Raw genomic sequence first — 49,240 nt, 5'->3', positions numbered from 1 at the left:
GGCGTGCCCACCACGTAGGTCAGGCTGTCGCCGTCGAGGTCGACACCGGTCACCTGGCCGGCCACGGGCGTGTCCTCTGGCGTGGTCAGCGTGTAGTTCGGAACGGTGGGCGCATCGTTGGTCGGGCCGACCGTCACTTCCACGGTGCTCGTGGTCGTGCCGCCGTTGCCGTCGCTGACAACGACAGTGAAGCTGTCGGTGCCATTGAAGTTCGTGCCCGGCGTGTACGTGTAGGTGCCATCGGGGTTGACGGTCACCGTGCCATTGGCCGGCGGCGTGCCCACCACATAGGTCAGGCTGTCGCCGTCCAGGTCGACGCCGGTCACCTGGCCCGCCAGCGGCGTGTCCTCGGGGGTGGTCACTGCATAGTCCGGAACGGTCGGCTGGCTGTTCGGCTGCACCGACACGTCGACCGTGCTGGCGGTCGTCCCGCCTCTTCCGTCGCTGATGACGACAGTGAAGCTGTCCGGGCCCTCGTACCCAGGTTCGGGCGTGTACGTGTACTTGCCCGTTTGGGGGTCGATCACGACCGTGCCATGCGCCGGAGGTTGGCCAAGCGTATAGGTCAGCGTGTCTCCATCGGGATCACGACTGACCACAGTCCCGTTCCCGCTGTGGCCAACGCGAACTACAACCGAATCGGGCTCACCCGTTGGCGCTCTGTTCAAGGGCGGCTGCGCAACCGGAGGCAGGGAGAACCCCCCACCACCTCCTCCACCGCCACCTGCGCCTGCCGCAACGCCGACGCCCAGCAGCGCCAGACCTGCGACGAGCCAGCCAGGCAAGCCATCCGATGCCGCAGCCACGGGAACGCCGTCGAGCCATTCAATCTCGGTGAAGTGGAACTCGGACCAGGGTCCGGTGTACTGCCCCCACCAGAGCACACCTGCCTCGTCCTCCAGGACGAGATCGTTGCGGCCGCCTTGCGGATACTCGTTGAAAAAGCCTTGCAGAACGGTGGAAGTGCCGTCGCGCAGGGACAAGACCAGATCGCCGCCTCTTCGTTCATATCTGACGACGCTCTCCGGAGCGATCTTCAGGTGGATGACAGAGGCCTTATCGAGAGAGAGCGCTTCGACACGGGTATCGACAACTGCGCCACCATCCTTGGGAACAACTTGTATTTGCTTCATCTTCTTAATTGAGGGTGATGAGTCGGCAGCGCTCCGACTCTGGACTGGCGGATTGACCAATTGGTTTGATTCCGCAACGGCGCCGATGCTAGATACAAACCTTGCAACATCTGCAATCCATAACAATGAAAAATTAACAAATGTGAATTAATTGGCGATCTTTGCCCGACCCCAGGGTTATTGCGAGTGAAGGCTTGTTCTTGCAGACCTTGGCACCAGAGACGCGGTGGCATAAGCCCGCCGATTTGCCAAATGAGCACATACCCGCATCGCAATTGCACGCAGTGCTTTTTTAAATGTGAGTTATTCACATAATTACGCCGAAGGCTGAATAGCCCATGAGTTTTCGGCGAATTGCTGCCGATGTTTTTTAGGCGTGATTTTTTTCACATCAAATTCATGTAGAACCTAGGCGGACGCGACTGCGACCGCGCTCGATACGCTCAGTTGCTCAGTAAATGCTCCACAGTGGTGCATGAGCTGGTGCCCAAAAGACCGAACGGTCACACTGGGTGCCGAGGACGGCATCTTTTTGTTACAAAATATCGGTGGTGCGAGGGGCGCCATGAGGCTGCGAAAGCGCTATCTACGAGTGTGGGGGCGATGTGGAGCGCGTTTTCCGACGGGCTCTCCAAGCGTCCGATCGGTATGCGCTCCCCTTTGGCTTACGGCAGGCTGTTCAGGATATTTCCCGCTTGACTCGGCCCCTGCAAATGCGAGGGGCGATCAAGGGTCCGTCCACTGCCTGCAAGAGGACTTTCCACCCGAAGCATGTGCGAGAGCTCGGCACCACGATGATTACCAAACCCGTTGGAGCGACCGCCCTGCGGCCGATCATTTCGATGCTCCTAGGCAGCACGACGCCGCGCCCGGCGAATTGCCCGTGCCAATGCCGATTCCAACCGCAGAAGTCTAAGTGCCAGCACCTGGATTTCGCCTGCGAGCGTGGCTGCATCGAGCTCACCCCTGCTCTCAGCGGCCCTGAGGAAATCTTGCAACCTGAGCGCTTCTGCCGGGTTGTTCAGCTGCACGAGGTGGGCGGCAGTGTCGGTCGCCTTGCTGAGCGCTTCCGTCAAGGTCCGCATCGCCGAACGCAGCTGTGGGTCTCGCTGCAGCATGGCTCGCTCAATCGTGACCTCCGCTGGCACGTTCGGAGGTACCTCTGCAGGACGCACGACTTGCTCGTTGGTATGTTTGTCCATGTTTTTTGCACAGATGACCGGCAGTGCCGCCCTCACGCAGCACACTTAGGCAAACTGGAAATCTGAGGTGTCGAGACTGCCGTGCACTGCCCGCCGTCTGCCATCACGTCCCAACCGTGGAGCAGGATGTCGGCGCCGACGGCGAGGCTTGTGCCAATGGCGCGCCAGACTTGCGCCGAGCGGTTGAGCGAAGCCCTGTCGACTTGCTCGTTGCCAAGGGTGATCTCGCCCATGCTGCCCTTGCTCAGGATGTGCAGCGCGGCAATGCCGTGGGCGCGAGAACGAAGAAACCGGAGCTTGTGCATGAAAGTTTTCAGCTGAACGCCGCTACACAACTGCTCTCGAATGAAACAATTGTTAACGGCGCCGCGATTCTGATTGCAAACCCGCCCTTTGCCCAAGAATTCAAAATGCAGTGTCATCGCCTTATTTATTGGCTAAGTCATTGTCATAAAAGGAAAAACCGGCATACCCCGCTAACAATGGCATCATTGCCCTAGAAGAAAGCGGACGATTCCGTGAAATAGTCCCCAAGTACGAGTTGCACGTCTGTCGCAGTTGAACCGCAGTTGTGAGTGCGACTGGAGCGGCCGCACGGCCGTTTGCGGGGGACCGCCGCGCCTGAGGCTGGAAACGACGCTTAGCTGGGGAGCACAAGCAAGCGCGGTCGAGCGCGCGCGGGAGCGGGGCGTCGCGTCCCGGCTAATTCCCTGCACGGATCACATCGCTGAACGCCATCAATGAAATCGAATAGATCAACATCCACCGAAACTCGGGACGCATACGCATCGGGCAATCCATAACGGTGCAAGCACCGGGCGAATGGATTCGTCTCGGTTGGCGCTCGAGTCCGATGGACCGGCGCCGCACTGGATCGAAGAAAAAACGGACCATCGATGGTCTCCCAACTGATGTAGCGGTCATAGCCACCCACCCCGCCCGGGAATACCCTGCTGCACAAGCGCCCTTTCTTGCCTACATTGCTTGCATACAAGATTTCCCCAATCTTGCATTCAACCCCGATGGAAGGTTCCTCCATGCCCCGCTTCGTCAAATCCCTATTCGGCCAGGTCGTCATTGCGCTGGTGCTCGGCGTGCTGGCCGGCCTCTTCGTGCCGGAGTTCGCCGTCAAGCTCAAGCCGCTTGGCGACGGTTTCATCAAGCTGATCAAGATGATCATCCCGGTGCTGGTGTTCTGCGTGGTGGTGCACGGCATTGCCGGCGCGGGCGACCTGAAGCGCGTGGGCCGGGTCGGCGTGAAGGCGCTGATCTACTTCGAGGTGCTGACCACCATCGCTCTGGCCATGGGCCTGGTGCTGGCCTTCGTGTTCGAGCCGGGCGTAGGCATGAACGTGGACCCGGGCAAGCTCGACGCCGGCGCCATGAGCGCCTATGCCTCGAACGCCGACAAGCTCACGAGCGGCGGCACGGTCGAGTTCCTGATGAAGCTGATTCCGACCACGGTGGTCAACGCCTTTGCCACCGGCGACGTGCTGCAGGTGCTGCTGTTCGCGGTGCTGTTCGGCTGCGCGCTGTCTTTGCTGGGCGAGCGCGGCAAGCCGGTGAGCGCGGTGGTGGACTCGCTTTCGCTGGTGCTGTTCAAGATCATGGGCATCATCATCAAGCTGGCGCCGCTGGGTGTGCTGGGCGCCATTGCGTTCACGGTGGGCAAATACGGCATCGGTTCGCTCAAGCAACTGGGCATGCTGGTCGCGCTCTTCTACGGCGCGGTGCTGGTGTTCGTTTTCGTGGTGCTCGGGCTGGTCATGCGCATGTCGGGGTTCAGCCTCTTCAAGCTGCTGCGCTACCTGCGCGAAGAGCTCGCCATCGTGTTTGCCACCACCTCGTCGGACAGCGTGCTGCCGCAGATCATGGCCAAGCTGCGCCGCATGGGCATTCGCGATTCGACCGTGGGCCTGGTGATTCCCACGGGCTACTCGTTCAACCTGGACGCGTTTTCGATCTACATCACGCTGGCGGCGGTGTTCATTGCGCAGGCCACCAACACGCCGATCTCGATGTCGGACCTGCTGACCATCCTGGCCATTGCGCTGGTCACCTCCAAGGGCGCGCACGGCGTGCCGGGCTCGGCCATCGTGGTGCTGGCCGCCACGTTGCACGCGATTCCAGCCATCCCGGCCATCGGGCTGGTGCTGGTGCTCTCGGTCGACTGGTTCATGGGCATTGCCCGCGCACTGGGCAACCTGATCGGCAACTGCGTGGCCACGGTGGCCGTGGCAGCCTGGGAGGGCGACATCGACCGCGAGCGGGCCCACGCCGTGCTCAACGGCACCTACGCGCCCGACGACGAACCGCTGGCCGAACCCGACCTGCCGGCGGTACCCCTTGGCGCGGGCGCCGGCAGCCACTGAAACCGATGGCTGCCGACAACGTCAATCCCACCTCCATTGCCGAGCGCGTGGTCGAGGCCATCCTCGCGCAGAAGCTCGCGCCGGGCGAGCGGCTCGGCGAGCAGGCGCTGGCCGAGAACTTCGCGGTCAGCCGCACCATGGTGCGCGAAGCGCTCATGCAGCTGCAGGCGCGCGGCTTCGTCGAGGTGCAGTCGCGCCGCGGCTGGTACGTGGTGGAGCCCTCGGCCGAGGAAGCGCGCGACGCTTTCTCGGCCCGGCGCATCGTCGAGGCCGGCATCCTGGCCGAAAGCGAGGGCCGGCCGCTGCAAAAGGCCATACGCAAGCTGCGCGACCACATTGCCGACGAGCAGCGTGCCATCGAGGGCGCCGACGCCGCCACGCGCGCCTTCCTGTTGGCCGACTTTCATGTGTGCCTGGCCGAGCAGATGGGGCACCAGCTGCTGGTCGACGTGCTGCGCGACCTCACGGCCCGCACCACGCTGGCGGCCACGCTCTACCAGTCGAAGCATGAGGCCGGCCAGTCTTGCGCGGAGCACGGCGCCATCGTCGCCGCGCTGGAGGCCGGCGACACCGCCACGGCGCGCAAGCTGATGATCGACCACATCGGCAATGTCGAGCGTTCGCTCGAGGTAGACACCACCGCCGGGCCCGACGCGCCGGCGCGCCTGCGCGCCACCTTGTCCCCGGTGGCGCTGCCGCGCGCGAGGCGCTAGCCGACTAGGCATTTCGACCGACACAAACGTGCGTTCAGGCTCGGCTACAGTCCGAGTCACATATGAATTCACCCCAACTCCAGCGCGGCGTATTCCTCGCCCTGCTCGCCATCGTCACGGTCGCCTTTCTCTGGGTGCTGGTGCCCTTCTTCGGCGCGGTGCTGTGGGGGGTGGCGCTGGCCATCCTGTTCACGCCGCTGTACAAGTGGCTGCTCAAGAAAATGCCGGGCAAGCGCAACGCCGCCGCGCTGTCGACATTGACCATCTGCCTGTTCATCGTGATTCTTCCGCTGGCCATGGTCGGCGTATCGCTGGTGCAGGAGATCGTGCAGGTCACGCAGAGCATCCGCTCGGGGCAGATCAACTTCGCGGCCTACTTCCAGCAGATCCTCAACGCCATGCCGCAATGGCTGCTGAACATCTTCGACCGCTTCAACCTGGGCGACATGGAAGCCTGGCAGGAACGCATCTCCGCCGGGGCGGCGCAGGGCAGCCAGCTCATCGCGGGCCAGGCGCTCACCATCGGCCAGAACACCTTCGACTTCCTCATCAGCTTCTTCGTGATGCTGTACCTGCTGTACTTCCTGGTGCGCGACGGCTCGGCGCTTTCCAAGACCATGCGCGAAGCAGTACCCCTTGCCAAGCCGCACACGCACTACCTGCTCAACAAGTTCACGACCGTGATCCGCGCCACCGTGAAGGGCAACGTGGCGGTGGCCATTGCGCAGGGCGCCATCGGCGGTATCGCCTTCTGGCTGCTGGGCGTGCAGGGCGCGCTGCTGTGGGCGGTGCTGATGGCGTTTCTCTCGCTGCTGCCGGCGGTGGGCGCGGCCCTTATCTGGGGGCCGGTGGCCATCTACTTCCTTGCCACGGGCCACTTCTGGCAGGGCGGCATCCTGATCTTCGTGGGCGTGTTCGTGATCGGGCTGGTCGACAACATCCTGCGGCCGGTGCTGGTGGGCAAGGACACGCAGATGCCCGACTACATCGTGCTGATGTCGACCATCGGGGGCATGGCGATCTTCGGCATCAACGGCTTCGTGGTCGGCCCGGTGATTGCCGCGCTCTTCATGGCGGCGTGGAGCCTGTTCGTGGAATCGGGGCAATGGGAAAACCCGCCCGGCGCGGGTTCGGCCGACGCGGGCGACGACAAGAGCAACTGAACAAAGCTCCACTGGCGCCAGCCTGGAGCGGCTGAAGCGGGCGCGCCTTGCGCCTGCCGTGTGCATCTGGCGCGGGCGCTGCCGCATTTCGTCGCATGGCGCTGGGCAGCGCACGGCGCCTGCGGGATCGTCGGACCTCCAACTTCCAAGACGAGGTCTCCCATGCATTTTCCTGCCCTCCTGCCCCGGCCTGGCGCACACATCATGAGCACCCTGTGCGCCGCCGCACTTCTTGCGCCGCTGGGCGCGCTTGCGGCCGACCTCAGCCTGAGCGTGGCCGACGGGCCGGCTGCCGAAGCCACGCTGTATGTTGCGCTGTACAACGACGCCGCCAGCTACGCCGACAGCAAGGCCGTGGCGTCGCAGACCGCGCCGATGCAGGGCGGCAAGGCCCGGCTCGTGTTCACAGGACTCGCGCCGGGGCGCTACGCTCTGAGGGCGTTCGCCGACGAAAACGGCAATGGCAAGCTCGACACCAACATGATGGGCATGCCGACCGAGCGCTACGGCTTCTCGAACGACGCGAAGGGCAACCGCGCCGCACCCGCCTTCGAAGCCGCAGCGATCAGCGTCGACGCCGACCTGCAGACCGTCATTCACCTGCGCTGAGGAAACCGCCATGGAACGACGCGAACTCCTGCGCCGGCTGGCTTCGGCCAGCGCCCTGCCTCTCCTGCCCCTCTTGGCACCGCTGGCCCGCGCGGCCGGCACGGACGACTGGCAAGCCCAGTTCGAAGCCGCCGGCACGCCCTGGAAGACCGGCTTCGCCACGCCCCCGGACGACCTCCCGCTGACCCGCGCCGCGGTGCGCGGACGCTTCCCGGATGCCGTGGCCGGCACGCTGTTTCGCATCGGCCCGGCCGGCCACGACCTGGGCGGCCAGCGCTACCACCACTGGTTCGACGGCGACGGCATGGTGCATCGCTTCACGATCGACGGGATCGACGTGCGGTACCAGGGCCGCTATGTCGCCACGCCCAAGCGCGTGGCCGAGGTGCGGGCCGGCCGCCGCCTGTTCGAGGCCTTCGGCACCATGCCGCCGGGCGTCGTGCCGCCGACCTCGGCCGACAGCATCAACGTCGCCAACACCAGCGTGCTGCCGATGCGCGGCGAGGTGCTGGCGCTGTGGGAAGGCGGCTCAGCCACGCGTGTCGACGCGCACACGCTGGACACGCTGGGCCTGAAGACCTGGCGGGCCGACCTCGCGGGGATGCCGTTCTCGGCCCATCCCAAGGTCGATCCGGACGGCACGGTGTGGAACTTCGGCGTGAGTTCCGGCCAGGGCCTGCTGGCGCTGTACGAGATTGCGCCCGAAGGCACGCTGCGGCGCGCAGCCGTGGTGCCGCTGGCCGACATGCCGATGGTCCATGACTTCGCCGTGACCGAGCGGCACCTGGTGTTCCTGATGCCGCCACTGGTGTACGACGCCAAGCGCAAGGAGGCCGGTGCGAGCTTTCTCGATGCCCACGTCTGGCGGCCGGAACTTGGCATGCGCGCGCTGGTGATCGACAAGCAGAACTGGGAGCGACGCCAGATGCTCACACTGCCGGCCGGCTTCTTGTTCCATGTGGGCAATGCCTGGGAAGAAGACACCCCGCGCGGCACGCTCATCCACATCGACTACGTGCGTTCAGACAACGCCGATTCGGTGTTCACGACCAACCGCGAAGTGATGCGCGCGCGCCGCGTGAAGAGCACGGACCCGCACCTGACCGTCGCCACGCTGAACCTCGGCACGGGCAAGGCCATGCAGCAGGCGCTGGCGCAGGAAGCCGAATTTCCGCGCATCGACCCGCGGCGCGTCGGCCTGCGCCATCGCCAGGTGGTTCATGCCACGCAGACGCGCCCCGATGTGCCAGGCTTCGGCGCTGTCGCGCGCACGGATGTCGAGACCGGTCGCAGCCAGCGCTTCAGCTACGGGGCGCAGGCCATCGTGGAAGAGCATGTCTTCGTGCCGGACGGCACCAGGCCAGGCTGGGTGCTGGGCACGGTGCTCGATTTCGGTCGGCAGAAGACCGTGCTGTCGTGCTTCGCGGCCGACCACCTGGCGGCCGGCCCGGTGGCGCAGGCCACGCTGCCTTACGCACTGCCGCTGGGCCTGCACGGCGCCTTCGTGCCAGCCTGAAGAAGAAGACGGTGGGCACGGTCAGCCGCCCCACCACCCTTCGGCAAAACGCCCCTGCAGGAAGGCCACGAAGCCCGACACCTTGCCCGGCACCAGCTTTGGCGAGGGAAAGACGGCGTGGATTTCCTGCTCGGGCAGCTTATGGTCGGCCAGCACTTCGAGCACCTTGCCTGAGGCCAGCGATTCGCTCGCCACGTAGCGCGGCATGAGCGCAATGCCCAGGCCGTCGCGCGCCGCGGCCAGCACCGCGGAAAGGTTGTTGGAGCGGAAGCGACCCGAGACGGGCACCGTCACCGGGTCGCCCTTGGGCGTGTGCATGCGCCAGAACTCGTCGCCCACCACGCTGCTGTAGATGAGCGCCACATGCGCGCTCAGGTCTTGCGCGCGCTTGGGGGTGCCGTGCTTCTTCAGGTAGCCCGGCGCCGCCACCATGGCCCAGGGGTTGGTGCCGAGGTAGCGCGCGCCCAGCGACGAATCGGCCAGCTTGCCCATGCGAATGGCCACGTCGATGCCCTGCGCAATCAAGTCCACATAGCGGTCCTCGAAGCTCAGGTCGAGCTGCACCTGCGGATGCCGACGCATGTATTCGAGTGCCAGAGGCACCACCACGCGGCGGCCAAAGGCCACCGACGTGCCCACGCGCAAGAGGCCCTGCGCTTGGTTCTGCCGCAGTTGCACGATGCTTTCGGCCTCCTCGGCCTCGCGCACGATGTTCTTGCACTTCTCGTAGTAGAGCGCACCCGGTTCGGTCAGGCTCACGCCGCGCGTGTTGCGGTTGAGCAGCCGCACCTTCAGCCGTGCCTCGGTGGCCGCGACCTGCTTGGTCACGGTAGGCTGCGTGGTGTGGAACTCGAGCGCCGCCTTCGAGAAGCTGCCGGTCTCCACCACACGCACGAACATTTCCATTGCCAACAATCTGTCCATGGCCGGATCGTAATCACTTATTCCAAGATGGAATAGCTTTTATGGTCCGTAGCCGTCTTCTTCGAATGGCCCGTGCTTCCTACAGTGGCCCCAACTCAAGGAGACAGTCCCATGGCAAAAATGAAAGCGGTCCAGGCCGCCGTGCTGGTGATGGAAAAAGAAGGCGTGACGCAGGCCTTCGGCGTGCCCGGTGCCGCCATCAACCCGATGTATTCGGCGCTGCGCCAGCGCGGCAGCATTTCGCACATCCTCGCGCGCCACGTGGAAGGCGCCTCGCACATGGCCGAGGGCTACACGCGCGCCGTGGCGGGCAACATCGGCGTGTGCATCGGCACCTCGGGCCCGGCGGGCACCGACATGATCACGGGCCTGTATTCGGCCTGGGCCGATTCGATTCCCATCCTCTGCATCACCGGCCAGGCGCCCCGCGCACGGCTCTACAAGGAAGACTTCCAGGCGGTCGATATCGAGTCGATCTCCAAGCCAGTCACCAAGTGGTCGGTCACCGTGCGCGAGCCGGGCCAGGTGCCGCAGGTGTTCCAGCAGGCCTTTCACCTGATGCGCTCGGGACGCCCCGGCCCGGTGCTGGTGGACCTGCCCTTCGACGTGCAGATGGCCGAGATCGAGTTCGACATCGACAGCTACGAGCCGCTCACCCCCTACAAGCCCGCTGCCACGCGCGCCCAGATCGAGAAGGCCATCGGCATGCTCCAGGCGGCCGAGCGCCCGCTCATCGTGGCTGGCGGCGGCGTCATCAACGCCGATGCATCCGACCTGCTCGTGCGCTTTGCCGAAGCCACCGGCGTGCCGGTGATTCCCACGCTGATGGGCTGGGGCGCGATTCCCGACGACCATCCGCTGATGGCCGGCATGTGCGGCCTGCAGACCAGCCACCGCTACGGCAATGCGACCATGCTGGCGAGCGACTTCGTGCTGGGCATCGGCAACCGCTGGGCCAACCGCCACACGGGCTCGGTCGATGTCTACACCAAGGGCCGCACCTTCGTGCACGTGGACATCGAGCCCACGCAGATCGGCCGCGTGTTCACGCCCGACTTCGGCATCGTGTCGGACGCCAAGGCCGCGCTCACGCTCTTCGTCGAAGTGGCCGAGGAGATGAAGGCCGCCGGCAAGCTCACCGACCGCCGCGCGTGGGCCAAGTCGTGCATCGAGCGCAAGAAGACCATGCTGCGCAAGACCAACTTCGACGACGTGCCGATGAAGCCGCAGCGCGTGTACCAGTGCATGAACAACAACTTCAGCAACGACACCTGCTACGTGAGCACCATCGGGCTCTCGCAGATTGCGGCCGCGCAGTTCCTGCATGTGTACAACCCGCGCCACTGGATCAACTGCGGGCAGGCCGGCCCGCTGGGCTGGACCATTCCCGCCGCGCTGGGCGTGCGGGCCGCCGATCCGTCGCGCAAGATCGTCGCACTCTCGGGCGACTACGACTTCCAGTTCATGATCGAAGAGCTGGCCGTGGGTGCGCAGTTCAAGCTGCCTTACATCCACATCGTGGTCAACAACTCGTACCTTGGGTTGATCCGCCAGGCGCAGCGCGGCTTCGAGATGGACTACTGCGTGCAGCTCGCGTTCGACAACATCAACGCCGGGCCCGATGCCGGCATCGAGAGCAGCTACGGCGTCGATCACCTGAAAGTGGTCGAAGGCCTGGGCTGCAAGGCGATTCGCGTGAACAAGCAGGAAGAGATCGCACCGGCCATCCAGCGCGCCGAAGCGCTGATGGCCGAGTTCAGCGTGCCGGTCGTCATCGAAGTGATGCTCGAGCGCGTGACCAACATCGCGATGGGCACGGAGATCGACAACATCACCGAGTTCGAGCCCCTGGCCGAACACCCGGCCGATGCGCCCACCGCCGTTGCGGCCGAGATGCTGGACTGAACGAGGAGACACACGCCATGCCCAAGTTCGCAGCCAACCTCACGATGCTCTTCACCGAGCTGCCGTTCATGCAACGCTTCGAGGCCGCCGCCAAGGCGGGTTTCGAGGCGGTGGAATACCTCTTCCCCTACCCCTTCGAAAAGAAGGAGCTCACCGCCGCGCTGCGCGCCAACGGTTTGCAGCAGGTGCTGCACAACCTGCCCGCCGGCGACTGGGACAAGGGCGAGCGCGGCATTGCTTGCCACCCCGACCGCACCGGCGAATTCCGCGAAGGCATTGCCATGGCCATCGACTACGCCACCGCCCTGGGCTGCCCGCAACTCAATTGCCTGGTCGGCAAGGTGCCGGCCGGCGTGAGCACCGAGGCCGCTCACAAGACCGTGGTCGAGAACCTACGCCTTGCCGCTAGCGAGCTCGAGGCGGCCGGCCTGCGGCTTTTGATCGAGCCCATCAATACCTTCGACATTCCGGGCTTCTTTCTCACTCGCACCGACCAGGCGCTGGCGCTGATCGACGAAGTGGGCTCTTCCAACCTGCGGGTGCAATACGACATCTATCACGCGCAGCGCATGGAAGGCGAGCTCGGCAGCACGCTGTCGAAGAACCTCGCGCGCATCGGCCACATCCAGTTGGCCGACAACCCCGGGCGCGGCGAACCGGGCACGGGCGAAATCAACTACCCGTGGCTTTTCAGGCACATCGATTCGATCGGCTACGACGGCTGGATCGGCTGCGAATACAAGCCGCGCGCCACCACCGCCGAAGGCCTGGGCTGGCGGCAGGCCCTGACGCAGCAGAAGTGAACCCACACAACAACAGCATCTTAGGAAACTGAAGACATGTCGCAATCTCAAAAAATCGGATTCATCGGTCTCGGCATCATGGGCGCGCCCATGGCGGGCCATCTGCTCGACGCGGGCTACCAGCTGTTCGTGAACACCCAGGGCAACACGCCCGAGCCTTTCATCTCGAAAGCGACCATCTGCGCCTCGGCGGCCGAGGTGGCGCGCCAGGCCGACGTGATCTTCATCATGGTGCCCGACACGCCCGACGTGGAAAAAGTGCTGTTCGGCGAGCCGGGCACGCAGGGCGTGGCCGAAGGCCTGAAAGATTCGCGCGGCAAGATCGTGGTCGACTGCAGCTCGATCGATCCGATTGCCACCAAGGCTTTTGCCAAGCGCATCCTCGCGCTGGGCTGCGGCTACATCGACGCGCCGGTTTCGGGCGGCGAAGTGGGCGCCAAGGCCGCGAGCCTCACCATCATGTGCGGCGGCGACGAAGGCACCTTCGGCCAAGTAAGGCCGCTGCTCGAGAAAATGGGCAAGAACGTCACGCTGGTCGGCAACGTGGGGGACGGCCAGGTCTGCAAGGTAGCCAACCAGATCATCGTGGCGCTGAACATCGCAGCGGTGGGCGAGGCGCTGCTGTTTGCCTCCAAGGCAGGCGCCGATCCGGCCAAGGTGCGACAGGCGCTGATGGGCGGCTTTGCAAGCTCGCGCATTCTCGAAGTGCATGGCGAGCGCATGATCAAGCGCACCTTTGCACCGGGCTTCCGCATCTCGCTGCACCAGAAGGACCTGAACCTGGCGCTGCAAAGTGCGCGGGCGCTGGGTGTGGCCCTGCCGCAGACGGCGGGCGCGGCGCAGCTGATGAACGCCTGCGCGGCCCTCGGCCACGGCCAGCAGGACCATTCGGCACTGGTGCGCGCGCTCGAAGCGCTCGCGCAGCACACCGTTACGCCGGACTGAGCCTGCGGCTCAGGTCTTTGCAGCCTCTAGCGATTCCTTGAGGTTGCGCCGGCGCCAGGCCCAGGTCTTCACGGCCTGCGGCAGGATGCCGACGCACGAGGCGTAGTACGTTACCTTGAAGCCCCAGAAACGCGGGCCGATGGGCGTGTCGCGGAACAGGTCGCCCGCCAGTATGGACAACAGCGCCTCCTGCATGCGCCAGATGTTGCGTGGCGCCATGAACAGCCGGCGAATGGCCGGCGACGTGATGCGGTAGATGAACCACGAGAACATCTTCGGTCCGCGCTTCATCACCTTCTCGTAGTGGCGGAAGGCCTTTTCGGCCTCCTTCACCTCGCCCCTGAGCCACAGGTCGGCCGCCTTGGCCGCCTCGAAGCCGCTGTTCATTGCCAGGTACACGCCCGAAGAAAACATCGGGTCGACGAATGCGTAGGCGTCGCCCACCATCATGAAGCGGTCGCCGCGGCAGAACTTGGAGTCGTAGGCGTAGTTGCCCGTGGCGGTGGCGCCTTCCATCAGCGTGGCGTTCTTCAGGCGTGCGGCCAGCTTGGGTGCGAGCGCGATGGTTTCCATCAGGAATTCTTCGAGCGACTTGCCCTGGCGGCGCTTAAAGTACGCGGGCGAGGCCACGGCGCCCACGCTCACTGTGCCGTCCTTCAGCGGGATGTACCAGAACCAGCCATGGTCGAACCAGAAGAGCGAGATGTTGCCCTCGAAGCGGCCCGGGCGGCGCTCCGCATTGGCAAAGTGGCCGTAGAGCGCCGCACTCGCATGCTTGCGGTTGCGCTGCTTGGCGTCGAACTGGCTCGACAGCAGCGTGTCGCGGCCGCTGGCATCGATGACGAAGCGCGGGCGCCACTGGGTCTCGGTGCCGTCGTCGGCCTTGACCTTCACCAGCGCGCGGTTGTCGGCCGTGCCCTTGCCGGCGTCCATGTCGACACCTGTCACGCGCTGGCCTTCGAAGGTGCGTGCACCAAGCTTGCCGGCATGGCGGAACAGCAGTTCGTCGAACTCGGAGCGGCGCACGTGCACGGCGTACGGAAAGCTCTTGTCCATGGCCTCGCCGAAGTCGAAGTGGCTCGAGTGGTCGTGCCAAGGCGAGACAAACTCGGCGCCGTGCTTCTTGATGCCGATGGCTTCGACCTCGGTGCGCACGCCCAGCCGGTCGAAAAGCGGCATGTTCATGGGCAGCAGCGACTCGCCGATGTGAAAGCGCGGGTGCTGCGCCTTCTCGATCAGCACCACATCGTGCCCCTTGTCCGCAAGCAGCGCCGCCACGGTCGAGCCCGAAGGCCCGCCGCCGATGACCACGACGTCGGGGTCGGTGGTGGTGAAAGCTCCGGGTGTCATGCGCTGCCCCTCTTCGTTGTCTTTTGTGTGTCTTGATTGACGATGGCCGGCGGCCTTGGCTGCACGGCTCTGCATTGCCTTGTTTAACCTTGGTTGCCCTTGGCCAACACTTTCGGAGTTTAGCGAACCGGCGCTTCGGTTCCGCGCAGGCTATGGGGTCAGGCGTTTTCGGCATTTCCCCTTTGGGAACAAGCCATGCTTTTGCGGTAGCCTCATTGCCCGTCAGAAACAAGGAGACATTTCATGGCTGCACCCCTCTCCCCCGCAGAAGAAGCTCTTCGCGATGCAGCGCGCGAATACCACCGCTCGCCCGTCAAGGGCAAGATTTCGGTCACGCCCACCAAGCCGCTCCTGAACCAGCGCGACCTGTCCCTGGCCTATTCGCCCGGTGTGGCCTACCCCTGCCTCGACATCGCGGCCGACCCGTCGCTGGCGGCCGACTTCACCGCGCGCGGCAACCTGGTGGGCGTCGTCACCAACGGCACGGCGGTGCTGGGCCTGGGCAACATCGGCCCGCTGGCCGCCAAGCCGGTGATGGAAGGCAAGGGCTGCCTGTTCAAGAAATTCGCCGGCATCGACGTGTTCGACATCGAACTGGCCGAGACCGACCCCGACAAGCTGGTCGACATCATCGCGGCGCTGGAGCCCACGCTGGGCGGCATCAACCTCGAGGACATCAAGGCCCCCGAGTGCTTCTACATCGAGAAGAAGCTGCGCGAGCGCATGAACATTCCGGTGTTCCATGACGACCAGCACGGCACGGCCATCATCTCGGCCGCGGCGCTGATCAACGGGCTCGAACTGGTCGGCAAGAAGATCGAGGACGTGAAGATTGCCGTCTCGGGCGCCGGCGCGGCCGCCATTGCCTGCCTCGACGTGATGGTGGGCCTGGGCGCCAAGCCCGCCAACATCTACGCCTGCGACTCCAAGGGCCTGATCTACATGGGACGCGCGGGCGGCTTCGACGACTCCAAGGCGCGCTACGCGCAAAAGGACACCGGCGCCCGCACCCTGGCCGACGTGGTGAAGGACGCCGATGTGTTCCTCGGCTGCTCGGCCCCGGGCGTGATGAGCGCCGAGATGGTCAAGACCATGGGCACGCAGCCGATCATCCTGGCGCTGGCCAACCCCGAGCCCGAGATCCGGCCCGAACTTGCCAAGGCCGTGCGGCCCGACTGCATCATTGCCACCGGCCGTTCCGACTACCCGAACCAGGTGAACAACGTGCTGTGCTTCCCGTACATCTTCCGCGGCGCGCTCGACTGCGGCGCCAGCAAGATCACGGAAGAAATGAAGCTGGCCTGCGTGCGCGAGATCGCCGAGCTCACCAAGGCCGACATCAGCGAAGAGGTGGCCACGGCCTATGCCGGCCAGGAGCTGTCGTTCGGGCCCGACTACATCATTCCCAAGCCCTTCGATTCGCGGCTCATCCTGCGCATTGCGCCGGCCGTGGCCAAGGCGGCGCACGCATCCGGCGTGGCCGCGCGGCCCATCGAGGACATGGACGCCTACCGCCAGCACCTGACGCGCTTCGTCTACCAGACCGGCATGTTCATGCGCCCGGTGTTCAGCGCCGCCAAGATCGCCGCCGCCAAGCGCGTGGCCTATGCCGAGGGCGAAGACGAGCGCGTGCTGCGCGCCGCGCAACTGGCGGTGGACGAAGGCCTGGCGCAGCCCATTCTGGTCGGTCGCCCCGCGGTGATCGAGGCGCGCATCAAGAAGGCCGGCCTGCACATCCGCGTGGGCACCGACGTTGAAATTGTCGACCCCGAAGACGACCCGCGCTTTCGCATCTACTGGGAGAGCTTTCACAAGCTCATGGGCCGCCGCGGCGTAACGCCCGAGGCCGCCAAGACCATGGTGCGCCGCTCCAACACCATCATTGCGGCGCTGATGCTGCACCTGGGCGATGCCGACGCCATGATCTGCGGGCTGGTGGGGCGCTTCGACGTGCACCTGGAGCACATCCGCAACCTCATCGGCCTGAAGCGCGGCGCACCGGGCTTTGCCACGCTGAACGCACTCACGCTCGAAAAGCGCACGGTGTTCATTACCGACACCAACGTGAACGAGGACCCGAGCGCCGAACTGCTCGCCAGCATCGCGATGATGGCAGCCGAAGAGGTGCGCCGGTTCGGGCTGCCGCCGAAGGTGGCCTTTCTTTCGCACTCGAACTACGGCACCTCGAGCCGCGGCTCGGCACGCAAGATGCGGTTGGCGCGCGACCTGTTCGCGCAGATGGCGCCCGACATCGAATGCGACGGCGAAATGCACGGCGACTCCGCACTGTCCGAAGAAGTGCGCCGCGTCGCGCTGCCCGAGACCACGCTCACCGGCGAGGCCAACCTGCTGGTGTGCCCGAACCTGGACTCCGCCCACATCCTCTACAACGTGCTGAAGATGACGGGCGCGAACGGCATCACGGTCGGCCCCATCCTGCTGGGCGCCTCGGGCTCGGCGCATGTGCTCACACCTTCGTCGACGGTGCGGCGCGTGGTCAACATGACGGCACTGGCGGTGGCGAATGCGACGACCGCATTGAAGTAACGGCCCCCGCCTTCATTTCACCGACGCCTCGCTGCCGCACGCAGCGGGGCGTTTTTCATTGCGGCGCGCTACGGGCATGCACCGTTTCCGCCCGCTCAACACTTTTTCGGCTGGCATGCAATCTGCTAATACCCTGAGCGGATATCTTAAATATCTTATTAATATATTTATTGAAATCACGGCCTTCTGCCCTTCGTCAACCTTCACCTCTTTTCTCTTCTCACATGGAAGAACACGCCTTGGAACGCGGGGGCTTTTCCCGCCGGGTGCTCGATGCGTCCGACTTCGTCCTGCGCTGGGAGCGCCGCCTGCTTTCCGGGCTGATGGGCCTGCTCATGGTGCTGGTGCTGCTGAACGTGGTCACGCGCTACAGCGGCGTGCCCCTTTATTGGGTGGACGAGGCCTCGGTGTACTGCGTGGTGTGGCTCACCTTCATCGGCGCCTCGGCAATGACGCGGCTGCGGCTGGACTTTGCAGTGACGCTGCTCACCGACAAGCTCGGCGAAAAAGCGGTGCGCATTGCCAAGGCCGCCGCTTCGGGCGGCGTGCTGCTGCTCGGCCTTGCGCTGCTGGCCATGTGCTGGCTCTACATGGACCCGGTGGGCATCGTGCGCCATGGCTTCGATGCCAAGGAATACGCGGCCGAGTCCTTCAACTTTCTTTATACCGAGCGCACGCAAACGCTCAACTGGCCGGCCTGGGCCGTCCAGCTGATCCTGCCGGTCTTCTCGGCCACGCTCAGCCTGCATGCGCTGTCCAACCTGCTCGAAGACCTTGGCCTGCAGCCCCGGCGCACGCACGCCGAGTTCCATGTGACCAACGCGGACGCGGTGAACTGACATGCTGACCTCCGCATTCTTCCTGTTGATCATGCTGGTCGGCGTGCCGATCGGCGCCTGCCTGTGCCTTGCGGGCATCGTCTACATCCTCAACTCGGGCGACACGGTGCTCTTCCAGTCGTTTCCGGTGCAGATGTTCGGCGGTGTCGACAGCTACAGCCTCATTGCAATTCCGCTGTTCATCCTGATCGGCGAGGTCATGAACGGCGGCGGCATCACCAAGCGGCTGGTCGACCTGGCGCTGGCCTTCATCGGCTCGGTGAAGGGCGGCCTGGCCTACGTGAACATCCTGGCCAACATGCTGGTGTCGTCGATCATCGGCTCGGCCACGGCGCAGGTGGCCATCATGAGCCAGATCATGGTGCCCGAGATGGAGAAGCAGGGCTACGACAAGACCTTTGCCGCCGGCATCACGGTGTACGGCGGCATGCTGGGGCCGATCATTCCGCCGTCGGTGATGTTCGTGGTGTACAGCGTGCTGGCGCAGGTGGCGGTGGGCGACATGCTCATTGCCGGCATCATTCCCGGGGTGATTCTCACGGTGCTGTTCTTCATCGTGATCGCATGCATGGGCGTGATCTACAACTATCCGCGCACCGCAAAGCGCACCATCAGGCAGCGGCTGCACACCATTCTCACGGCCTGCCCCACGCTGCTGATTCCCATCGTGATCGTCGGCTCCATCCTCGGCGGCGTGGCCAACCCGACGGAATCGGCGGCGGTGGGCGCGGTGGCCGCGGTGCTGATCGGCCGCTATGTCACCAAGGAATTCCGCTTCGCGATGATTCCGCAGATCCTGTTGAAGTCGGCAATCTACTCGGCGGTGGTGCTCTTTTTGGTAGCCGCGGCGGCGGTGTTCTCGTGGCTCCTGATCTACGGCAAGGTGCCGCAGGCCACGGCCGCATGGATCCAGACGGTGGCGAAGGACCCTATCGCCTTCTTGCTGCTGGTGAACCTGATCCTGCTGGTGATCGGCACGGTGATCGACGGCATTCCGGGGTTGATCATGACCGTGCCGATCCTGCTGCCCATTGCCACGGAGATCTACGGCATCGATCCGCGCCACTTCGGCGTGGTGGTGGTGATCAACCTGGTGCTCGGGCTGATGACGCCGCCCGTGGGGCTGAGCTTCTTCGTGGCTTCGGCCGTCACCGGCGCCAAGCCCGGAAAGATGTTCATCGTGACGCTGCCGTTCTTCCTGATCTGCTGCGCGGCGCTGGTGCTGCTGTCGCTCTTTCCGAGCCTGTCGCTGGCCTTGCTCAAGTAAGCCCGACAAGCCCCCCGTTTTTCCTTCACTCAACCGGAGCCTCGCATGTCCCTCTCCCGCCGCAAATTCGTCGTCCAGGCCGCCGCCGGTACCGCCGCCGCGTCGTCCGCCCTGTTCAGCACCGTGTCGCGTGCAGCGGCCGCCAAGGAGTTCCGACTCGGCCTCATCACGCCGGCCGGCCACTCGTGGAACCGCGCCGCGGTGGGCTTTGGCGAAGCACTCAAGAAGGCGACCGATGGCCGCCTGAGCGCCACGGTGTTCCACTCGGGCCAATTGGGCAACGAATCGGCCATGATGCAGCAGCTGCAATCGGGCGCGCTGGACATGGGCTGGATCCAGGCGGCCGAGCTCGGCTCGCGCGTCTCGAGCGTGGCGGCCATCAACGCGCCCTACCTCGTGCGCTCCACCACCAACGTGGCCTCGCTGGTGCGAACGCCGGCCGCGCTCAAGCTGCTCGACGTGCTGCCACGCGAAACCGGCACCATCGGCCTGGGCTGGGGCATCACCGGCATGCGGGTGGTGTTTTCGACCAAGCCCATTTCCACGCCCACCGACCTCAAGGGCATGAAGCTGCGCATCAACCCGACGCCGGTGTACCGCGACTTCTATCAATTGCTCGGCGCCGCCCCCACGCCGATTCCCACGCCCGCCGTTTTCGACGCCATGTCGAACGGCCAGGTCGACGGGCTGGAGGCGGACATCGAGTTTTCATGGAACCAGCGCTTCGACCGGGTCGCGAAAACCATGCTGCCGATGAATGCGCTGTTCATGCCCTTTGCACCGCTGGTCTCGGGCCGTATCTGGCAGACGCTGGACGCCAAGGACAAGTCGCTCATCACCGACCTGGTGAAGCAGTCACTCGACGCGCAGATCAGGGACATCGTGACCACCGAACTCGGCCTGATCGACAAGTTCAAGACGAGCGGCATCACCATCAAGAGCGATGCCGGCTACAACCCCGCGCCGATCATTGCGGAGTTCGACAAGATCTGGCTGCCCAAGGCGCCGCAGATCGCCGAGCTGCGCAAGATCGGCGCCGCCCTCTGAACCTGCGCGCGAGGCCGGCACTTAGGGCGCCGGCCGGCAAGCCAGCGCCCCAAATTGGTTCAAGCTTCAAGCTTCTTTCGGCTGAAATCCGCGAGAACTCACAAAACGGGTGCGCATAGCCACGCCCGCGCCCCAACTTTGCACTGCGGCAGTTCATCGGGAGGGTTCGCACCAATCGCGTGCGGGCACCGTTTTTGCTTGAATGCAGAAGCATTCACCTCCAACGGATTTCGCATGAACAAGCGCCAACTGCTCCAGTCCTTCCTCGCCGCCTCGGCCCTCAGCTTCGGTCTTTCTTCGGCCCTTGCCCAGACCACGACGCCGATCAAGTTCCAGCTCGACTGGCGCTTCGAAGGGCCGGCCGCGCTGTTCCTGCACCCCGCCGCCAAGGGCTACTTCAAGGCCGCCGGCCTGGACGTGACCATCGACGCGGGCAATGGCTCGGGAGGCACCGTCACGCGCGTGGCCTCCGGCGCCTACGAAATGGGCTTTGCCGACCTTGCCGCGCTGATGGAATTCCACGCCAACAACCCCGACAGCCCCAACAAGCCGGTCGCGGTGATGATGGTCTACAACAACACGCCAGCCTCGGTCATGACGCTGAAGAAGAGCGGCATCACCAAGCCGGCCGACCTGGCCGGCAAGAAGCTCGGCGCACCGGTGTTCGACGCGGGCCGCCGCGCATTCCCGATCTTTGCCAAGGCCAACAACATCGGCGCAGTCAACTGGACCGCCATGGACCCGACGCTGCGCGAAACCATGCTGATCCGCGGCGACATCGACGCGATCACGGGCTTCACCTTCACCTCGCTTCTCAACCTGGAAGCACGCGGCGCCAAGGCGGCCGACATCGTCGTGCTGCCCTACCCCGACTACGGCGTGAAGCTCTACGGCAACGTGATCATCGCGTCGCCCAAGCTCATCAAGGAGAACCCCGAGGCAGTGAAGAAATTCCTCTCGGCCTTCGCCAAGGGCGCGAAGGAAGTCATCGCCAATCCGGCGGTGGCCATCGAATCGGTGAAGGCGCGCGACGGCATCATCGACAGCAAGCTCGAAACCCGCCGCCTGCAACTGGCCATCGACACCGTGATCAACAGCGCCGATGCGCGCAGCGACGGCTTCGGCGCCGTGAACGCCGGCCGCATGTCGCTGATGGCCTCGCAAGTGTCTGACGCATTCAACACCAAGACGCGCGTGAGCCCCGACGCGGTGTGGACCGCGGCGCTGCTGCCACCCGCGGCCGAACTCAACGGCGTGCTGCGCAAGTGATGGCGGACGCATCGAGCACGGACGCGGCTCCCTTCGTCGACTTTCAGGACGTCTGGCTCGCCTACAACGAAGAGCTGCTGCGCACCAACCACTTCGCGGTCGAGGCCATCGACCTGAAGGTGAAGCGCGGGGAATTCATCGCCATCGTCGGGCCCTCGGGCTGCGGCAAGTCGACGTTCATGAAGCTCACCACGGGGCTGAAGATGCCGTCGATGGGCAAGATCCGCATCGACGGCCAGCCCGTGACCGGGCCGCTCAAGATCTCGGGCATGGCGTTTCAGGCGCCTTCGCTGCTGCCGTGGCGCACCACGGTCGACAACGTGCTGCTGCCGCTCGAAATCGTCGAGCCCTACCGCTCCAGCTTCAAGGCCAAGCGCAAGGAATATGTCGAGCGCGCGCGCAAGCTGCTGCAGAAGGTGGGCCTTGCGGGCTATGAAGACAAGTTTCCCTGGCAGCTTTCGGGCGGCATGCAGCAGCGCGCAAGCATTTGCCGCGCGCTCATTCACGAGCCCAAGATGCTGCTGCTCGACGAGCCCTTCGGCGCGCTCGACGCCTTCACGCGCGAAGAGCTCTGGTGCATCTTGCGCGACCTGTGGACCGAGCAGCAGTTCAACGTCATCCTGGTGACGCACGACCTGCGCGAAAGCGTATTCCTGGCCGACACGGTGTACGTGATGAGCAAGAGCCCGGGCCGATTCGTGGTCAAGCGCGAGATCGAGCTGCCGCGTCCGCGCGAGCTGGAAGTCACCTACACCAAGGAGTTCACCGACATCGTGCTGGAGCTTCGCGGGCACATCGGCGCCATCCGTAACACCGGCATCAGCGCAGCGCAGACAGCGGCCGCTGCGGTGTCTCACTGAAGGCGCGCCATGAAGAACACCAAGCAAATCGAACGCTGGTCGCCATGGCTGCTGCTCGTGGCAGTGATCCTGCTGTGGCAGGTGATCTGCGCGGGCTTCGGCGTGTCGGACTTCATCTTTCCGAGCCCGCTGCGCATCTGGAACCAGTTCTGGGAATTCAAGGAAATCATCGCGGGCCACGCATGGCGCACCTTCTGGGTCACGATGGCGGGCTTCGGCCTGGCCATTGTGGTGGGCGTGCTGCTGGGCTTCGTGATCGGCAGTTCGCGCATCGCGTATGCGGCGATTTACCCGCTCATGACGGCCTTCAACGCGCTGCCCAAGGCGGCCTTCGTGCCCATCCTGGTGGTGTGGTTCGGCATCGGCGTCGGGCCGGCCATTCTTACGGCCTTCCTGATCAGCTTCTTCCCGATCATGGTGAACATTGCCACCGGCCTTGCCACGCTGGAGCCCGAGCTGGAAGACGTGCTGCGCGTGCTCGGCGCCAAGCGCTGGGATGTGCTTGTGAAGATCGGCCTGCCGCGCTCCATGCCCTACTTCTTCGGCTCGCTCAAGGTCGCGATCACGCTGGCTTTTGTCGGCACCACGGTGAGCGAGATGACGGCGGCCAACGAAGGCATCGGCTACCTGCTGATTTCCGCCGGCTCGGCCATGCAGATGGGCCTGGCTTTTGCAGGCCTGATGGTGGTGGGCGCGATGGCCATGCTGATGTATGAGCTCTTCAGCGTGATCGAGAAGCACACGACCGGGTGGGCGCACCGCGGTTCGCAGAACCAATAAGGCACCACGGATGACGCGCGACCAGATCATCCGCGCGCTGCGGCGCGCCGACGAGGTGGCCCGCCGCGCCATGGCGATGGGCCGGCATCCCTTCGGTGCCGTGCTCGTTGCGCCCGACGGCGAAACCATCCTCGCCGAGCAGGGCAACATCGACACGGTGAACCACGCCGAGGCCACGCTCGCGCGCCATGCCGCGCAAAACTGGCCGGCAGACTACCTGTGGCAATGCACGCTGGTGACAACCTTCGAGCCTTGCGCAATGTGTGCGGGCACCAGCTATTGGGCAAACATTGGCCGCGTTATCTACGGGGCGGAAGAAAGCGCATTGCTCGCGCTCACGGGCGACCACCCCGAGAACCCCACGCTGAGCCTGCCCTGCCGAGAAGTGTTCGCTCGCGGGCAGAAGAAGATCGAAGTGATCGGGCCGGTGCCTGAAGTAGCGGAAGAGATGATCGCCACGCACCGCGGCTTCTGGGAAGCGCGTTAGTAGCGCTAGGCCAGCAGCAGCGACGCCTCGTCGCGCCAATACGCAATGGCTGCCAGCCAGCCTTCCCACACGCAGCCGTTGCAGCCGCGCCCGCAGCAGGTGGTGGGCTCGGGCGGTGGCAAGCGCAGGGTGAGCCGCTGCGCAGCGGCCTCGGACTGAACGGCCTCGATCAGCGCCTGGGCGCTGGCAAGGTCGACCGGCACGGGCAGGTCTTTGTCTGCAAGGGACATGGGCAGGCAGCGGTGGCCGGGGACCGCGCGGCAGGCTGGGGCCTTACCAGAAGATCCAGAGCGCAAGGCCGCCGAAGATCGACCACTTCACAAGGTAGTACGCTCGCTTGTCCCAGGCCTTGAGACGCTTGCCGATGACGCGGATCTGGTAGATGTACTTGAACGCGCGGTTGATGCCGCCGGTCTTGTCGCCAACGTCGTTGGGCGAAGCGGCCGCGGCCAGCAGGTTCTTTGCAAACCAGCGGTTCACGGCACTGGCCCAGCGGTACTTGAGCGGACGCTCGATGTCGCAGAACAGGATCACGCGGTCCTTGTCGGTCGTGTTCTCGGCGTAGTGGATGTAGGTTTCGTCGAACACCACGGCTTCGCCGTCGCGCCAGTGGTAGCGCTGGCCGTCCACGTCGATGTAGCAGCCCTCCACGCCCGGCGTCCACAGGCCCAGGTGGTAGCGCAGCGAGCCCGCAAACGGGTCGCGGTGGCGCACCAGGCGGCTGCCCGGCGGGAGCTCGGCAAACATGGCGGCCTTGATGGTGCCGATGCCTTTCAGCAGCTCGGTCGTGCGCGGGCACAGCACGGCGGCGGAGGGATGCGCATCGTCGTACCACTTGAGGTAGAAGCGCTTCCAGCCGCTCTTGAAGAAGGAGTTGAAGCCCACGTCGTTGAACTGGCTCGAGGCCTTGATGCTGCCGCCATTGCGCATGGCCAGCGCCTCTTCGCGAATGACTTCCCAGTTCTCTTCGAGCACGCGCATCTCCGGAAACTGCGCGGGCGACAGGTACGGCGTGCTCGGCACCTTCGAGAAGATGTACATGAAGGCGTTCAACGGCGCCAGGAAGGTCGAATGATCAGAAAGCTGTCTGAAAAAACGATGCCGGACCTGGCCGCGGAAGTGAACGTAGAGTGCGCTGAGCGCGAAGATGGCGAGAATGACCCACTTCATTAAAGTGTCCTGTAAAGCGGGTCGTAGTGTAATTGTTCACACTTTTTCCGGTTGCCGCGGCATTTCATGCCCTTTTTTGGCCGCTAACGGGCCCTTCAACTGCGCAGCAGCTTGATCAGCGCGGCGAGTTCCTCCCCACCCAGCCCCGCTGCATCGGCCCGCTGGAACAACCCTGCCGCGAACGTCGGAAACTCGGTATTGATGCCGGCCTGCTGCGCGGTCTGCAGGATGCGCTGGGTCGCTTCCATCGAAATGCGCATGGGGCTTTGCGATATTGCGAAGTTGCCCGACTGGATGACACTGCCTTCGTGCTGCAGGAACCCGGCGAAGGTGGGCATGATGCCCGCCACGATGCGGCCGTATTCCGCCACGTCGAAACCCTCATGCTCGGCCACGCGCGCGCCGTGCAAGAAGCCGAGCATGGTGCCGTAGATGGTCGACAGCGTGGCCAGGTCCATGGCCGCGGCGGCGCTCGCCTTTTCGCCCAGGTACACGATGCCGCCGCCCAGAACGCCGAGCAACGGTTCGGCCGCGCGAAACACGTGCTGTGCGCCCGACATGAGAATGGGCGTATCGGGCTGCCCCATCTGGTCGGGCGCGGCCTGTATGGCGCCTTCGAGGTAGGTCGCGCCCTGGCGGTGCGCCCAGGCTTCGGCATCGCGCGCGTCCTGCGGACTGCCGGTGGTGAGCTGCACCAGCAGGCGACCGTCCATTGCCGCGGCCACGCCCGCGGCGCCAAGAATCGCGTCAACCGCGCGGTAGTCGTACACGCACATCAGGGCCACCGAGCTTGCGCGCAAGGCTTCGGCGGCACTGCGCGCGAGCACGGCGCCCCGGCTCACCAGCGCGGTGGCCTTTTCGGCCGTGCGGTTCCACACCCTGACCTTGTAGCCCTTGTCGAGGTAGAGCCGCGCGATGGTCACGCCCATCGATCCCAGGCCCAAGACCGTAATTTCCTTGTTGCTCATGCCAGTTGTCCGCAAGTTGTGAAGAGGCCTGCATCGTAGGAATTGCACTCTCCAACGGTCAAGTACCTACAATAAAGTGAGGTACTTACCAAAACGTATGTATCGAACCAGCAAGGGCAAGAACGGATGAAAGCAAAAAAACCCTACAACTGCGGCATCGGCCCCGCGTTCGAGGTCATCGGCGGCAAGTGGAAAGCCGTGATCCTGTGGGAGCTTCATGCGCAGCCGCGCCGCTTCGGCGAGCTGAAGCGGCTCTTGCCGGACATCAGCGAGAAGATGCTGATCCAGCAGTTGCGCGAACTGGAGGCGGACGGCATCGTGCACCGCGAGGTGTTCCACGAAGTGCCGCCGCGGGTGGAGTATTCGGAGACGAAGCTCGGTGCATCGCTCAATGCGGCACTCGGGCCGCTGGCGGATTGGGGCGACCGCTATGCCAAGCGCGCGGGCGTGGCACGCTGAGCTTTGCCGGTGCCCCGCGTGCCGGTGCCGATCAGGCCCAGCCGGTTTCGATTTCGGTCTTCACCTCGGTCATGAGCCGGTGCACCGGGCACTTGCCCGCCACGCGCAGCAGTTCGTCGCGCTGCGCCTCGGTGAGCTCGCCGGTCACGCGCAAGCTCGACTTCAGCCGGTAGACGCCCTTGCGCTCCTCGCTGTCGTCGCGGTCGATGATCACTTCGATGTCTTCCACCGGCATGCCCTTGCGGCGCGCGTAGATCAACACCGTGAGCGCCTTGCAGGCCGCGAGCGAGGCGTCGTACAGGTCGTGGGGCTCGGGCCCCGCATCGCTGCCGCCGCCGGCCGGCGAGGCATCGATGGGAATCTCATGGCTGCGAATCTTGAGAATGTGACGCGTGCCCGTGATGCCGTCGCGCCGGACCGTGATGCTCATGCCGATGTCCTTGGTGGTGTGGGTGTGCTGTGAATGCCGGGCGCGATGGTAGCCCCTGGCCTTGCTCAACGGTCGACCGCAAGCATCAGCGTTTCCTTGATTTCTTCCATCACCACATAGCTGTGCGACTCGGCCGCCACGGGCAGCTTCTTGAGGATGTCGCCCAAGAGGTGCCGGTACTCGCTCATGCCGCTCAGGCGCGCCTTCACCAGGTAGTCGAAGCTGCCCGAGACCAGGTGGCATTCGAGCACCTCGGGCATGTGAAGCAGCTCCTTGCGCACCTTGTCGAACACGTCGCCCGACTTGGCGGAGAGCTTGATTTCGACGAACACCAGCAGCGTCTTGCCGAGCGCCTCGGGCGACACATGCGCGTGGTAGCCGCTGATGACGCCTTCGCGTTCCATGCGCTTCACGCGTTCGGCGCAAGGCGATGCCGACAGGCCGATGCGCTCGGCCAACTCGGTCATGGAAATGCGGCCCTGGCGCTGCAGCAGGTCGAGGATCTTGCGGTCGATGCGGTCGAGTTCGGGCATTTCACTCCTCGCGGGGCATTGGGCAAGAGTTTTCAGTGACTTTCACTGAAAACCGCTTGAAAACAATGAAATCCACCGCATTGTGCGCCTTAGATTTCGTGTATTCACCTTCAATCTGGTAAATATCCATGAAAGTCATCGTTCTTGGCGGCGGCGTGATCGGCACCACGACGGCCTACTACCTCGCCCGCTCGGGTGCCGATGTGACGCTGCTCGACCGGCAGGCCGGCCCGGCCGAGGAAACCAGCTTCGGCAACGCCGGGCAGGTGTCGCCAGGCTATTCGACGCCATGGGCTGCACCGGGCATTCCGCTGAAGGCGATCAAGTGGATGTTCCAGAAGCACGCGCCGCTGTCGATCCGCCCGGACGGCACGCTGTTCCAGCTGCGCTGGATGGCGGCGATGCTGCGCAACTGCTCGCCCGAGCGCTACGCGGTGAACAAGGAACGCATGATGCGCGTGGCCGAATACAGCCGCGGCTGCCTGCAGCAACTGCGCGCCGAAACGGGCCTTCAATACGAACAACGCACCGGCGGCACGCTGCAGCTGTTCCGCACGCAGGCGCAGCTCGACGCGGTGCAACGCGACATCGCGGTGCTCGATGAATGCGGCGTGCCGTATGAACTGCTCGACCGCGATGCGCTCGCGCGTGTCGAGCCTGCCTTGGCCGGTGCGCGCGACCGGCTCACGGGCGGCCTGCGCCTGCCGAACGATGAAACCGGCGACTGCCACCTGTTCACACGCGGGCTTGCCGACATCGCGCGCGGACTGGGCGTGGACTTCCGCTTCGGCCAGACCATCGACGGACTGGAGACCGACGGCGGCCGCATCACCGGTGTGCGCACCAAGGCCGGCAAGATTCTTACGGCCGACCGCTACGTGATGGCCTTCGGCAGCTATTCGCGCGCAGCTATCGCATCGCTGGGGCTGGACATTCCGGTGTATCCCGTCAAGGGCTACTCGCTCACCGTGCCGCTCGTCGACGAGTCGCTGGCGCCGCAATCGACCGTGCTCGACGAGACCTACAAGGTGGCGGTCACGCGTTTCGACAATCGCATTCGCGTGGGCGGCATGGCCGAACTCGGCGGCTTCGACCTGCGGCTGAACCCGCATCGCCGCGCCACGCTCGAGAAGGTGGTGAGCGATCTGTTCCCCGGCGGCGATCTGCCGAGCGCCACCTTCTGGACCGGCCTGCGCCCCATGACTCCCGACAGCACGCCCATCGTCGGCGCCACGCGCTACCCGAACCTGTTCCTGAACACGGGTCACGGCACGCTGGGCTGGACGATGGCTTGCGGCTCGGGCAAGCTGATCTCCGACCTTGTGACGGGTCAGCGGCCGGAGATTCGCACGGACGGGCTGGCGATGGACCGCTATACGCAAGGGGCCTCGCGCACCCGGCATCCGAATCCTGCGACTGCTGCGGCCTGAGGCCTGCGGTTTTAGGGCTGCTGTTCAGGGCTGCTGTTCAGGGCTTGCGCAAAGGCCACCGGGTACTCCCCTCCGCGAATGTCCCCCGGGGCTGCGCCCCTCCTCCTTTATTTCGCTGCGCGGAGCACCCGATGCCCTGTGCACCTGGGCACGCTGCTGGTGCAACGCTGATCAACGACCGGCGCGTGTGACGCTCCCGTCGATGGGGTGCCTTGCGCAGCGAAATAAAGGAGGAGGCCGCAGGCCGGGGGACATTCGCGGAGCAAGGTACCCCGTCGGCGGGTGCGCCGCCCTGAACAACACCAACAGCGCCAAAAAACTCAGGCAGCCTTCGCAATCGGAATGGTCCCACGGGTCATCCCGCGATAAACCTCCGCCTCGCCATGCTTCGCAAGCAGCTGCATCAGGTGCTTGCGAATCAGCATCCCCGGCCGATCGGACTCCATCGAATATTCGACGCCCCGCCGCCGTGTATCGACCAGCGCATCGGGGTCCGTCGATTCGAGGATGTCCTTGTCCTCGCGGGTGATCTCCTCGTCGAAGTCGATCAGCATCTGCGCCGCGCAATCGGCCTCCGTGTCGTTGCGGAACAGCCATTGGCACAGCTGCATGCGGCCATCGTCGATGGGTGTGAAGCAATTGATGATGATGTGGCGCACGCCGCTCGGGTATTCGATGTCGAGCCGGCGCGAGAACGGCAGAAAGTAGGCGTTGCGCATGTGGCGCGTGGTGATCGGGTCCGTCACGCCGCTGATGGCGTGAAACTTGGCGGGGTTGACGGCCTCGATCACAGTTTCCGCATGGAAGCCGTTTTCGTTCTCCACCAGCTCGTATTTGCTCGGCTTCGGGCTTGCGGCCACGCCGAAGGTGGCGCGGTGCACAAAGCTGAAGTGCGAGTTGTCGAATGAATTTTCCAGCGCCCGCATCGGGCTGGTCTGCCACTCTTCATGGAACTGGAAGATGGTGCGGTAGCCCGGGTCGGTGAATTCGGGAATCGCTGGAATATCCGCAAGCGGTTCTTCCAGGGCCACCCATGCATAGCCATAGCGCGCAGTGCAGCGGTAGGCGGTCGTCTTGTACTCCGGCGAAATCTTGCGGTCGGGCTCGTACTGCGGAATGCGGATCACCTGCCCGCTGCGGTCGTAGGTCCAGCCGTGATAACCGCACTGGATAGCGCCCTGCCCGCAGGCCTTGCCTTCCCCGTCGACGCACCAGCCCTTCGAAAGCTTGGCCGTGCGATGGCAGCAGCGGTCGCGCAGCGCAGCGGGCTGGCCGTCGGCATCAATGAATAGAACGATGTCTTCACCCAGCAGCGTGAAGGGCTTGGGGCCTTGGGCCAGGTCGGCAAGCGGCATGACGGCATGCCAGAACTTGCGGAAGACGGGTTGTTGGGTGACGAGCATGCGTGGACTCCTTCTGTTGTTGCGCGTGGGTACGAACGAACCTGAAAGAGCAATTTCCTGCCGCGGGGGCTGAACGCTTCTACTCTGCGCCACTTGCCATGCAAATTGCGCGCCCGCATTGTGGCCCGGGCCGGCGCAGCCTCCAAGCACCCGACGGCAATGCCCGAGCAAAAGACCGTGGCATGCGGCTTGGCATGGCTCGTGCATGAACTTGCGCAAGAGTAGAAGCGTTCAGCAGCGCACGCACCACGGTTGTGCGCCCGCCCGGAAATTGCTCTTGAAGTGCCTCCTGCCTTGGCGGGAGGGTTCAAGACCCGAGAATTCCGAGGCCCCACATGCAACGTCGATTCTTTCTTGCGGCCAGTGCCGCCACCCTTGCCGCCCCTGCCGTCTTTGCCCAAGGCGGCGGCAAGCTGACCCCGCTCAAGTTCACGCTCGATTTCCGCATCAACGGCCAGACCGCGCCCTTCTTCCTCGCGCACAGCAAGGGCTACTACAGGGACGAAGGCCTGGACGTGACCATCGACACCGGCGCCGGCTCGGTCGCGTCGATCACGCGCATCGCAAGCGGTGTCTACCAGATGGGCCTGGGCGACATCAGCTCGCTGGTCGAATTCAATGCGCAGAACCCCGGCACCCCGATGGTGCAGGCCGTGTACCAGTACTACAACCGCGCACCCTTCGTGATCATCGGCCGCAAGGACCGCGGGGTGACCGGCGACTTCAAGAGCCTGGCGGGCAAGAAGGTGGCCGCGGCGGCCGTCGAATCGACCCGCCGCGCCTGGCCGATGGTGGCGCGCAAGCAGGGCATGCGCAGCGACGCGTTCCAATGGCAGACCACCGACTTCAGCGCGCGCGACAACGTGATGGTGCGCGGCGACGTCGATGCAGCCACTTACTTTCATGACTCCGCCGTGTCGCTCTTCGCGCGCATGAAGGCCGAGGAGCTGTCGGTGCTCAAGTATTCGGACGCGGGCGTCGACCTGTACGGCAACGCCATTCTTGCGAGCAGCAACCTCATTGCGCAGAACCCCAAGCTGGTTGCGGCCTTTCTGCGCGCCACCAACCGCGCCATCGTCGAGACCTTTGCCAACCCGGCGCCCAGCATTGCGGCCATGCGCCAGCGCGAACCCATCCTCGACGAAAAGATGGAGCTCGAGCGCTGGGGCGTCACCGCGCAATACGTGGGCGCCGCAGACACGCGGGGCCACGGCCTGGGCGACATCAGGAAGCTCACGCTCGAGCAGCAGGTCGACGAGGTCGTCGACGTATTCGGCCTCAAGGTCAAGCCCGCGTCCGACGCCATCTTCAACACTTCGATGCTGCCATCGCGGAGCGAACGTACCCTCTCCAAGACATGAGCCAGGACATTACCCAAGGCATGAACATCAGCAACAGTCACAACGCACCCCCTGAAGAAACCACGCTCGACGAGCGGGACGAGCGCTACCTGCGCAAGGCCATCGTCTGGTCGCATGCGGCGCGCCGGCGTGGCAACCGGCCCTTCGGATCGGTCATCGTCTCGGCCGCCGGCGAGGTGCTGGCCGAGGCCGGCAACAGCAACACCGAAACCGGCGACTGCACCGCCCATGCGGAGGTGAATGCGCTGCGCGCGCTGGCCGGGAAAGGCCTCACGCGCGAAGAGCTAGCAGGCGCGACCATCTATGCATCGGGCGAGCCCTGCGTGATGTGCGCGGGTGCCATCTTCTGGTCGAACATCGGCCGCGTGGTGTTCGGCATCGACGCCGAGCGGCTGCGCGTGTTCCGCGGCGAGCGGCAGGATCAGCGCGATGCGGAGCTGTCGTGCCGCGATGTGTTCCGCGCTTCGCCACATCCGATCGAATGCATCGGCCCGGCGCTGCTCGACGAAGCGAGTGCCGCGCATGACGGAGCGTGGGGGGTCTAGGCTCGCCCCCAGTCTTCGCGCACTGCGTGTCGCTTCGCCAACCCCCTACCGGGGGCAACACCTGAGGCCCGGCGAAGCCGGTTCCTCGGTGTTCCGCGCGAAGAAGACCGTGCGGGCGAATAGACTCGTTGGATGTCCTGGCACGCCCATCTTCATCTCGACTACCGACAGGAAACCGCCCGCAGCGTCGCGCGCTTTCGCCATGACGGCCCGCTGCGCATCCTGCAGAGCCTCTATCCCGAAGGCGATGCGATCTGCCACAACGTGCTGGTGCATCCGCCGGGCGGGCTGGTGGGTGGCGACACGCTGGACATCGACATCGAGGCGGCGGACGGAAGCCACGGGCTCATCACCACGCCCGGTGCTTCGCGCTTCTATCGATCCGAAGGCGAGCTGGCGCTGCAGCGCACGCGCATCCGGCTGGCACAAGGTGCGCGGCTCGAGTGGCTGCCGCTGGAAGCCATCTGCTACAGCGGCTGCAAGGCTGAGAACCGCCTCACCATCGAGGCCGAGCCCGGCGCCGAGATGATCGGCTGGGACGTGACCGCGCTGGGCCTGCCCAACGCAAACCAGCCTTTCGAACGCGGCACGTATCTGCAGCACATCGAGGTGCCTGGCATCTGGCTGGAGCGCGGGCGCATCGACGCGGCCGACCAGCGGTTGCTGCAAAGCCCGCTGGGCTTCGGCGGGCATCGCTGCAATGCGTCGCTGTTCTTCGTGTCTGGCACGCCGGCCGCGCGTGCGCGGCGCGAGGCGCTGCTTGCGCTCGCGCGCGAGACCATCGATGCGCACGGCCTGCAGGAGAGCGCTGGCGCGACGAGCCCGCATGCGGAGATCGTCGTGCTGCGCGTGCTCGCACCGGTGGTCGAGCCCGCGATGCAGCTGCTGCGGCAGGTGTGGCAGGCCTGGCGCGCCGAGCTGTGGCAGCTGCCGGCGAGCTCGCCGCGCATCTGGGCGACCTAGCGTTTCAGGCCGGCATGTCGGTGCGCGGCAGCCGCAGGTGCTTCTTCAGCGTCTCGAACACCTGCCGCGTGACCGGATTCACCACGTGGCTGCGCACGTACAGGTAGTAGGCCAGGTCGGGCAGGCGCGGCATGCCGTCGCCCGCACCCAGCACGCGCAGGCCCGCGTCGAGCTGCTCCACGCCGCGCGCCGTCACGCCGAGGCCCGCGCGCAACGCGGCCTTGATGCCGATCAGGCTCGACGAGGTGTAGCGCGGCGTCCAGGCCACGCCCGCGGCATCGAGCGCCTCGTGGCCGATGCGGCGAAAGATGCTCGGGCCATCGGCCATGATCAGCGGCACCGGCTTGGACGGATCGTGCACATAGCTGGCCGCGCAAAGCCACACGGTCGGCGAATTGCGCAGCACCACGCCGTCGAACTGCGGATCGGCGCGGTTGGAGATGATCATGTCGACCTCGCCGCTCTTGAGCGAGGTCATGAGGTAGGGGCTACGGCCGATGTGGATGTCCAGTTGCAGCAGCGGAGAAGTGCGCGCCACCTCGGACAGCAGCAGCGGCAGCATGGTCTCGGCCACGTCGTGCGGTGCGCCGATGCGCAGGTTGCCTTCGAGTTCGCCCTGCCGGAGGCTGCGCAGCGCCTCGTCGTTGAGCGCGAGCAGGTGGTGCGCATAGGTCAGGAGCCGTTCGCCATGCTCGGTGAGCCGCTTCTGCCGGCCCTGCTTGGCGAAGAGCGGGTGGCCCACCTGCTCTTCGAGCCGCTGCATCTGCTGCGTGATGGCCGACTGCGTGCGCCCCAGGTGCACGGCCGCCGCAGCAAAGCTGTGGTGGCTGACGACGGCCGCGAAGGAGCGCAGCAGTTCAAGATCGAGCGTGGGCATACATTAATTTTATTGATGTATTTCTTGCGCCGGCTGGATTGTCGGGTCACACCCCGGTCACTACAGTGAATGCACGCCAAGACACGCATCCTCACTGGAGAACCCCGCATGAGCACCCTGTCCGACCAACGCCGCGAGGCGGTCGCTGCGTCTATCGCCCGGATGAAGAAAGCCATTGGCGGCGCTGAACCAACCCGCGAAAAGCTAGATGCGGTGCTCGACGCGCTGCAAGGGCTGGCCGCGCGCACCGACTACTGGGGCGCCGCCGACTTTCCTGCGCCCGAGGCCGGCGAGCACCAGGCCCGCTACCTGATTGCCGAGGACCCGGACCAGAGCTACGCGCTCTACCTCAACGTGATGCGGCCGGGCAAGAAGATCGTGCCGCACAACCACACCACCTGGGCCTGCATTGCCGCGGTGGAAGGCACCGAGCACAACCGCGTGTACGAGCGGCGCGACGACGGCTCGGTGCCGGGTGTCGGCAAGCTCGAGGAAACCGCGCTGGTCGTGGTTGCGCCGGGCAAGGGCATCGCGCTGATGCCCGAGGACATCCACTCGGTCGAGATCCAGGGCGACCAGGTCATTCGGCACCTGCACATGTATGGCCGCGCGCTCGAAACGCTGAACCAGCGCACCGCGTACGACCTGGCGGCCGGCACGTACCAGACGATGGGCATCGGCGTGCAGACGCGCCGCTAGGCCCCTCTTTCAACCTCGTCTTCTTTCATGCGGGCCGTGCAGAACGCGGCCTCGCAGGACTGCGTTCGTCCCAACGGCTTGCCTCCCATGACCTCTTTCATCGACCCGAAGACCCTCAAATCCTGGCTGCACGACGGCGGCGAGATCGCGCTGCTCGACGTTCGCGAGCACGGCCAGTACGGCGAGGCGCATCTGTTCTATGGAATCCCCCTGCCCTTCAGCCGGCTCGAACTCGACGCACCCCGCCTCGTGCCGCGCCGCAGCGTGCGCGTGGTCGTGTATGACGACGGCGACTGCGATGTGGCCGAGCGCGCCGCCCGCCGGCTTGCTGCGCTGGGCTACACCGGCGTGCATGTGCTGCAGGGCGGCACCCGCGCCTGGAAGATCGCGGGCCATGCGCTCTTCGCAGGCGTCAACCTGCCTTCGAAGACCTTCGGCGAGCTGGCCGAAGAGGCCTATCACACGCCCCGCGTGAGCGCCGACCAGTTGGCCGAGATGCTGGCGCGCAAGGAGAAGGTGGTGGTGCTCGACGGCCGGCCGGTAAGCGAGTTCCACAAGATGAACATCCCCACGGCCACCTGCTGCCCCAACGGCGAGCTCGCCTACCGCGTGCGCCGGCTGGTGCCCGACACCACCACGCCCATCGTCATCAATTGCGCGGGCCGCACGCGCAGCATCATCGGTGCGCAGACGCTCATCAACCTGGGCCTTCCCAACCCCGTCTATGCGCTGGAGAACGGCACGCAGGGCTGGTACCTGAACGACCACGCGCTGGAGCACGGCGGCACGCGGCGCTATGCAGCGGACAGCGGCAACACAGATCTTCGGCCGGCCGCGAAGGCGCTGGCCGAGCGCTTCGGCGTGCCCACGGTCAGCGCGCAGACCGTGCAGCAATGGGCCGGCGATGCCAGCCGCACCCTGTTTCTCTGCGATGTGCGCACACCCGAGGAATTCGCAGCCGGCACGCTGCCCGGCGCGCAGCACACGCCCGGCGGGCAATTGATGCAGGCCGGTGACCAGTACGTCGGCGTGCGCGGCGCGCGGCTCGTGCTGTTCGACAACGACGGTGTGCGCGCGCCCACCATTGCGCACTGGCTGCGCCAGATGGGCCACGAGGCGAGCGTGCTTGAAGGTGGGCTCGAAGGTGGGCTCGGGAGTGGGCTGTCGCTCGCGCCCGCCGCTGCGCCACCCGAGCCCGCACCTGCGCTGTCGACGATCGAGGCACAGGCGCTGTCCGCCCGCCTCGCGCAGGGCGACGTGGCGCTGATCGACCTGCGCCCGAGCATGCAGTTCCGCGCCGGCCACATACCGCAGGCGCGCTGGTCGATACGCCCGCGCCTGGCCAACGACATGAAGAACGAAACGCGCCAGCTCGTGCTGGTGGCCGACGACGATGCGCTCGCGGCCTGGGCCGCGGCGTCGGAGCTGGCCGGCCTCTCGCGCGCGCCGCTGCTGCTTGCAGGCGGCATGGTCGCATGGCGCGGCGCCGGACTTCCGGTGGAAGCCACGCCCGCTCTGCCCGCCGATGCGGACTGCATCGACTACCTGTTCTTCGTGCACGACCGCCACGACGGCAACAAGGAAGCCGCGCGCCGCTACCTGGCCTGGGAGACCGGGCTAGTGGCGCAACTCGATGCGCAGGAGCGCTCGGCTTTCAGGCTGCCTGCCGCTTCCGAGAGTCCACACGCCTAGTCCCGCTTGCCCTTCTTCATTCCTTCATCCGTTCGCCGTTGTCAGTTCCTATTCCAGGAGTCCCGTCATGTCGTCTGCCCATCGCATTCCGAGCCTTGCCCGCCTTTCCGTCGCTGCCGCATGGCTCGCGGTCATGGCCTTGCAGCCTGCCTCGGCCCAGCCGCTGCCGGCACGCGACGGCTTTCCGTCGCAAACGGTGAAGTTCGTCTCGCCCTTTCCCCCAGGCGGCGGCAACGACGCCACGGCCCGGCTGGTGACCACGCGGCTGCCGGAAATCATGGGCCAGGCCGCGGTGGTGGACAACCGCGGCGGCGCGGGCGGCAACATCGGCGCCAAGTCGGTGGCCGAGGCCAAGCCCGACGGCTACACGGTGCTGACCTCGCAGGTGTCGATCATGGCGGTGAACCCTTCGCTCTACTCGGCGCCCGGCTTCGATCCGCTGAAGAACTTCATGCCGATCACGCAGATCAACGCGGCGCCGCTCGCGCTGGTGGTGGAAGCCAATTCGCCCTACAAGACCTTTGCCGACCTGGCCACGCGCGCCAAGGCGAGCCCCGGCAAGGTCACCTATGCCACGCCGGGCAATGGCACGCTCTCGCACATGGTCGGCGTGGTGCTGCAAAAGAACAGCGGCGTGGACATGACCCATGTGCCCTACAAGGGCGCCGGCCCCGCGCTCACCGACCTGCTCGGCGGGCAGGTCGACGTGCTCGTGACCTCGACCTCGTCGGTCGCGGGCATGGTGCAGAACGGCAAGCTGCGCGTGCTTGCCGTCACCAGCCCGCGCCGTATCGGCGTGTTCGCCAAGGTACCCACGCTCGAGGAACTGGGCTACGCCAATGCCCGCTTCGAAGACTGGTACGGATTTTTCGCGCCGGCCGGCACGCCGCCCGAGCGCGTGGCCTATCTGAACGAGGCCATCGTGCGCACGCTGCGCCTGCCCGAAGTGACCAAGCTCGTGAACGACGGCGGCAGCGAGGTGGTGGCCAGCACGCCCGAAGCCTTTGCCGCGCAGCTGCGTCAGGACATCGACCGCTGGTCGGGTATCGTCAAGCTTTCCGGCGCGAAGGCGGATTGACGCCCCACAGGGGCCCCGCTCGCTGAAACACACCATGTCCGATTCGCCCAAAGATCCCGCAGACCAGTCCCTCGACACCCGGCTCGTCCACACCGGCAAGGCCCCGGCCTACTTCGGCGGCTCGCCGGTCAACACGCCGCTGGTGCGCGCGAGCACCGTGCTGTTCGACAGCGTGGCCGCCATGCGCGACACGCGCGCGCGGCGCGATGGCGAGCGCGCCTTCAGCTACGGCGCACGCGGCACGCCCACCACCTTCGCGCTCGAAGACGCGGTGAGCGAACTCGAAGGTGCCCACCGCACGCGCCTCTTTCCCACCGGCCTTGCCGCCATCGGCATGGTGCTGCTGTCGTACCTGAAGCCCGGCGACCATGTGCTGATGTCGGACAGCGTGTACGAACCGGCGCGCAACCTCGTGCATTCGTTCCTCGATCCCTATGGCATCCGCTGCACCTTCTTTGCCGCGGACGGCAGCGGCATCGAAGAGCTGTTCGAGCCGAACACCAAACTCGTGTATGCCGAGTGCCCCGGCTCGCTGGTCTACGAGATGTGCGACCTGCCCAGGCTGGCCGAACTGGCGCATGCGCGCGGCGCGCTTCTGGCGGCGGACAACACCTGGGGCTCGGGCATTCAATACCGGCCGCTCGCGCTGGGCGCCGACATCTCGCTGATGGCCGCCACCAAATACCTCTCGGGCCATTCGGACGTGATGATGGGCACCGTCGCCACCACGCGCGAGGCCTGGCAGCCGCTCAATGAGCGCTGCGACGCCTTCGGCATGACGGTGAGCCCTGACGATGCCTGGCTGGTGCTGCGCGGCATGCGCACGCTGTCCGCCCGGCTGCAAATGCACGAGCGGCATGCGATGGAAGTGGCGCACTGGCTGGAGGCACGGCCCGAAGTGGCGGCGGTGTTCTGCCCCGCGCTGCCGCAGCATCCGGGCCACTGCCTCTGGAAGCGCGATTGCCGCGGCACCAACGGGCTCGTCTCATTCGAGCTGCAGCCGGGCATCGAGGACGCCTCGGTCGATCGCCTCGTCGATGCGCTGTCGCTGTTCGGCCGCGGCTCGTCGTGGGGCGGCTACGAGAGCCTGGTGGCCTGGGCCAACATGCGTGCAGCGCGCAGCGTGACCGACTGGAGCCGGCGCGGTGCTGTCATTCGGCTGCACGTGGGGCTCGAAGCGCCCTCGGATCTGCTGCGCGATCTTGAATGTGGCTTTGCGGCCCTGGGTGCCGGCTGAAGGCGCCTCCAGCGGCTCAGGCTGCGGCCGGCTCGGGAAGGATGGCCGTCAGCGCGAAGTCGACAAGGTGGAGCCAGGTCGCTTCGAGGCCCATGATGCTGTGATGGTCGGAGCCGGGAACGGTCTGCACCGAGATGGGCGTCGGCCATGCGGCGATGAGCTTCTGCGAGCGCTCGGGCAGCACCACATCGTCATGCTCGGCCAGCAGCACCTGCGTCTTGGCGGCCACTTCCTTGCAGTGCGTCAGCGAATCGAAGCGATGCCGCAGCAGCAATGAAAGCGGTACGAGCGGAAAGCGCCTCTTGGCCACTTCCAGCATCGAGTCGTACGGCGTGACCAGTTGCAGGCTCGAGAACTCCTGCTGCGCCACCAGCTGGATGGCCACGCCCGTGCCCAGGCTTCGGCCGACCACGTGCAGGCGCGCCTGCGGAAAGGCCTTGCGCAAGTGGCGGGCGAACTGGATCGCGTCCGCCACGGAGGCAATCTCGGAGGGATGGCCTTGCGAATCGGCCACGCCGCGGTAGTTGACCGCGGCGAAGCCGAAGCCTTCCGGTAGCCAGTGCAATGCCTGCGCGGTGGCGCGCACGTCCTCGCCCCGCCCGGCAAAGTAGATGAAGAGGTCTTGCAGCGCCTCTTCGCCATGCGGGTGATAGACATACCCGCGCACCATGCCGCCCGGCACCGTGTGCGAGTAGGTGGAAAAGTCGTCGGACAGATGAACGACGGGCAGCTTTCGGGCGTTGAACAGAATGTGCCCCTGGCGTGTTGCCAGGAGCGTCCAGTACGCGGCGATGCCGCCAATGGCAGCGGCCGACGCCGAGAGTGCAATGCGGAAGGCTTTGGATGACAAGGTTTTCTCCGGAAGAGGCTTTGCGCCGGGCGGCTACTTCTTGCAGTCGCCACCGACGGAAGCCGTGCCGTCCTTGCATTCGGTCAGGATGCGTTCGTCGGCCGCGCGCGGGGGCGCGCCGTTCGAGGCGGCTTCCTGCGCGGGTGATGTGGGCGATGCGCCTTCGCGCTGGTAAACGATTTTCTTGCTGCCGAGCTCGCAGCTGCCCACCACCTGGCCGCTCGCCTCGGCGTTGGCGTCGACGGTGGCTACGGTAAACCGCGTGACGCCGGCCGCGGCAATCTTCGCTTCGATCTGGGTACGCAGTGCTTCGCAGTTTTCAGCAGCAGCGTTGGCGGTGCCTGCCGAAGCAAGCGCGATGTAAATCAACCAGGGTTTCATGATGAGTCTGTCTCGTACCGTGGGTACCGAGGGGTTTGCGAGCCAAGAGTCTAGCCCCGCATTTCCGGAAGAAGCATCCTCGCACACGCTCTGGTAACCGCAGGTCACGGCCGCCAGGATGCAGACTCATCCGTCAACAACTTGTTCGAAGCCTATTCGCAAGCGCTTCTGCCAGCCGGAGACTGGCGCAGCCTGTTCAGAAAGATGAGCTGGCTCTTCGCCGTATCGCTGCCTTGCGACGCCGCCTTCATCATCCAGCCGCGGGCCTCGCAGCGGTCTGCCTTGACGGCCGATCCGTAGAGCGTGGGCCCTGCCAGCAGCACCATGCCCAGCATCTCCTGCGCCTCGGCACTGCCCTCTCCAGCAGCCTGCCGGAGCTCATCGAGCATGGTGCGGTAGTCGCGGGCCGTCTGTGCTTCGAGTGCCAGCTGAAACCGCTGCTCGGCATGCAAGACGATCTTCGGTTCCGCCGGCTGCGCCGCGGAGAGCGCCGCCGTCAGGCAAAGGCCGCCGGCCAGCACGATGCGCCAACGCAGCGACCAGCTTGCGATTTGATTCAATTCGGATGCCATATCGATGTTCTCCACCAGTGGTTCGGGTGAAGGGCATCGTGGCAGCAAGCGCTTGCAAAAAGAAACTGGAATTCACACAGGCAGGCTCAGGCAGTGCCTGAGTCCGTGCCTTGGTCAGCAATCTATGACGCTTCAGTTGGCGCTCAGGTCCATCAGCATGCGCGACAGCAGATAGAGCCGTGGCACCACGCTTTCGACCTCTGCGTACTCGTCCGGCGTGTGGATGCCGCCGCCCACAATGCCGAAGCCGTCGAGCACCGGTACGCCCACTCCGGCCACCAGGCTGGCATCGGCCGCGCCGCCGCTGCTTTCAATGGTGAGCTTCTTGCCGATCTCGGCGTAGATGCCCTCGGCCATGGCCACGAGCTTGTCCGACGCAGGCGAACGCGGCATCGGCGGCAGGCCGCGGATGAGACGCACGCGAACTTCGGTGTCGGGAATCAGCTTGTTCTGCGAGATGCGGACCAGGTCCTTCTCGACCCGGTCGAGCTCTTCGGGCGTGGCGGCGCGCACATCGCCCCTGGCGCTTGCGGTGGCGGGAATCACGTTGGTCGGCCCGTTGGCATTGAGCACCGTGAAGTTGACCGTGGTCTTCTTCGCCGCATCGCCCGTCTTCGCCAGCTGCAGCACCTGGTGCGCCACTTCCATCGCCGCATTGCGGCCCGCTTCGGGCGCAACGCCCGCGTGCGAGGCGAGCCCCTTCACTTCGATGAGCGCCGTGGCCGAGCCCTTGCGCTCCACCACGAGTCCGTCGGCCGGGCGGCCCGGCTCGAGGTTCAGCGCCACGTCATGCTGCTTGGCAATGCGCTCGATGAGCGCGCTGGTGCCCACCGATCCCACCTCTTCGTTCGTGTCGATGAGGAAGGTGATCTGCCCATAGTCCTTGAAGCCGATCTTCTGCAGGATCTTCAACGCCTGGAGCCCGGCGACCACGCCGCCCTTGTTGTCCATGACGCCGGGGCCGTAGGCGCGCCCGTCCTTGATGTAGAACGGCTTGGCCGCGGCCGTGCCTTCCTTGAACACCGTATCGATGTGGGCAAGGATCAGGATCTTCTTCTTGCCCTGCCCGGTGATCGTGGCGACCACGTTGGTGCCGGGATGCGGCTCCGCCGGAAAAGTCTCGATGCGCGCGTCGAGCTTGCGCAGCTCGGCAACGACGATTTCACGCACCTTGTCGAGCCCCTCGGTGTTGGCCGAGCCGGAGTCGATGTTGACCATTTGCTCCAGCAGCTTCAGCGCTTCTTCCTTCTGCTGCGTGGCCGCATCCAGCGCACCCTGGTGCGGCTTCTGCGCCATGGCGGCGCCAGCGAACAGCGCGCAAGCCAGTACTGCGCCCTGGCAGGCAGTGCGCAATGGCGCGGGTTTGGTGAAGTGATTGCGCTTGTGAAGACGAGTCATGGAATCCGTTCTGTTGTTCGTTCGAAGTTGGACGAAGGAAAGCCCGCTGGCGCGGGCTCCCTCAGGCTATCACCCGCTTTCCGCGCGGGTCAAGCGAACAAAACACGGACGGACCGGATTTCGCGGCCTAGCAGCAGCGGCCCTTGCCTCCGCCGTAGCGCGCTTCGAGGCGCTCGCGGAAGAAGGCCTCGTAGCTCATCGGCGGCTGGCCGGGATGCGTGGCCGACATGTGGCTCAGATAGGCGTCGTAGTCGGGCAGCCCGACCATGAGCCGCAGCGACTGCTTGAGCGAGCGGGCAAAGTAGCGCCCGGCTTCCGGCAATGCGAGGGCCATGGCTGTGCTCAGCGCGCGGCCGATGCGGCCATCGGTTCGAAAGGCGTTTCTTGCGCGGTCGGCCGGTTGGCCGCGCGCGCGGCAAGGCAAGCCTTGATGCTGTACACCAGCACGCTCAGCACCACGAACATGAACAGCGCGCACAGCGCGGCGTCGAGCCGGTCGTTGAAGACGATGCGCGACATGGCCTCAGGCGTTTTCGCGGGCGCCACCAGCACGCCGTTGGCCAGGCCTTCGGTGTACTTGGCCGCGTGCGAGAGAAAACCGATCTTCGGGTCGGGCGAGAAGATTTTCTGCCAGCCGGCCGTGAGCGTGCAGGCCAGCAGCCATGCGGCCGGCGCAATGGCCACCCACGCATAGCGCTCGCGCTTCATGCGGAACAGCACCACCACGCCGAGCAGCAGCGCCACCGCGGCCAGCATCTGGTTGGAGATGCCGAAGAGCGGCCACAGCGTGTTGATGCCGCCCAGCGGATCGACCACGCCCTGGTAGAGAAAGTAGCCCCAGGCCGCCACGCACAGCGCCGTGGCAAACAGGTTGGCCGGCAGCGAATCGGTGCGCTTGAGCGCGGGCACGAAGCTGCCCAGCAGGTCTTGCAGCATGAAGCGGCCCGCGCGGGTGCCGGCGTCCACGGCGGTGAGGATGAACAGCGCCTCGAACAGGATTGCGAAGTGATACCAGAAGGCCATCATGGCCTGCCCGCCGATCACCTGGTGAAGAATGTGGGCCATGCCCACGGCCAGCGTCGGCGCACCGCCCGCACGGCCGAGGATGGTGGTTTCGCCCACGTCCTTGGCGGTTTGCACCAGCATCTCGGGTGTGACCACGAAGCCCCAGCTCGAAATGGTTTGCGCCGCCTGCTGCGCAGTGCTGCCCACCAACGCAGCCGGGCTGTTCATTGCAAAGTAGATGCCCGGCTCGATGCACGAAGCCGCCACCAGCGCCATGACCGCAACGAACGACTCGGCCAGCATGCCGCCGTAGCCGATGAAACGCGCATGGCGCTCGTTGTCGAGCATCTTGGGCGTGGTGCCCGAAGAAATCAGCGCATGAAAGCCCGACACCGCACCGCACGCGATGGTGATGAACAGGAACGGGAACAGGCTGCCCGACCACACCGGGCCGTTGCCCTGCGCAAACTGCGTGACGGCCGGCATCTGCAGCGTGGGCATGACAAACACGATGCCGATGGCCAGCGCGATGATCGTGCCGATCTTCAAGAAGGTCGAAAGGTAGTCGCGCGGCGCCAGCAGCAGCCACACCGGCAAGCTCGCGGCAATGAAGCCGTAGCCCACGAGCATCCATGTGAGCGCCTTGCCGTCGAAGGTGAAGAGCGGCGCCCACTCGGGGTTCTGGCTCACGGCCTGGCCGCCGAAGATGGCGAGCATCAGCAGCACGAAGCCGATCAGCGACACCTCGCCGATGCGCCCCGGGCGAATGAAGCGCAGGTACACGCCCATGAACAGCGCCACCGGAATGGTGGCCGCCACCGTGAAGGTGCCCCACGGCGATTCGGCCAGTGCCTTCACCACGATCAGCGCCAGCACCGCGAGGATGATGATCATGATCATGAAGGTGCCGAAGAGCGCGATCATCCCGGGCACCACGCCCATCTCCTGCTTGACCAGGTCGCCGAGCGAGCGGCCGTCGCGCCGCGTGGAGATGAACAGGATGATGAAGTCTTGCACCGCGCCCGCGAACACCACGCCCGCCAGCACCCACAAGAGGCCCGGCAGGTAGCCCATCTGCGCCGCGAGCACCGGGCCCACCAGCGGCCCCGCACCGGCAATGGCCGCAAAGTGGTGGCCGAACAGCACGTTCTTGTCGGTGGGCACGTAGTCGAGCCCGTCGTTGTGGCGGTGCGCCGGCGTCTTGCGGTTGCCGTCAAGCACCAGCACCTTCTCGGCGATGAACAGGCTGTAATAGCGGTAGGCGATCAGGTAGGTGCAGATCGCGGCGGTCACCACCCAGAGGGCGTTGACGCTTTCGCCGCGCGTGAGGGCAACGGTGCCCAGCGCAAAAGCGCCGAGCACGGCCACGGCTAGCCACACCAGGTGGCGGCGGATGCTGTGCATGGGAATGTCTCCTGGAATTGAACCCGGGAGTGTTCCGCGTCGGCCCCGAGCCCGCATCCGTCGCACCGCGCGGCCCGGGTGCGTGGCTTTGCGTAATGGAAAACCCGGAGAAAACCCGAAGGCCGGGCCAAATTCAGAGCCGGCGAACCTGCACCGGCTGGCGCGACCAGTACACGCCGTCGAGCCGGTCGAGCCGCACCTCGCCGCCGGTGGACGGCGCATGCACGAACTGCCCCGCGCCTACGTAGATGCCCGCATGCGAGGGCGTGGATGCACCGAAGAGCACCAGGTCGCCCGATCGGATTTCGGACGCCGCCACCGGCCGGCCGAACCCGGCCAAACGGGCCACCGTGCGCGGCATGGCCTGGCCGGCGCTGTTCTTGTACACGTAGCCGATGAGGCCGCTGCAATCGAACCCACCCTCGGGCGTGTTGCCGCCATAGCGGTACGGCGTGCCGACCAGGCCGAGCGCATGGATCGCGACGCCGTTCGATTGCTCGGCCGTCAGGGGCGAGGTGCTGTAGGTGCCTGTCGAAGGGGGCATGCGCGGACTTGCGCAGCCCAGCGCCAGGAGGCAGGCGCCAATGGGAAGCAGACGAAGCAGCCGGCGCGGCAGCGGCATGCGGGAACGTGGCCTGGGTGCGAGTGCGTCTTGCAAGTCTTGCATGTGGAATGGCGGGTCTTGTGGACGTGGCCAGACTCTAACGCGCCCAGCCCGCGGACCGCCGACGCCACCCGCCTACCGCGGCGCCGCTTTGCCTAGAAGCTCAACGTCGCCGCGCCCCGCTTGATCAGCTCGTGCATCACGCTGGAGCCGGCGATGACCACGCCTTCGAGCAGGCTCTCCTGCGTGTAGCCGCGGCTCTTCACGCAGGGCGTGCAGGCCCAGAGCGTGCCGCCTCGCGAAAGAAAGTCGCGCAGCATGTCGGCCAGCGGTTCCAATGGCTTGACGTGCGTCATGTCGGATGCGCCGCGCCGCACGAGATCGACACCCGCGCTGGTGAGAAAAATGGAGACCTTCAGCCCCGAGGTCATGCCGCCCAGGGCAATGACCAGTCCGACGGAGGACAATTCATGGTCGATGCCATGCGTGATTACAACGACCAGATCGCGTGTCTCGGTGTTCATAGTGGTCTCCATTGAATGAGTGGAGCCAGCGTACGCTTCATGCCGGAGGCAGGCCATGACCAAAATGCCGGAAGTCTTGACCCAAACATCGCCGGGTCGGTCGGGGGACATGCTGTCGGACTTGCTCGAGAGCATGCACGTCACAGGCATGGTGCTGTTCCGTGCCGAGTTCCGCGAGCCCTGGTGCGTGACGAGCGTCGATTCGGGCCAGATGGCCGCGATGCTCGCGCTCGGCTCGAGCCGCGTGATTCCCTTTCACATCATCGGCTCCGGCAGTTGCCGGATCGAATTGCCCGAGCGCGAACCCATGCGGCTGAACAGCGGCGACGCCGTCCTGCTGCCGTATGGCGGCGTTCACCGCCTGAGCGGCGGCGATGCCACGGCGCCGGTACACATCGGCCAGTTGCTGCCGCAGCTTCCGTGGGCCGGCATGCCGCTGGTGGAACATGGCGGAGCCGGCGGTACCACGAGCATCATCTGCGGATTCATACGCTGCGACGAGCTGCTGTTTCACCCCGTGCTGCGGCACCTGCCCGACGTGCTGCACATCACGCCGGACACCACGCCGGCCGACCACTGGCTGGCCACCACCATCCGCCATACCGTGACCGAGGCCAGCAAGCCCCAGCCCGGATGGCGCAGCATGCTGCCGCGCCTCACCGAGCTGATGTTCGTGGAAATCCTGCGCAAGCACATGCAGGGCCTCTCGGCCGACGAGGTGGGCTGGTTCGCGGCATACAACGATGCCGTGGTCGGCTCGGCCCTGAAGCTGCTGCACGCAGCGCCGCTGGAAGACTGGAACCTGGAGAGCCTGGCCCGCGGCGTAGGCGTGTCGCGCACCGTGCTGAGCGAACGGTTCAATCACTTTCTCGACCAGCCGCCGATGCAATACCTGGCGCACTGGCGCCTGCAGCTGGCCGCCAAGCACTTGAAGAGCAGCGAGCTGCCGATCAAGATCATTGCCGACCACGCAAGGTACGAGTCGGAGGCGGCTTTCAGCCGGGCGTTCAAGCGGCGCTTTGGCGTGCCGCCTGGGGACTGGCGGCGAAGGCAGGCGCAGGGGCTGGGTTGATCGAGCGATGAACGGCGCCATGGCATCTATTTGCAAAGAGTCTGCATGAAATCAGCAGGGTTGAAGGGCACTGTCTCCATCGAGCTCGTGCACGAGGCACTGCACGCCGCGGCGCTCAGGAACATGGACATAACCAGCGTGCTTGAAAGCGCAAAGCTGGATCGCGATCTGCTGAATGCACCCCGTGCGCGCATCTCCGCTGCCGCCTACTCGCGCATGTGGGTGGCGCTCGCCGACCTGATGGACGACGAGTTCTTCGGCCTCGACAGCCACGGGCTTCGCCGCGGAAGCTATGCGCTCATGACGCGCGCAGCGGTCAGCTCCAACAACCTGGAGCACGCGCTGCGCCGCATCCTCCGATTTCTTCACGCCACGTTGGACGACTTTCACGGCGAGCTCGTCCGCTCGGCGGACGAAGCCCGCGTCGTCTTGCATGACGGCGGCGTGCTGCGCCGGCTGTTCGGCTACGGCACCTGGTTCATTCTCGTTCACGGCCTGGCATGCTGGCTCGTTCACAGGCGCATTCCCCTGCGCGAGATGCAGTTCCGGTGCCCGCCTCCCGGCGACGACAGCCACTACCGTACGCGGTTCTGCGAGAACGTGAAGTTCAACGGCGAGACCACGCACATCACGTTCGCAAGCGATCTGCTGGATTTGAAGATCGCGGAATCTCCGGACACGGTCGACAACTTCTTGCGCGCGGCGCCCGCCAACCTGCTGGTCAAGTACCGCAATGACGCGAGCACCAGCGCGCAGGTTCGCAACAGGTTACGCAGCCAGTTGCCCGACGCCTGGCCGGAGCTGGAGAAGCTGGCGCAGGAACTCTGCGTTTCCGGCACCACCCTCCAGCGCCGCCTGCAGCAAGAGGGCGTGAACTACCAGCGTGTGAAGGACGACCTTCGGCGGGACATTGCCATCGACCTGCTGTCGAGCGCGACCTTGACGGTGGCTGAGGTCGCGGCCCGGACGGGGTTTCAGGAAACAAGCGCTTTTCATCGCGCGTTCAAGAAATGGACAGGTGTCAGCCCCGGCGCGTATCGCTCCTCCCGCACCGGGCGGGAATAGGCGCTTCCAGGGAGGCGTTCGCATGCCCAAAGGCCCCGATGGAATCGAGGCGTCCGGGCATGGGCTTCGGTCTCTTGCAGAACTAACCTCCGCTCGCACCCGCAGCTTGCGTGTGCCAAGCGCTTGTTGAAAGCAAGGAACCCTGGAATGAACCGAATGATGGCACCGCCGCTCGGCGCAGAAACACTGCGAGCGGCAGTCGATTGGGCAATTGCCACCCGGCGCAGCGTGAGAGCGTATTTGCCGAGGCCTGTGCCACGGGAAGAAATCGAAGCGATTCTCGCGACCGCGCGCTACAGCGCTTCGGGCATGAACATGCAACCCTGGCATGTGCATGTGCTGACCGGGCCCGCGAAGGCGAGCTTGTCCGCGGCCATTGCGGCGCTCGACGACGATCCCCGCCGATCGGACGAACTGCTGGAGCCTTACGACTACTACCCGCGGGAATGGTTCTCCCCTTATCTCGAGCGGCGGCGCAAGGTCGGCTGGGACCTGTACGGCCTGCTTGGCATTGCCAAGGGCGACAAGCAGCGCATGCACCTGCAGCATGGGCGCAACTATCGGTTCTTCGATGCGCCCGTGGGCCTGTTCTTCACCGTCGACCGCTCGCTCCAGGAAGGAAGCCTGCTGGACTACGGCATGTTCCTGCAGAGCGTGATGGTGGCCGCGCGAAGCCGGGGCCTTCACACCTGCCCCCAGGCGGCCTTCCTGAAGTTTCACCGCCAGATCGGCGAGCTGCTGGCAATACCCACGGGCCAGATGCTCGTTTGCGGCATGAGCCTGGGCTACGCGGACGAGTCGTCGATAGAGAACTCGCTCGTTACCGAGCGGGAGCCGGTTTCCTCATTCACGACGTTCCACAACAATGCAAAGGAGACAAGAGCATGAGCGCGGAATCCTATGGCAAGGGCCTCGACCGCTGCGAGGCCAATCATGTGCCGCTGACGCCACTCGGTTTTCTCGATCGCGCCGCGCTGGCGCATCCGGAACGCCCGGCCGTGGTGCACGGCGATCTGTCGCGAACCTGGGCGCAGACGCGCGAGCGCTGCCATCGCCTTGCCTGGGCACTGGTGATCCGCGGCGTTCAGCCGGGGGACACCGTTTCGGTGCTGGCGCCCAACACACCCGCCATGCTGGAGGCGCATTTCGGCGTGCCGCTGGCAGGCGCCGTTCTCAATGCGATCAACCACCGACTGGATGCCGAAGCAATTGCATTCATCCTGCGCCATGGCGAGTGCAAGCTGCTGATGGTCGACCGGGAGTTCTCTGCAACGGTCGCGGCTGCCTTGAAGCTGCTCGACGAGCCTCCAGCGGTCATCGACATCAACGACCACCTCGCGCCGGCCGGTGAACGCATCGGCGAAACCGACTACGAATCCTTGCTGGCGAGCGGAGACCCACACTTTGCCGGGCGCTGGCCGAGCGATGAATGGCAGCCCATTGCCCTGAACTACACCTCCGGCACCACGGGAGATCCGAAGGGCGTGGTCGCCAGCCATCGCGGCACCTACCTCATGAGCCTGCTGCAGATCACGAACTGGGCCATGCCGCGGGCGCCGAAGTATCTGTGGACACTGCCCATGTTCCATGCGAATGGATGGTGCTTCACCTGGGCCGTGACTGCGGCGGCGGGCACCCATGTCTGCCTGCGCAGAGTGTCGGCCGAGGCGGTGCTGAAGGCCATCGACAGGCACGAGATAGATCATCTGTGCGCGGCGCCGGTCGTCATGGCCATGCTCGCGGACTCGGCACAAGACATCAAACTGTCTCGCGCCGTGCGCGTGCTGAC

At 65.4% G+C, this 49,240-nt stretch carries 49 protein-coding genes (1 of these 49 running past the window's edge); 29 read left to right on the top strand and 20 right to left on the bottom strand.

The window, feature by feature from the left end; translation table 11 throughout:
• The 3 genes from V9K97_RS27265 to V9K97_RS03785 form a co-directional block, all read right to left on the bottom strand.
• The coding region (locus tag V9K97_RS27265; RefSeq protein ID WP_443302526.1) for an Ig-like domain-containing protein at positions 1-1,133 on the bottom strand (1,133 nt) is incomplete at its 3' end.
• Positions 1,134-1,981: 848 nt separating this feature from the next.
• The gene (locus V9K97_RS03790) at positions 1,982-2,335 is read right to left on the bottom strand and encodes a hypothetical protein (protein ID WP_337316312.1); all 354 of its coding nucleotides are present in this window, start codon (positions 2,333-2,335) and stop codon (positions 1,982-1,984) included.
• Between the two features lie 32 nt (positions 2,336-2,367).
• Positions 2,368-2,757, bottom strand: coding sequence for a DUF4347 domain-containing protein (locus V9K97_RS03785; RefSeq protein ID WP_337316310.1), 390 nt, complete (start codon positions 2,755-2,757; stop codon positions 2,368-2,370).
• Between the two features lie 615 nt (positions 2,758-3,372).
• Between V9K97_RS03785 and V9K97_RS03780 the strand changes: the two genes are divergently transcribed.
• From V9K97_RS03780 to V9K97_RS03760, 5 genes are all read left to right on the top strand, one after another.
• Entirely contained in the window at positions 3,373-4,707 is a 1,335-nt protein-coding gene (locus tag V9K97_RS03780) for a C4-dicarboxylate transporter DctA (protein ID WP_337316307.1), read from the top strand.
• A gap of 5 nt (positions 4,708-4,712) precedes the next feature.
• The gene (locus V9K97_RS03775) at positions 4,713-5,420 is read left to right on the top strand and encodes a GntR family transcriptional regulator (protein ID WP_258501829.1); all 708 of its coding nucleotides are present in this window, start codon (positions 4,713-4,715) and stop codon (positions 5,418-5,420) included.
• Between the two features lie 62 nt (positions 5,421-5,482).
• Positions 5,483-6,583 carry an AI-2E family transporter gene (locus V9K97_RS03770; RefSeq protein WP_337316305.1) on the top strand — a complete coding sequence of 367 codons (1,101 nt, stop codon included), beginning with the start codon at positions 5,483-5,485 and terminating at the stop codon, positions 6,581-6,583.
• A 204-nt stretch (positions 6,584-6,787) separates the two neighbouring features.
• Positions 6,788-7,192: a DUF2141 domain-containing protein gene (locus V9K97_RS03765; protein ID WP_337316303.1), complete on the top strand. Its 405-nt coding sequence runs from the start codon at positions 6,788-6,790 to the stop codon at positions 7,190-7,192.
• Positions 7,193-7,202: 10 nt separating this feature from the next.
• Positions 7,203-8,708 carry a carotenoid oxygenase family protein gene (locus V9K97_RS03760; protein WP_337316301.1) on the top strand — a complete coding sequence of 502 codons (1,506 nt, stop codon included), beginning with the start codon at positions 7,203-7,205 and terminating at the stop codon, positions 8,706-8,708.
• Positions 8,709-8,729: 21 nt separating this feature from the next.
• On the opposite strand, the gene V9K97_RS03755 is transcribed toward V9K97_RS03760, so the two are convergent.
• The gene (locus V9K97_RS03755) at positions 8,730-9,632 is read right to left on the bottom strand and encodes a LysR family transcriptional regulator (RefSeq protein ID WP_258501835.1); all 903 of its coding nucleotides are present in this window, start codon (positions 9,630-9,632) and stop codon (positions 8,730-8,732) included.
• A 111-nt stretch (positions 9,633-9,743) separates the two neighbouring features.
• Here V9K97_RS03755 and gcl point away from each other — a divergent pair, with 111 nt between their 5' ends.
• From gcl to V9K97_RS03740, 3 genes are read left to right on the top strand one after another with little or no spacing between them, the layout of a single operon-like run.
• Complete coding sequence (gcl, locus tag V9K97_RS03750; RefSeq protein WP_281146356.1) at positions 9,744-11,537, top strand: glyoxylate carboligase; 1,794 nt, start codon at positions 9,744-9,746, stop codon at positions 11,535-11,537.
• Positions 11,538-11,554: 17 nt separating this feature from the next.
• Complete coding sequence (gene hyi, locus V9K97_RS03745; protein ID WP_337316300.1) at positions 11,555-12,340, top strand: hydroxypyruvate isomerase; 786 nt, start codon at positions 11,555-11,557, stop codon at positions 12,338-12,340.
• A 36-nt stretch (positions 12,341-12,376) separates the two neighbouring features.
• On the top strand, positions 12,377-13,285 hold the full coding sequence (locus V9K97_RS03740) for a 2-hydroxy-3-oxopropionate reductase (protein WP_337316299.1): 909 nt from the start codon (positions 12,377-12,379) through the stop codon (positions 13,283-13,285).
• 9 nt (positions 13,286-13,294) lie between these two features.
• Here the strand turns inward: V9K97_RS03740 and V9K97_RS03735 are convergent, their stop codons facing one another.
• Positions 13,295-14,635, bottom strand: coding sequence for an NAD(P)/FAD-dependent oxidoreductase (locus tag V9K97_RS03735; protein WP_337316298.1), 1,341 nt, complete (start codon positions 14,633-14,635; stop codon positions 13,295-13,297).
• Between the two features lie 243 nt (positions 14,636-14,878).
• Between V9K97_RS03735 and V9K97_RS03730 the strand changes: the two genes are divergently transcribed.
• From V9K97_RS03730 to V9K97_RS03695, 8 genes are all read left to right on the top strand, one after another.
• Entirely contained in the window at positions 14,879-17,182 is a 2,304-nt protein-coding gene (locus tag V9K97_RS03730) for an NADP-dependent malic enzyme (protein ID WP_337316297.1), read from the top strand.
• 224 nt (positions 17,183-17,406) lie between these two features.
• Positions 17,407-18,021 (top strand): TRAP transporter small permease, encoded by a 615-nt coding sequence (locus tag V9K97_RS03725; protein WP_337316296.1) that lies wholly within the window; start codon positions 17,407-17,409, stop codon positions 18,019-18,021.
• A gap of 1 nt (position 18,022) precedes the next feature.
• Complete coding sequence (locus V9K97_RS03720) at positions 18,023-19,288, top strand: TRAP transporter large permease (protein WP_258501844.1); 1,266 nt, start codon at positions 18,023-18,025, stop codon at positions 19,286-19,288.
• A 45-nt stretch (positions 19,289-19,333) separates the two neighbouring features.
• Positions 19,334-20,335, top strand: coding sequence for a TRAP transporter substrate-binding protein (locus tag V9K97_RS03715; RefSeq protein ID WP_337316295.1), 1,002 nt, complete (start codon positions 19,334-19,336; stop codon positions 20,333-20,335).
• Between the two features lie 234 nt (positions 20,336-20,569).
• Entirely contained in the window at positions 20,570-21,604 is a 1,035-nt protein-coding gene (locus V9K97_RS03710) for an ABC transporter substrate-binding protein (RefSeq protein ID WP_258501847.1), read from the top strand.
• Positions 21,604-22,464, top strand: coding sequence for an ABC transporter ATP-binding protein (locus V9K97_RS03705; RefSeq protein WP_337316478.1), 861 nt, complete (start codon positions 21,604-21,606; stop codon positions 22,462-22,464). The genes V9K97_RS03710 and V9K97_RS03705 overlap by 1 nt, the downstream gene beginning before the upstream one ends.
• Positions 22,465-22,473: 9 nt before the next feature.
• Positions 22,474-23,244 carry an ABC transporter permease gene (locus V9K97_RS03700; protein WP_258501850.1) on the top strand — a complete coding sequence of 257 codons (771 nt, stop codon included), beginning with the start codon at positions 22,474-22,476 and terminating at the stop codon, positions 23,242-23,244.
• Positions 23,245-23,254: 10 nt separating this feature from the next.
• The gene (locus tag V9K97_RS03695) at positions 23,255-23,731 is read left to right on the top strand and encodes a nucleoside deaminase (RefSeq protein ID WP_337316293.1); all 477 of its coding nucleotides are present in this window, start codon (positions 23,255-23,257) and stop codon (positions 23,729-23,731) included.
• Positions 23,732-23,736: 5 nt separating this feature from the next.
• Here V9K97_RS03695 and V9K97_RS03690 read toward each other — a convergent pair whose 3' ends face one another.
• The 3 genes from V9K97_RS03690 to V9K97_RS03680 form a co-directional block, all read right to left on the bottom strand.
• A complete protein-coding gene (locus V9K97_RS03690; protein ID WP_337316291.1) occupies positions 23,737-23,961 on the bottom strand; it encodes an oxidoreductase-like domain-containing protein in 225 nt (74 codons plus the stop codon).
• Between the two features lie 43 nt (positions 23,962-24,004).
• The gene (gene lpxO, locus V9K97_RS03685) at positions 24,005-24,901 is read right to left on the bottom strand and encodes a lipid A hydroxylase LpxO (protein ID WP_157615143.1); all 897 of its coding nucleotides are present in this window, start codon (positions 24,899-24,901) and stop codon (positions 24,005-24,007) included.
• A 95-nt stretch (positions 24,902-24,996) separates the two neighbouring features.
• A complete protein-coding gene (locus tag V9K97_RS03680; RefSeq protein WP_443302516.1) occupies positions 24,997-25,917 on the bottom strand; it encodes an NAD(P)-dependent oxidoreductase in 921 nt (306 codons plus the stop codon).
• A 78-nt stretch (positions 25,918-25,995) separates the two neighbouring features.
• Between V9K97_RS03680 and V9K97_RS03675 the strand changes: the two genes are divergently transcribed.
• Positions 25,996-26,328 carry a winged helix-turn-helix transcriptional regulator gene (locus tag V9K97_RS03675; protein ID WP_337316287.1) on the top strand — a complete coding sequence of 111 codons (333 nt, stop codon included), beginning with the start codon at positions 25,996-25,998 and terminating at the stop codon, positions 26,326-26,328.
• A 31-nt stretch (positions 26,329-26,359) separates the two neighbouring features.
• Here the strand turns inward: V9K97_RS03675 and V9K97_RS03670 are convergent, their stop codons facing one another.
• Both V9K97_RS03670 and V9K97_RS03665 read right to left on the bottom strand, forming a co-directional pair.
• Positions 26,360-26,758: an OsmC family protein gene (locus V9K97_RS03670; RefSeq protein ID WP_337316286.1), complete on the bottom strand. Its 399-nt coding sequence runs from the start codon at positions 26,756-26,758 to the stop codon at positions 26,360-26,362.
• Between the two features lie 65 nt (positions 26,759-26,823).
• Entirely contained in the window at positions 26,824-27,291 is a 468-nt protein-coding gene (locus V9K97_RS03665; RefSeq protein ID WP_055803119.1) for a winged helix-turn-helix transcriptional regulator, read from the bottom strand.
• 128 nt (positions 27,292-27,419) lie between these two features.
• Between V9K97_RS03665 and V9K97_RS03660 the strand changes: the two genes are divergently transcribed.
• Positions 27,420-28,721: a D-amino acid dehydrogenase gene (locus V9K97_RS03660; RefSeq protein WP_337316285.1), complete on the top strand. Its 1,302-nt coding sequence runs from the start codon at positions 27,420-27,422 to the stop codon at positions 28,719-28,721.
• A 320-nt stretch (positions 28,722-29,041) separates the two neighbouring features.
• Here V9K97_RS03660 and V9K97_RS03655 read toward each other — a convergent pair whose 3' ends face one another.
• On the bottom strand, positions 29,042-30,124 hold the full coding sequence (locus tag V9K97_RS03655; RefSeq protein ID WP_337316283.1) for an aromatic ring-hydroxylating dioxygenase subunit alpha: 1,083 nt from the start codon (positions 30,122-30,124) through the stop codon (positions 29,042-29,044).
• 335 nt (positions 30,125-30,459) lie between these two features.
• Here V9K97_RS03655 and V9K97_RS03650 point away from each other — a divergent pair, with 335 nt between their 5' ends.
• From V9K97_RS03650 to V9K97_RS03640, 3 genes are all read left to right on the top strand, one after another.
• Positions 30,460-31,485: an ABC transporter substrate-binding protein gene (locus tag V9K97_RS03650; protein ID WP_337316282.1), complete on the top strand. Its 1,026-nt coding sequence runs from the start codon at positions 30,460-30,462 to the stop codon at positions 31,483-31,485.
• A gap of 20 nt (positions 31,486-31,505) precedes the next feature.
• Positions 31,506-32,030 (top strand): nucleoside deaminase, encoded by a 525-nt coding sequence (locus V9K97_RS03645; RefSeq protein WP_337316476.1) that lies wholly within the window; start codon positions 31,506-31,508, stop codon positions 32,028-32,030.
• A gap of 132 nt (positions 32,031-32,162) precedes the next feature.
• On the top strand, positions 32,163-32,993 hold the full coding sequence (locus tag V9K97_RS03640; protein WP_337316280.1) for an urease accessory protein UreD: 831 nt from the start codon (positions 32,163-32,165) through the stop codon (positions 32,991-32,993).
• A 4-nt stretch (positions 32,994-32,997) separates the two neighbouring features.
• Here the strand turns inward: V9K97_RS03640 and V9K97_RS03635 are convergent, their stop codons facing one another.
• The gene (locus V9K97_RS03635; protein WP_337316278.1) at positions 32,998-33,870 is read right to left on the bottom strand and encodes a LysR substrate-binding domain-containing protein; all 873 of its coding nucleotides are present in this window, start codon (positions 33,868-33,870) and stop codon (positions 32,998-33,000) included.
• A 108-nt stretch (positions 33,871-33,978) separates the two neighbouring features.
• On the opposite strand from V9K97_RS03635, the gene V9K97_RS03630 reads away from it, so the two are divergent.
• From V9K97_RS03630 to metC, 4 genes are all read left to right on the top strand, one after another.
• Positions 33,979-34,569, top strand: coding sequence for a mercaptosuccinate dioxygenase (locus V9K97_RS03630; RefSeq protein WP_337316276.1), 591 nt, complete (start codon positions 33,979-33,981; stop codon positions 34,567-34,569).
• Between the two features lie 87 nt (positions 34,570-34,656).
• A complete protein-coding gene (locus V9K97_RS03625) occupies positions 34,657-36,261 on the top strand; it encodes a rhodanese-like domain-containing protein (RefSeq protein WP_337316274.1) in 1,605 nt (534 codons plus the stop codon).
• 67 nt (positions 36,262-36,328) lie between these two features.
• Complete coding sequence (locus V9K97_RS03620) at positions 36,329-37,339, top strand: Bug family tripartite tricarboxylate transporter substrate binding protein (RefSeq protein WP_337316272.1); 1,011 nt, start codon at positions 36,329-36,331, stop codon at positions 37,337-37,339.
• Between the two features lie 34 nt (positions 37,340-37,373).
• A complete protein-coding gene (gene metC, locus V9K97_RS03615) occupies positions 37,374-38,576 on the top strand; it encodes a cystathionine beta-lyase (protein WP_337316270.1) in 1,203 nt (400 codons plus the stop codon).
• A gap of 16 nt (positions 38,577-38,592) precedes the next feature.
• On the opposite strand, the gene V9K97_RS03610 is transcribed toward metC, so the two are convergent.
• The 8 genes from V9K97_RS03610 to V9K97_RS03575 all read right to left on the bottom strand — a co-directional run bounded on the left by V9K97_RS03610 (position 38,593) and on the right by V9K97_RS03575 (position 45,314).
• Positions 38,593-39,426: an alpha/beta hydrolase gene (locus V9K97_RS03610; protein WP_337316269.1), complete on the bottom strand. Its 834-nt coding sequence runs from the start codon at positions 39,424-39,426 to the stop codon at positions 38,593-38,595.
• Between the two features lie 33 nt (positions 39,427-39,459).
• Entirely contained in the window at positions 39,460-39,807 is a 348-nt protein-coding gene (locus tag V9K97_RS03605) for a DUF1161 domain-containing protein (protein WP_337316268.1), read from the bottom strand.
• A gap of 152 nt (positions 39,808-39,959) precedes the next feature.
• Positions 39,960-40,379, bottom strand: a complete 420-nt coding sequence (locus V9K97_RS03600; protein WP_258501871.1) for a sel1 repeat family protein — start codon at positions 40,377-40,379, stop codon at positions 39,960-39,962.
• Positions 40,380-40,511: 132 nt separating this feature from the next.
• Positions 40,512-41,777: a glutamate carboxypeptidase gene (locus tag V9K97_RS03595; protein ID WP_258501872.1), complete on the bottom strand. Its 1,266-nt coding sequence runs from the start codon at positions 41,775-41,777 to the stop codon at positions 40,512-40,514.
• A gap of 127 nt (positions 41,778-41,904) precedes the next feature.
• Positions 41,905-42,111 carry a YbdD/YjiX family protein gene (locus V9K97_RS03590; protein WP_337316266.1) on the bottom strand — a complete coding sequence of 69 codons (207 nt, stop codon included), beginning with the start codon at positions 42,109-42,111 and terminating at the stop codon, positions 41,905-41,907.
• A gap of 8 nt (positions 42,112-42,119) precedes the next feature.
• Entirely contained in the window at positions 42,120-44,186 is a 2,067-nt protein-coding gene (locus tag V9K97_RS03585) for a carbon starvation CstA family protein (protein ID WP_337316264.1), read from the bottom strand.
• A 133-nt stretch (positions 44,187-44,319) separates the two neighbouring features.
• Entirely contained in the window at positions 44,320-44,844 is a 525-nt protein-coding gene (locus V9K97_RS03580; RefSeq protein ID WP_337316474.1) for a C40 family peptidase, read from the bottom strand.
• Positions 44,845-44,945: 101 nt separating this feature from the next.
• The gene (locus V9K97_RS03575; RefSeq protein WP_258501877.1) at positions 44,946-45,314 is read right to left on the bottom strand and encodes a DsrE family protein; all 369 of its coding nucleotides are present in this window, start codon (positions 45,312-45,314) and stop codon (positions 44,946-44,948) included.
• Positions 45,315-45,369: 55 nt separating this feature from the next.
• Here V9K97_RS03575 and V9K97_RS03570 point away from each other — a divergent pair, with 55 nt between their 5' ends.
• The 4 genes from V9K97_RS03570 to V9K97_RS03555 all read left to right on the top strand — a co-directional run.
• The gene (locus V9K97_RS03570) at positions 45,370-46,386 is read left to right on the top strand and encodes an AraC family transcriptional regulator (protein WP_337316263.1); all 1,017 of its coding nucleotides are present in this window, start codon (positions 45,370-45,372) and stop codon (positions 46,384-46,386) included.
• 45 nt (positions 46,387-46,431) lie between these two features.
• Positions 46,432-47,451 carry an AraC family transcriptional regulator gene (locus V9K97_RS03565; RefSeq protein WP_337316262.1) on the top strand — a complete coding sequence of 340 codons (1,020 nt, stop codon included), beginning with the start codon at positions 46,432-46,434 and terminating at the stop codon, positions 47,449-47,451.
• 147 nt (positions 47,452-47,598) lie between these two features.
• Positions 47,599-48,339, top strand: a complete 741-nt coding sequence (locus V9K97_RS03560; protein ID WP_337316260.1) for a nitroreductase — start codon at positions 47,599-47,601, stop codon at positions 48,337-48,339.
• Positions 48,336-49,240, top strand: partial view of an AMP-binding protein gene (locus V9K97_RS03555; RefSeq protein WP_337316258.1) — the 5' portion only. Its footprint extends 751 nt past the window's final position; the window shows 905 of its 1,656 coding nt (coding positions 1-905); it begins with the start codon at positions 48,336-48,338; the stop codon falls past the right edge of the window. The genes V9K97_RS03560 and V9K97_RS03555 overlap by 4 nt, the downstream gene beginning before the upstream one ends.

Source organism: Variovorax sp. CCNWLW186 (assembly GCF_037203865.1).
Classification (GTDB): Bacteria; Pseudomonadota; Gammaproteobacteria; order Burkholderiales; family Burkholderiaceae_C; genus Variovorax.
The sequence above is the reverse complement of the archived record's forward strand: the minus strand, read 5'-3'. Positions and strand labels throughout refer to the sequence as shown.

Coding starts and splice junctions, on each gene's coding strand:
- V9K97_RS03790 (WP_337316312.1), bottom strand. CDS start 2,335: ATGGACAAACATACCAACGAGCAAGTCGTGCGTCCTGCAGAGGTACCT.
- V9K97_RS03785 (WP_337316310.1), bottom strand. CDS start 2,757: ATGACACTGCATTTTGAATTCTTGGGCAAAGGGCGGGTTTGCAATCAG.
- V9K97_RS03780 (WP_337316307.1), top strand. CDS start 3,373: ATGCCCCGCTTCGTCAAATCCCTATTCGGCCAGGTCGTCATTGCGCTG.
- V9K97_RS03775 (WP_258501829.1), top strand. CDS start 4,713: ATGGCTGCCGACAACGTCAATCCCACCTCCATTGCCGAGCGCGTGGTC.
- V9K97_RS03770 (WP_337316305.1), top strand. CDS start 5,483: ATGAATTCACCCCAACTCCAGCGCGGCGTATTCCTCGCCCTGCTCGCC.
- V9K97_RS03765 (WP_337316303.1), top strand. CDS start 6,788: ATGAGCACCCTGTGCGCCGCCGCACTTCTTGCGCCGCTGGGCGCGCTT.
- V9K97_RS03760 (WP_337316301.1), top strand. CDS start 7,203: ATGGAACGACGCGAACTCCTGCGCCGGCTGGCTTCGGCCAGCGCCCTG.
- V9K97_RS03755 (WP_258501835.1), bottom strand. CDS start 9,632: ATGGACAGATTGTTGGCAATGGAAATGTTCGTGCGTGTGGTGGAGACC.
- gcl (WP_281146356.1), top strand. CDS start 9,744: ATGGCAAAAATGAAAGCGGTCCAGGCCGCCGTGCTGGTGATGGAAAAA.
- hyi (WP_337316300.1), top strand. CDS start 11,555: ATGCCCAAGTTCGCAGCCAACCTCACGATGCTCTTCACCGAGCTGCCG.
- V9K97_RS03740 (WP_337316299.1), top strand. CDS start 12,377: ATGTCGCAATCTCAAAAAATCGGATTCATCGGTCTCGGCATCATGGGC.
- V9K97_RS03735 (WP_337316298.1), bottom strand. CDS start 14,635: ATGACACCCGGAGCTTTCACCACCACCGACCCCGACGTCGTGGTCATC.
- V9K97_RS03730 (WP_337316297.1), top strand. CDS start 14,879: ATGGCTGCACCCCTCTCCCCCGCAGAAGAAGCTCTTCGCGATGCAGCG.
- V9K97_RS03725 (WP_337316296.1), top strand. CDS start 17,407: ATGGAAGAACACGCCTTGGAACGCGGGGGCTTTTCCCGCCGGGTGCTC.
- V9K97_RS03720 (WP_258501844.1), top strand. CDS start 18,023: ATGCTGACCTCCGCATTCTTCCTGTTGATCATGCTGGTCGGCGTGCCG.
- V9K97_RS03715 (WP_337316295.1), top strand. CDS start 19,334: ATGTCCCTCTCCCGCCGCAAATTCGTCGTCCAGGCCGCCGCCGGTACC.
- V9K97_RS03710 (WP_258501847.1), top strand. CDS start 20,570: ATGAACAAGCGCCAACTGCTCCAGTCCTTCCTCGCCGCCTCGGCCCTC.
- V9K97_RS03705 (WP_337316478.1), top strand. CDS start 21,604: ATGGCGGACGCATCGAGCACGGACGCGGCTCCCTTCGTCGACTTTCAG.
- V9K97_RS03700 (WP_258501850.1), top strand. CDS start 22,474: ATGAAGAACACCAAGCAAATCGAACGCTGGTCGCCATGGCTGCTGCTC.
- V9K97_RS03695 (WP_337316293.1), top strand. CDS start 23,255: ATGACGCGCGACCAGATCATCCGCGCGCTGCGGCGCGCCGACGAGGTG.
- V9K97_RS03690 (WP_337316291.1), bottom strand. CDS start 23,961: ATGTCCCTTGCAGACAAAGACCTGCCCGTGCCGGTCGACCTTGCCAGC.
- lpxO (WP_157615143.1), bottom strand. CDS start 24,901: ATGAAGTGGGTCATTCTCGCCATCTTCGCGCTCAGCGCACTCTACGTT.
- V9K97_RS03675 (WP_337316287.1), top strand. CDS start 25,996: ATGAAAGCAAAAAAACCCTACAACTGCGGCATCGGCCCCGCGTTCGAG.
- V9K97_RS03670 (WP_337316286.1), bottom strand. CDS start 26,758: ATGAGCATCACGGTCCGGCGCGACGGCATCACGGGCACGCGTCACATT.
- V9K97_RS03665 (WP_055803119.1), bottom strand. CDS start 27,291: ATGCCCGAACTCGACCGCATCGACCGCAAGATCCTCGACCTGCTGCAG.
- V9K97_RS03660 (WP_337316285.1), top strand. CDS start 27,420: ATGAAAGTCATCGTTCTTGGCGGCGGCGTGATCGGCACCACGACGGCC.
- V9K97_RS03655 (WP_337316283.1), bottom strand. CDS start 30,124: ATGCTCGTCACCCAACAACCCGTCTTCCGCAAGTTCTGGCATGCCGTC.
- V9K97_RS03650 (WP_337316282.1), top strand. CDS start 30,460: ATGCAACGTCGATTCTTTCTTGCGGCCAGTGCCGCCACCCTTGCCGCC.
- V9K97_RS03645 (WP_337316476.1), top strand. CDS start 31,506: ATGAACATCAGCAACAGTCACAACGCACCCCCTGAAGAAACCACGCTC.
- V9K97_RS03640 (WP_337316280.1), top strand. CDS start 32,163: ATGTCCTGGCACGCCCATCTTCATCTCGACTACCGACAGGAAACCGCC.
- V9K97_RS03635 (WP_337316278.1), bottom strand. CDS start 33,870: ATGCCCACGCTCGATCTTGAACTGCTGCGCTCCTTCGCGGCCGTCGTC.
- V9K97_RS03630 (WP_337316276.1), top strand. CDS start 33,979: ATGAGCACCCTGTCCGACCAACGCCGCGAGGCGGTCGCTGCGTCTATC.
- V9K97_RS03625 (WP_337316274.1), top strand. CDS start 34,657: ATGACCTCTTTCATCGACCCGAAGACCCTCAAATCCTGGCTGCACGAC.
- V9K97_RS03620 (WP_337316272.1), top strand. CDS start 36,329: ATGTCGTCTGCCCATCGCATTCCGAGCCTTGCCCGCCTTTCCGTCGCT.
- metC (WP_337316270.1), top strand. CDS start 37,374: ATGTCCGATTCGCCCAAAGATCCCGCAGACCAGTCCCTCGACACCCGG.
- V9K97_RS03605 (WP_337316268.1), bottom strand. CDS start 39,807: ATGAAACCCTGGTTGATTTACATCGCGCTTGCTTCGGCAGGCACCGCC.
- V9K97_RS03600 (WP_258501871.1), bottom strand. CDS start 40,379: ATGGCATCCGAATTGAATCAAATCGCAAGCTGGTCGCTGCGTTGGCGC.
- V9K97_RS03595 (WP_258501872.1), bottom strand. CDS start 41,777: ATGACTCGTCTTCACAAGCGCAATCACTTCACCAAACCCGCGCCATTG.
- V9K97_RS03590 (WP_337316266.1), bottom strand. CDS start 42,111: ATGGCCCTCGCATTGCCGGAAGCCGGGCGCTACTTTGCCCGCTCGCTC.
- V9K97_RS03585 (WP_337316264.1), bottom strand. CDS start 44,186: ATGCACAGCATCCGCCGCCACCTGGTGTGGCTAGCCGTGGCCGTGCTC.
- V9K97_RS03575 (WP_258501877.1), bottom strand. CDS start 45,314: ATGAACACCGAGACACGCGATCTGGTCGTTGTAATCACGCATGGCATC.
- V9K97_RS03570 (WP_337316263.1), top strand. CDS start 45,370: ATGACCAAAATGCCGGAAGTCTTGACCCAAACATCGCCGGGTCGGTCG.
- V9K97_RS03565 (WP_337316262.1), top strand. CDS start 46,432: ATGAAATCAGCAGGGTTGAAGGGCACTGTCTCCATCGAGCTCGTGCAC.
- V9K97_RS03560 (WP_337316260.1), top strand. CDS start 47,599: ATGAACCGAATGATGGCACCGCCGCTCGGCGCAGAAACACTGCGAGCG.